The sequence below is a fragment of the Halorubrum sp. Atlit-26R genome, from assembly GCF_003666015.1.
Lineage (GTDB): Archaea > Halobacteriota > Halobacteria > Halobacteriales > Haloferacaceae > Halorubrum.
The window spans coordinates 1-48,592 of the sequence record NZ_QPLT01000022.1 but is presented as its reverse complement, the minus strand read 5'-3'; the positions used below and the strand labels follow the sequence as shown (position 1 = coordinate 48,592).

50 protein-coding genes and 5 pseudogenes are annotated in these 48,592 nt (G+C 57.4%); 47 read left to right on the top strand and 8 right to left on the bottom strand.

The annotated features are described in order from the left end of the window. The 5 genes and pseudogenes from DVK07_RS17645 to DVK07_RS17625 all read left to right on the top strand — a co-directional run. Window positions 1-191, top strand: a pseudogene (locus DVK07_RS17645) (hypothetical protein); the annotation flags it as partial. Beyond that, complete coding sequence (locus tag DVK07_RS17640) at window positions 184-2,391, top strand: VirB4 family type IV secretion system protein (protein ID WP_121598241.1); 2,208 nt, start codon at window positions 184-186, stop codon at window positions 2,389-2,391. The pseudogene DVK07_RS17645 and the gene DVK07_RS17640, both read left to right, overlap by 8 nt. Then, window positions 2,384-6,229: an ATP-binding protein gene (locus DVK07_RS17635; RefSeq protein ID WP_121598240.1), complete on the top strand. Its 3,846-nt coding sequence runs from the start codon at window positions 2,384-2,386 to the stop codon at window positions 6,227-6,229. The genes DVK07_RS17640 and DVK07_RS17635 overlap by 8 nt, the downstream gene beginning before the upstream one ends. After that, entirely contained in the window at window positions 6,226-7,110 is an 885-nt protein-coding gene (locus tag DVK07_RS17630; protein WP_121598239.1) for a DNA primase, read from the top strand. The genes DVK07_RS17635 and DVK07_RS17630 overlap by 4 nt, the downstream gene beginning before the upstream one ends. Then, window positions 7,107-8,618, top strand: coding sequence for a primase-associated protein (locus DVK07_RS17625; protein ID WP_121598238.1), 1,512 nt, complete (start codon window positions 7,107-7,109; stop codon window positions 8,616-8,618). The genes DVK07_RS17630 and DVK07_RS17625 overlap by 4 nt, the downstream gene beginning before the upstream one ends. Before the next feature lie 148 nt (window positions 8,619-8,766). On the opposite strand, the gene DVK07_RS17620 is transcribed toward DVK07_RS17625, so the two are convergent. Continuing rightward, window positions 8,767-9,783, bottom strand: a complete 1,017-nt coding sequence (locus tag DVK07_RS17620) for a HAMP domain-containing sensor histidine kinase (protein ID WP_121598237.1) — start codon at window positions 9,781-9,783, stop codon at window positions 8,767-8,769. A 261-nt stretch (window positions 9,784-10,044) separates the two neighbouring features. Between DVK07_RS17620 and DVK07_RS17615 the strand changes: the two genes are divergently transcribed. From DVK07_RS17615 to DVK07_RS22370, 10 genes are all read left to right on the top strand, one after another. Beyond that, window positions 10,045-10,701, top strand: coding sequence for a helix-turn-helix domain-containing protein (locus DVK07_RS17615; protein ID WP_121598236.1), 657 nt, complete (start codon window positions 10,045-10,047; stop codon window positions 10,699-10,701). A 70-nt stretch (window positions 10,702-10,771) separates the two neighbouring features. Continuing rightward, a complete protein-coding gene (locus DVK07_RS17610) occupies window positions 10,772-11,131 on the top strand; it encodes a hypothetical protein (RefSeq protein WP_121598235.1) in 360 nt (119 codons plus the stop codon). Window positions 11,132-11,803: 672 nt separating this feature from the next. Next, on the top strand, window positions 11,804-12,157 hold the full coding sequence (locus tag DVK07_RS17605; RefSeq protein WP_233565507.1) for a hypothetical protein: 354 nt from the start codon (window positions 11,804-11,806) through the stop codon (window positions 12,155-12,157). Window positions 12,158-12,314: 157 nt separating this feature from the next. After that, entirely contained in the window at window positions 12,315-12,848 is a 534-nt protein-coding gene (locus DVK07_RS17600; protein ID WP_121598234.1) for a sugar-specific transcriptional regulator TrmB, read from the top strand. A gap of 8 nt (window positions 12,849-12,856) precedes the next feature. Then, window positions 12,857-13,288, top strand: coding sequence for a hypothetical protein (locus DVK07_RS17595; RefSeq protein ID WP_121598233.1), 432 nt, complete (start codon window positions 12,857-12,859; stop codon window positions 13,286-13,288). An 81-nt stretch (window positions 13,289-13,369) separates the two neighbouring features. Further along, window positions 13,370-13,660, top strand: a complete 291-nt coding sequence (locus DVK07_RS17590; protein WP_121598232.1) for a hypothetical protein — start codon at window positions 13,370-13,372, stop codon at window positions 13,658-13,660. Further along, on the top strand, window positions 13,660-13,995 hold the full coding sequence (locus DVK07_RS17585; RefSeq protein ID WP_121598247.1) for a hypothetical protein: 336 nt from the start codon (window positions 13,660-13,662) through the stop codon (window positions 13,993-13,995). Before DVK07_RS17590 ends, DVK07_RS17585 begins: the two co-directional genes overlap by 1 nt. A 49-nt stretch (window positions 13,996-14,044) precedes the next feature. Beyond that, window positions 14,045-14,626, top strand: a complete 582-nt coding sequence (locus DVK07_RS17580) for a winged helix-turn-helix domain-containing protein (RefSeq protein WP_121598231.1) — start codon at window positions 14,045-14,047, stop codon at window positions 14,624-14,626. A gap of 191 nt (window positions 14,627-14,817) precedes the next feature. Then, window positions 14,818-16,812 carry a hypothetical protein gene (locus DVK07_RS22375; RefSeq protein ID WP_147441209.1) on the top strand — a complete coding sequence of 665 codons (1,995 nt, stop codon included), beginning with the start codon at window positions 14,818-14,820 and terminating at the stop codon, window positions 16,810-16,812. 68 nt (window positions 16,813-16,880) lie between these two features. Then, on the top strand, window positions 16,881-17,774 hold the full coding sequence (locus DVK07_RS22370; RefSeq protein ID WP_147441208.1) for a hypothetical protein: 894 nt from the start codon (window positions 16,881-16,883) through the stop codon (window positions 17,772-17,774). Between the two features lie 33 nt (window positions 17,775-17,807). Here DVK07_RS22370 and DVK07_RS23745 read toward each other — a convergent pair whose 3' ends face one another. Then, on the bottom strand, window positions 17,808-18,722 hold the full coding sequence (locus tag DVK07_RS23745; protein WP_147441207.1) for a hypothetical protein: 915 nt from the start codon (window positions 18,720-18,722) through the stop codon (window positions 17,808-17,810). Between the two features lie 667 nt (window positions 18,723-19,389). Here DVK07_RS23745 and DVK07_RS17565 point away from each other — a divergent pair. The 4 genes from DVK07_RS17565 (at window position 19,390) to DVK07_RS17550 (ending at window position 23,499) form a co-directional block, all read left to right on the top strand. Then, a complete protein-coding gene (locus tag DVK07_RS17565) occupies window positions 19,390-20,286 on the top strand; it encodes an SOSS complex subunit B family protein (RefSeq protein ID WP_121598229.1) in 897 nt (298 codons plus the stop codon). Between the two features lie 212 nt (window positions 20,287-20,498). Continuing rightward, a complete protein-coding gene (locus tag DVK07_RS22360; RefSeq protein WP_147441206.1) occupies window positions 20,499-21,632 on the top strand; it encodes a homing endonuclease associated repeat-containing protein in 1,134 nt (377 codons plus the stop codon). Between the two features lie 488 nt (window positions 21,633-22,120). After that, the gene (locus DVK07_RS22355) at window positions 22,121-22,558 is read left to right on the top strand and encodes a hypothetical protein (RefSeq protein WP_147441205.1); all 438 of its coding nucleotides are present in this window, start codon (window positions 22,121-22,123) and stop codon (window positions 22,556-22,558) included. After that, window positions 22,555-23,499, top strand: a complete 945-nt coding sequence (locus DVK07_RS17550) for a hypothetical protein (RefSeq protein ID WP_121598226.1) — start codon at window positions 22,555-22,557, stop codon at window positions 23,497-23,499. The genes DVK07_RS22355 and DVK07_RS17550 overlap by 4 nt, the downstream gene beginning before the upstream one ends. A gap of 51 nt (window positions 23,500-23,550) precedes the next feature. Here the strand turns inward: DVK07_RS17550 and DVK07_RS22350 are convergent, their stop codons facing one another. Beyond that, window positions 23,551-23,787, bottom strand: a complete 237-nt coding sequence (locus DVK07_RS22350; RefSeq protein WP_147441204.1) for a hypothetical protein — start codon at window positions 23,785-23,787, stop codon at window positions 23,551-23,553. A gap of 262 nt (window positions 23,788-24,049) precedes the next feature. Here DVK07_RS22350 and DVK07_RS17545 point away from each other — a divergent pair, with 262 nt between their 5' ends. From DVK07_RS17545 to DVK07_RS17500, 10 genes and pseudogenes are all read left to right on the top strand, one after another. Continuing rightward, complete coding sequence (locus DVK07_RS17545; protein WP_147441203.1) at window positions 24,050-24,853, top strand: flagellar protein FlgN; 804 nt, start codon at window positions 24,050-24,052, stop codon at window positions 24,851-24,853. Then, entirely contained in the window at window positions 24,846-25,373 is a 528-nt protein-coding gene (locus DVK07_RS17540) for a hypothetical protein (protein WP_147441202.1), read from the top strand. Before DVK07_RS17545 ends, DVK07_RS17540 begins: the two co-directional genes overlap by 8 nt. 1 nt (window position 25,374) lies before the next feature. Further along, window positions 25,375-26,301 carry a hypothetical protein gene (locus DVK07_RS17535; protein WP_121598223.1) on the top strand — a complete coding sequence of 309 codons (927 nt, stop codon included), beginning with the start codon at window positions 25,375-25,377 and terminating at the stop codon, window positions 26,299-26,301. Beyond that, complete coding sequence (locus DVK07_RS17530) at window positions 26,294-28,327, top strand: AAA family ATPase (protein ID WP_121598222.1); 2,034 nt, start codon at window positions 26,294-26,296, stop codon at window positions 28,325-28,327. The genes DVK07_RS17535 and DVK07_RS17530 overlap by 8 nt, the downstream gene beginning before the upstream one ends. A gap of 202 nt (window positions 28,328-28,529) precedes the next feature. Further along, window positions 28,530-29,111, top strand: a pseudogene (locus tag DVK07_RS17525) (transcription initiation factor IIB family protein); the annotation flags it as partial. Window positions 29,112-29,419: 308 nt separating this feature from the next. Further along, window positions 29,420-30,565: a Fic family protein gene (locus DVK07_RS17520; RefSeq protein WP_121598221.1), complete on the top strand. Its 1,146-nt coding sequence runs from the start codon at window positions 29,420-29,422 to the stop codon at window positions 30,563-30,565. A 471-nt stretch (window positions 30,566-31,036) separates the two neighbouring features. Next, window positions 31,037-31,465: an SWIM zinc finger family protein gene (locus tag DVK07_RS17515; protein WP_121598220.1), complete on the top strand. Its 429-nt coding sequence runs from the start codon at window positions 31,037-31,039 to the stop codon at window positions 31,463-31,465. A gap of 93 nt (window positions 31,466-31,558) precedes the next feature. After that, window positions 31,559-32,485: a transcription initiation factor IIB family protein gene (locus DVK07_RS17510; protein ID WP_121598219.1), complete on the top strand. Its 927-nt coding sequence runs from the start codon at window positions 31,559-31,561 to the stop codon at window positions 32,483-32,485. Window positions 32,486-32,562: 77 nt separating this feature from the next. Continuing rightward, window positions 32,563-33,075, top strand: a complete 513-nt coding sequence (locus tag DVK07_RS17505; protein ID WP_121598218.1) for a winged helix-turn-helix domain-containing protein — start codon at window positions 32,563-32,565, stop codon at window positions 33,073-33,075. After that, a complete protein-coding gene (locus DVK07_RS17500; protein ID WP_121598217.1) occupies window positions 33,072-33,524 on the top strand; it encodes a hypothetical protein in 453 nt (150 codons plus the stop codon). Before DVK07_RS17505 ends, DVK07_RS17500 begins: the two co-directional genes overlap by 4 nt. 7 nt (window positions 33,525-33,531) lie before the next feature. Here DVK07_RS17500 and DVK07_RS17495 read toward each other — a convergent pair whose 3' ends face one another. Genes DVK07_RS17495 through DVK07_RS17485 form a run of 3 tightly spaced genes read right to left on the bottom strand, consistent with a single transcriptional unit; the run spans window position 33,532 to window position 34,910 of the window. Beyond that, the gene (locus DVK07_RS17495) at window positions 33,532-34,083 is read right to left on the bottom strand and encodes a hypothetical protein (protein ID WP_121598216.1); all 552 of its coding nucleotides are present in this window, start codon (window positions 34,081-34,083) and stop codon (window positions 33,532-33,534) included. An 11-nt stretch (window positions 34,084-34,094) separates the two neighbouring features. Continuing rightward, complete coding sequence (locus DVK07_RS17490) at window positions 34,095-34,592, bottom strand: type II toxin-antitoxin system VapC family toxin (protein ID WP_233565506.1); 498 nt, start codon at window positions 34,590-34,592, stop codon at window positions 34,095-34,097. Window positions 34,593-34,598: 6 nt separating this feature from the next. Next, complete coding sequence (locus tag DVK07_RS17485; RefSeq protein ID WP_121598215.1) at window positions 34,599-34,910, bottom strand: hypothetical protein; 312 nt, start codon at window positions 34,908-34,910, stop codon at window positions 34,599-34,601. Window positions 34,911-35,058: 148 nt separating this feature from the next. Here DVK07_RS17485 and DVK07_RS17480 point away from each other — a divergent pair, with 148 nt between their 5' ends. The 4 genes from DVK07_RS17480 to DVK07_RS17465 all read left to right on the top strand — a co-directional run bounded on the left by DVK07_RS17480 (window position 35,059) and on the right by DVK07_RS17465 (window position 39,627). Further along, window positions 35,059-35,940, top strand: coding sequence for a hypothetical protein (locus DVK07_RS17480; protein ID WP_121598214.1), 882 nt, complete (start codon window positions 35,059-35,061; stop codon window positions 35,938-35,940). Window positions 35,941-36,297: 357 nt separating this feature from the next. Continuing rightward, on the top strand, window positions 36,298-36,786 hold the full coding sequence (gene nrdR / locus DVK07_RS17475) for a transcriptional regulator NrdR (RefSeq protein WP_121598213.1): 489 nt from the start codon (window positions 36,298-36,300) through the stop codon (window positions 36,784-36,786). A 133-nt stretch (window positions 36,787-36,919) separates the two neighbouring features. Next, a complete protein-coding gene (locus DVK07_RS17470; RefSeq protein WP_121598212.1) occupies window positions 36,920-37,930 on the top strand; it encodes a ribonucleotide-diphosphate reductase subunit beta in 1,011 nt (336 codons plus the stop codon). Between the two features lie 2 nt (window positions 37,931-37,932). Further along, a complete protein-coding gene (locus DVK07_RS17465; RefSeq protein WP_121598211.1) occupies window positions 37,933-39,627 on the top strand; it encodes a ribonucleoside-diphosphate reductase subunit alpha in 1,695 nt (564 codons plus the stop codon). A 45-nt stretch (window positions 39,628-39,672) separates the two neighbouring features. Here the strand turns inward: DVK07_RS17465 and DVK07_RS17460 are convergent. After that, window positions 39,673-40,311: pseudogene (locus DVK07_RS17460) on the bottom strand (IS6 family transposase). 201 nt (window positions 40,312-40,512) lie between these two features. Between DVK07_RS17460 and DVK07_RS17455 the strand changes: the two are divergent. The 9 genes and pseudogenes from DVK07_RS17455 (at window position 40,513) to DVK07_RS17415 (ending at window position 45,487) form a co-directional block, all read left to right on the top strand. Then, window positions 40,513-40,701 (top strand): hypothetical protein, encoded by a 189-nt coding sequence (locus DVK07_RS17455; RefSeq protein WP_121598245.1) that lies wholly within the window; start codon window positions 40,513-40,515, stop codon window positions 40,699-40,701. Between the two features lie 91 nt (window positions 40,702-40,792). After that, window positions 40,793-41,173: a hypothetical protein gene (locus DVK07_RS17450; protein WP_121598210.1), complete on the top strand. Its 381-nt coding sequence runs from the start codon at window positions 40,793-40,795 to the stop codon at window positions 41,171-41,173. 67 nt (window positions 41,174-41,240) lie between these two features. After that, window positions 41,241-41,903 (top strand): annotated as a pseudogene (locus tag DVK07_RS17445) (DUF6735 family protein). Between the two features lie 74 nt (window positions 41,904-41,977). Next, window positions 41,978-42,394 carry a hypothetical protein gene (locus DVK07_RS17440; RefSeq protein ID WP_121598209.1) on the top strand — a complete coding sequence of 139 codons (417 nt, stop codon included), beginning with the start codon at window positions 41,978-41,980 and terminating at the stop codon, window positions 42,392-42,394. A 103-nt stretch (window positions 42,395-42,497) separates the two neighbouring features. Beyond that, window positions 42,498-42,989, top strand: a complete 492-nt coding sequence (locus tag DVK07_RS17435; protein ID WP_121598244.1) for a hypothetical protein — start codon at window positions 42,498-42,500, stop codon at window positions 42,987-42,989. A 3-nt stretch (window positions 42,990-42,992) separates the two neighbouring features. After that, window positions 42,993-43,358: a hypothetical protein gene (locus tag DVK07_RS17430; protein WP_121598208.1), complete on the top strand. Its 366-nt coding sequence runs from the start codon at window positions 42,993-42,995 to the stop codon at window positions 43,356-43,358. A 72-nt stretch (window positions 43,359-43,430) separates the two neighbouring features. Then, complete coding sequence (locus tag DVK07_RS17425) at window positions 43,431-43,826, top strand: hypothetical protein (protein ID WP_121598243.1); 396 nt, start codon at window positions 43,431-43,433, stop codon at window positions 43,824-43,826. A gap of 81 nt (window positions 43,827-43,907) precedes the next feature. Next, window positions 43,908-44,492, top strand: coding sequence for a hypothetical protein (locus tag DVK07_RS17420; RefSeq protein WP_121598242.1), 585 nt, complete (start codon window positions 43,908-43,910; stop codon window positions 44,490-44,492). A gap of 44 nt (window positions 44,493-44,536) precedes the next feature. Continuing rightward, window positions 44,537-45,487, top strand: a complete 951-nt coding sequence (locus DVK07_RS17415; protein WP_121598207.1) for a winged helix DNA-binding protein — start codon at window positions 44,537-44,539, stop codon at window positions 45,485-45,487. 36 nt (window positions 45,488-45,523) lie between these two features. Here DVK07_RS17415 and DVK07_RS17410 read toward each other — a convergent pair whose 3' ends face one another. Next, on the bottom strand, window positions 45,524-46,888 hold the full coding sequence (locus DVK07_RS17410) for a restriction endonuclease (RefSeq protein WP_121598206.1): 1,365 nt from the start codon (window positions 46,886-46,888) through the stop codon (window positions 45,524-45,526). A 122-nt stretch (window positions 46,889-47,010) separates the two neighbouring features. Between DVK07_RS17410 and DVK07_RS17405 the strand changes: the two genes are divergently transcribed. The 5 genes and pseudogenes from DVK07_RS17405 to DVK07_RS23740 all read left to right on the top strand — a co-directional run. After that, the gene (locus tag DVK07_RS17405) at window positions 47,011-47,412 is read left to right on the top strand and encodes a DUF6166 domain-containing protein (protein WP_121598205.1); all 402 of its coding nucleotides are present in this window, start codon (window positions 47,011-47,013) and stop codon (window positions 47,410-47,412) included. A 22-nt stretch (window positions 47,413-47,434) separates the two neighbouring features. Continuing rightward, a complete protein-coding gene (locus DVK07_RS17400; RefSeq protein ID WP_121598204.1) occupies window positions 47,435-47,710 on the top strand; it encodes a hypothetical protein in 276 nt (91 codons plus the stop codon). Between the two features lie 48 nt (window positions 47,711-47,758). Next, window positions 47,759-47,980 carry a hypothetical protein gene (locus DVK07_RS17395; protein WP_121598203.1) on the top strand — a complete coding sequence of 74 codons (222 nt, stop codon included), beginning with the start codon at window positions 47,759-47,761 and terminating at the stop codon, window positions 47,978-47,980. Window positions 47,981-48,205: 225 nt separating this feature from the next. Continuing rightward, on the top strand, window positions 48,206-48,403 hold the full coding sequence (locus tag DVK07_RS24410; RefSeq protein ID WP_158603176.1) for a homing endonuclease associated repeat-containing protein: 198 nt from the start codon (window positions 48,206-48,208) through the stop codon (window positions 48,401-48,403). A gap of 30 nt (window positions 48,404-48,433) precedes the next feature. Next, window positions 48,434-48,592: pseudogene (locus DVK07_RS23740) on the top strand (IS6 family transposase); the annotation flags it as partial.

Genomic DNA, 48,592 nt, shown 5'->3' with positions numbered 1-48,592 from the left:
ACGACGTTCGCGCCGAGTTCATCCAGCAGGCGTCCGGCTGGTCTGCTCGTCGACTCAGTACGGTCGAACTGTTCGTTCTGAACATGGACTTCTGGAACGGACGAGAGCACGACTACGACGACGCAGACTGCGTCGTTCGCGAGCAACCGATCATCGGCCACTCGCGCCGGGAGGATGAGACCGATGTATAACGTCGTCCTCCAAGCGAGCGGCGGGCCTCTCGCCCAGCCCACTGAGTGGCTACTGAACCCCACGTCACCCGAAGGTGCGGCGATTTATCTCCTGTTGGTTGTGGCCCTCGGAGTCGTCGGAAAACACCTCTGGGACCGTCACACTGCCGATGACGAACCCGAAGTCGACTTCTCGGATGTCCTCGACGAGGAGACGCTCGAGGAGGGTCATGTAGAAGGCCAACTCCTTGACGACATCTCCGAGTCTCACAAGACGGTGACTGCGCCAGCAGCCATCGAGTGGGAGACACGAGCCGCACGCGTTGGCGAGCAGTGGACGACGACGCTCTACATCACGGATTATGCCGACTACCCGAGCGACGGCTATCTGAGTGACCTCTTCGAGCTGACCGACGTCGAATTCGACCTCACAGCGCACATTACGCCAAAAAACCAGCAGCGAGCGCGGGACGAACTGCAGGACATCGCTGACGACCTCCAAGTTGACGCCGATCTGGAACAGAGCGTTCGAAGTGCGTACCTTCAGGAGCGAGCGAACGAAGCCGCTGCGACGTACAAGGCCGTCGAGAGTGGTGCGAACGTTTTCGATCAGGGGATGTTCATCACGGTTCGCGCCAACAACAAGGACGACCTCAGGGACTCGGTCCAGAAGGTCAAGAGTGCTCTCCGTGATGATCCAGCGAACCTCACGCCGAAGACCGCAATCTGTCGGCAGGACCTCGCGCTGCAGTCGGCAGCCCCCATCGGAGACAACGTATTCGGGCGAGAATCTATCGCCCTTGGTGGAGCCGTTGGCGCACTCCTCTCCTCGCCGCATAACGCGACGATCCTCGAGGAGGGTGGCGTTGAGTTCGGGATTCACAAAGACAACCAGAGCCCCGTCGTCATCGATCCGTTCGCCCGTGACAACGGATATGCGATGTTCACCGTTGGCGATACTGGGTCTGGGAAGTCGTTCGGCTCGAAACAGAACTTCATCCGCTCGATCGAGCAGAGTAAGGACCGCATCGGCATCATCCTCGAACCGCTCAACAACTGGGCGGGCGTCTCCGAAGCACTCGGTGCGAAACGCATCACCGTCGGTGGGACGCTCGGTCTGAATCCTCTGGAGATTCGCCAGACACCCGACCACGTCCAGCGGGCGATGGGTGAGGATGCGAGTCCGTTCAACGAGAAGCTCGACGACGCGATGAGCTTCCTGACGAACTTCTTCGCACTGCGGGGTATCTCGCTTGGCGACCGCCGGACGACGCTCGAACTCGGCCTCAAGCGCGCCTACAAGCGCAACGACATCACCGACGACATCTCGACGCACGGCAACCCCAGCCCGACCATCCGTGATATGATGGATGTCTTCGAGGACATGGTCGACGATCCCGAGGAGTTCGTCGTCCGTTCCGACGAGGAAGCCGGGAAGATCCGCGAGGACGCGACGTGGCTTTTGGACCAGCTTCGGCCCTTCGAGGGAGAGGGTCGCCACGCCAATCTCGGGAAGTCCTCAGAGTTCGACATCCGTAACGAGAAGGTCATCTACCTCGATCTCGCACAGCAGGAAGGTAGCGTCGATAGTAGTACGGCGCTGACGATGCAGTTGCTCATCTCGCTCGTGTACGAGCGGGCGAAAGAGACGGACAAGGAGGTCGTGTTCGTTATCGACGAGGCACGCTACATCATGCAGGACGCCGCGAGTCTGGCGTTCCTCGAAACGGTGTTCCGACACCACCGCCACCACGACCTCTCGATTCGGCTCGTCACCCAGACCGTCGACGAGTTCTTCGAGCACGCCGAGTCCGAAGCCATCCTCGACCAGTGTGCCGTCAAGCAGTTCCATCGGCTGGACGGGATGGACGACCAGTGGGCCGACGAGTTCGGCTTGAATTACGCCCAGATGCGCTACGTACAGGATGCGGTCCCCGGCAACGAGGACGCTGGGTTCTCCGAAGCGCTGGTCGGCGTGGACGGCGAGTGGCGCGGCATCAAGGTCGAGGCGATGCCCAAGGAGAAGCAAGTCATCGACTTCGATCCAACCGAGCAGCGGCGATCCTCACTCCCCGGCGCTGGTGAAGGCGCAGTTGATACGGACGTCCAGGAGTTCCGAGAGAAGCTGGAAGAGCAAACGACTAACAGACAGTCCAGTGACGCGGAATCCATCTCCGCCAAGCCCGACGGCGGTTCGATGGAGGGGGAAGACGATGCGTGAGTATCTCCGAGTCACGCCAACATCAGAAGGCCTGGATCCCGAGGGAATCCCTCGAGTCCTCGAAAGCCTGTATAAACTGACGACGGCGGAGTCAACGCGAATCGCTCAGAAGCTGAACCCACTCCACAGTAAGACACCGCCCAAGTTCGAGTTTCTCGCGCTATCTGAGGGAGCGGACGATCCTGTTGAGTTCTTCTACGGCGCCGACGAGCATCTCGACACACTCGAAAAACGCCTTCGTTCGATCTATCCCGAGACGTTCGACATCGAACGCGTCGACGTCGACGTCGCTTCACGGCTCATTCAGCCAGTCGAATTCACACGAGCAGAGTTCGTTGAACACTACGAAGCAGGGCAGCTACAGTACGAATTTAGTTCCGACGAGCAGCACGAACTTGGCAGCGAGGAGCTTGACCAAGACCAGACACCAACGACCGAAGCATCCTCCCTTACAGATGGTGGTGCCACAGTCGATTCGTCCCATGGCCACTTCGTCGAGATTGGGGAGACGGCGCTTGAGCTTGCCCCTCCAAATACAGTTCCAGACGAGGGGCCACTGACGACACTCGAAAAGCCGACCGAGACGGCCGAGGGAACAATACTCGCTCGGTCCACCGTCGACGCCGTCTCGCCAGTCGGCGTACGCTGGTCTGGCTCAGCCACCCGAAAGAAGGACTGGATGACGTCGTTGACGCCCTTCGCCTCCGGGGACGAAGACGACGGGTTGGCTGCTATCGACCAGCCCGGTGCGACTCTTGCGTCACTCGTCGACCACCTGATGGAGGCGGCGTCACCAGTAGCGTTTCAGGTTGTGTTCCAGCGGCGGACAAGCTGGCAGTCCGACGCTGAGATCAGAAAAGAAGATCTCGTCGACGGGCGGGACACCTTCTTCCAGGAAATCGTTGGCTCCTTCCTGGAGGTCGAAGATCAGCGGAGCAATCACGACGAGAAACAGCTCAGCGAGTCAGTCGCCAAGCGTATCGAGTATATCGACGCGAAGAACCCCAAGCGGTCGTTCACTGCCAACATCAGAGCAGTCGGCGTTCCGACCGGTGACGAAGCCCGCGACGACCTCGCGGCCCAGATGAACGCACTTCGTCCTGTGTTCGACCCAATCGACGGCCCCTATTACGAAGTCGAAGGGGAACGGCTCCGTACTGGCGGCTTTCGAGAAAAGACAAGGGAGAAGAACGCTCAGACAGCCCTCCAGCAGCTGCTTGACCGAGAGATTACGGCGGGTCGGGGCAAGACTCGACCGGATTTCGTCCTCTGTGGGACGGAACTCGCGAACTTTTTGCTCGTCCCATCGTCTGAACACCTCACAGTTGAGGGAACACGCGGTACTCGCGCTGAACAGCAAAGCCGGAACCCGCTTCCGTGGCCCAATCCAGACCTGGTTCAACAGTTCCAAGAGGGAATGGCGATCGGGTATGTACTCGATGAGAACGGAGCTCCCCAACCGGACCCGATTCGAATTCCACCGAATCTCCTGACGACGCATTACGGCCGGTTCGCCTCGACAGGTGGCGGAAAATCGAAGGCAATCATCAACGACGCGCTGTCCCTCCGGGAGACGACTGGCGGACCTGTCGTGATCGTCGATCCGAAAGGCGACGGTATGTGCGCGAATTACCTTCGCTGCCACTACGAGCGCTTCAACGGGGTGGACGACGTCTACCAGTTCCGCGTCCCGGAGACAGTTCCTGCGTTCTCCTTCTTCGACATCCGGCCTGCGCTCAAGGCCGGACGGAACCGTGAAGACGCGATTCAGGACAAGGTCGACCACTTCCACGACATCATGAGGATGGTCATGGGCCGCGAACAGTACGGACAAGCGTTTGTCGCCAACGAGATCCTCAGCTACCTCATCAAGGCCCTCTTCGACGAGGAATACGGTAGTGACGCCTTCGGCCTCGATGAGCTCTTTGCGGCTGCACTCCAGATGCAACGCGAGCGGACAGTCCCTCCGGTCGCTGCTGAGAATCAAAATGTCGAGGAGTCGCTGACGCGCCACTTCGAGAAGGATGACCGTCGATTCCAGGTGTCGATGGACGCCGTCGGAAACCGCCTCGACAAACTCAGAGAAGACGCGCACCTGCGTCGTATCTTCAGTCACGTTCCGGAACAAGGTGATGATGGCGAATACGTCGACAACCGATTCGACTTCCGCGAGTTCCTCGACGAAGATGCCACGATCCTGTTCGACCTGGGTGATCTCCGTCCAGAGGCACAGCGAGCAATCACACTTCTTCTGTTGAGTAACCTCTGGGATGCGGTGCAGGTGCGTCGACGTGATGGGAAGACAGACTACGAGAAGCTCACCAACCTCATCATTGAGGAGGCTGCTCCGGTCGCCTCAACGAAACTCGTTTCCGAGCAGCTGCTTCCCCAAGGTCGGTCCTTTGGCCTGAGCATGGGACTGGTGATGCAGTTTCCCGAACAAGTCAGGAATCGAAGTGAGCGCGCCTACAACGAGGTCCTCAACAACATCAAGACGAAGCTCATCGGGAACATCTCCATCGAGCGCGACCTCGCCGAGTCACTGGCCCACGAAGACTTGAGTCCGACTGACCTGCGAAATCGGATCAACACGCTCCCCAGCGGGGAGTGGATTGCACAACTCCCGAGTCCGTCATTCGGGGAGACGGGGCCAGCCCCGTTCTCTGTGAAGCCGCTCCCGATAGCAACTGGTCATCCAGAGAGCGACGAGCCGCTTTCTGTCGAACAGGAGGACCACTTCGAGACCGTGGCCCTCCCCCGACTGTCCGAGAGGACACGGACTCAGTACGGGCTTGCTGAGGCCACTAGCGAATCAGAGGCCGGAGACAACGAGGGATGGGGAAGTAGACCGACGGATGAACGGTCGACATCCACAGAATCGGCTAGTCCTGTGGACACGACGCAGTCGTCGTTCATCGGACAGGCAACCAGTGGTTCAGCAGCCGACGAAGAGAATAAAGGAAACGAACGAAACGAAGGGAACGAAGGGGAAGACAGGAACACCACCAACCTACTCTTTGGAGATCCTGAGTCAACTGAGTCAGAAGAGCTAGTCGGTGAAGAAGAGGGGACAGCTGTCGACGAGAACGGATCGTCACCAGTACAGGCTGGTGGTGTAACCGTTCCAGATGACGAGCTTCGACGGCGCGGGCTCACTCACGACGACGTCCGATTCCTGACTCGCATCCTTGACGTGATGAATGGTGACGCACCAGATCATGGACTCTTGGATTCAATGAGTGCATTCAAGAGCGACTTTGACGACCTGGACGTGCAACGGCTCGTCGATCAAGACCTGCTGGAGGAAGGACGAGCGTGCGGTCGGAAGTACTACACCGTACTCCCGGCAGGGCGAGAACTGCTCGGCCAGAAACTCAAAGTCGGCCCTGGTCAAGGAGATGTCGGGGAGAAGACGCCGCACAAGGTCGGTGTGAAGCTGCTCGAACTGTGGCTAGACTCCCACGAAGACGTCGAGCAGGTCGAATCCTACTATGAGTACGATGAAGAAACGGTGTTCGATGTTGCCGGTTTCAATGCTGACGGGGAACTCGTGTGGGTCGGTGAAGCTGAACTCGCGAGTAACAACAAACACGCGCCAGTCGACGACTACGACAAGCAGAGTGCAGTGGATGCGAACGCAGTCTGGGCGTTCAACAGACGCGAGACAGCCATCGAGGTGCTGGACTGTCTCTCTGAGGCTGATCGAATTGAGAGCAGTGTGAGCGGGCGTACAGCCCGGTCGTTTTCGGACATTCGAGAGGCCGTTGAATCGTTCGACGCAGCTGGGCTGACGACAATTCGGAGCTTCAACAAACTAGACCAGGAGTTCAATTCATGAGTTGGCGACAAGCGACTCGCGAGGAGATTTACAGGTACTACGACGAGGATTTTCCCTCATACCGTGACGAACTCCCGTCGTTCATCACAGCGAAGGGACCGAAACAGTACGCACTCGCGTTTCGGGAACCCCACCCGGTACGGAAAGAGGGAGTTCCAGACAAGGACTTCATTCGGCGAGATACGTGGCAGACGAATACCTCTGGTGAGCGGACCACGGCAGCGTTTCAGGAGTTCGACGACATCCTCGAGTTCATCCGGCATCCGGCACGGAATGATCCACTCGGTCGGAGTAACTTCGCGCTCGCAGATCCCGACCTGCTTGACAAACCAGACCCGTGTCCTGATGCAGTCTATTACGCGCTGGATCACTGGGAGCGGCCCTGGGTCCTCCTCGTCGACATCGACGCGAAAGATATCGCCAGGAACCGAGCAGCGGATACGGTCTCGGAGGACATCGACGACCAGAATAACGATGCGTTCCTCAATGCCGCAGGAATCCTCGACGCCGCTCCCGAAGGGTATCCGTATGCCTTTGAGGATATCGAACGGGCCATCGAGTACGGCTTCGAGGTGCGAGATGTTTTCGAGGACGACTTCAACGCCCAGGAGACGATGGTGGTGTACAGCGGCCAGGGAGTTCACGTCTACCTCCTCGACAGTGATCCAGCCCATCGGTACGACGCCAAGAGTCGGGAAGTGCTGAACGACCTTCTGCAAGACACCTACAAGATTCCCATCGACCCAGTGGTCACCGCCGACCGTCGTCGCGTCGCCCGACTCCCCTACTCGTTGCACGCTGACGTCTGCAGTATCGTCACGCCGATAGAGAGCCCGAACTTCGACGTTCAGTCTGCGACACCGGAGGTCATCCAGAAATGAGCCGGTCGACGCCTGTCGAGGACGAGCGTACCGCCTACCGCGTTGCGACGCTCCCGCTCGAATACGGCACGACCCGCATCAACCAGCTGTTCACGCGGGGCTACAATCGATACATCGCCGACGGCGAAGACCAACCGGAAGATTTGCTAAACGACCTCGAGCGGTTCGGGACGGCGGCGTTCAAAGAAGACGTCAGGGCCAATGCCGCAGAGGAGCCCTTCGTCGACGAACCCGGAACTCTCGCCGTCCTCGCGACGTTGAGTGCGATCTGCGTCAAAGCACACCCGAAGTTCGAGCACGCCCCACCACGAAAGGTGCAGGTCCTCTACGATATTCGCGAGCTCTATGTCAACAACCTCGCCTCCCTCCTGCGAGAATTCGGTGACGGGAGTCTTCAACAGGATATTGCAGACGTGTTATACGCGAAAGATCCCGGAGAAGATGGTCCGCACCCTGGTCGCGTTTGTACAGGGATCAAGAAGATACCCGAGTTCGGGGAGGGGTTGTATCTCGAAATCCCGATGGCTGCGGCGTCGAGGGACTGTCTCGTTCACGCCGACACCGAGCCAGGAGAGACCGGAGAACTGCTCACTCGCATCAAGGACAACTGCCTCTACGTACCGGTCGGTGATTTCGACACGAAGTATCGCGAGTACGCCAGACGTGCGTTCAAGAAGCTCCTGCGAGTCCAAGAGGAGAACCTCTCAGAGGACCAGTTCACGTGGCTAACGACGAATGAGTCGGCCATCACAGAGCGCATCAACCGCTTCATCGAGACGGGACACCACGAACGAATCTGGCGAGACTGGAACCCCGGTGAGCGGACCATCCGTGTGCTCCGGGACGCGATTCGAGACGCTCCAGATGAGGTCGTCTCACTGGGGGAGTTCCACTCGGCGAAGGAACTGTTTGAAGCAGTAGAGGCGTACGACCCAGAAGCGGACTGGAAGCGAGACGTGTGTAATCGTATCTCGAGTCCTCGGAGTCTTGGGAATCTCCTTGCATCCCAGCGCAACCATCGGAATCTCACTATCCGACAGCACGGAAATACGAACCACTATCGGATTCAGGAGTCTTCGCGTGGCGTCCAGCCCCTTGACGTCGAGTCGATCGAAGATCTGTTCGAACTCCCCTGTATGGCGAACATGGCCGAACGCCTCCACGAAAAGAAGCCAGTCCGAAAGGATCTGTACAGCTTTGCTCGGATGGTGATGTGGCTGCCCCAGTACCAGGACAGTGACCTCGAGACGATTGTCGCTGATCTCAAGAACGTCTTCTCACGGTGGCCGTGGTACGACGAACAGGTCACCGACTACCAGATTCGCTACGAGTTCTCGAATACGATTGGTGGCGACACCCCGCTTCCGATGAACTGCGACAACGACGACATGCAGCGATACTGCATCGGCCAGGAGCAGTGCCCATACTCCATCTGGGGAAGTCTCCCCTTCCCAGATGAGATGTACGATCAACTGGATGAGGCCGAATCCACCGGCGAAGAGTTCTAGCTCTGCTGGGAACCAATTGAATATGATCAAAGCGGCTCTGTTGGAAGTCTCAATCAGTCGTGGTTTGTTGAAGCCGTGCTGAATTGAGTGCACGTAGCAATCAGCTTGGCTAACAACAAGTCTCGCGAATTCATCACAGATTGAGCGTCTATTTAGCAACGACATCGAGGCCGGTGAATTCGAACCGTGCACCACCGGCGGAGCTTTCAGTCACCTGAATCTCCCAGTCGTGGGCTTCGACAACCTGCTTGACGATACTCAATCCGAGGCCTGTTCCATCCTCGACCGTTGAGTAGCCCGGATCAAACACATCCTCACGTTCCTCATCAGGAATTCCAGGACCGTCATCCCCGATAGAGAACCCGTCTGCAAGTGCGCCCACAGTGATCGTCACGTCGTCGCCGCCGTGTTCGACAGCGTTTTTGAACAAATTCTCCAGCAATTGGCAGAGCCGATCGTAGTCTGCTTTGACCGTCGGCAGTTGGCTTTCATCACCTACATACCGTAGTTCGGCGTTGTCTGCCTGTCCAGAGACCATCCGCCAGGCGGATTCGATGGCTTTGCCAAGCGCAACGGGTTCTACTGATCCGATGTCTTGTCCTTCACGAGCAAGCCAGAGAACATCCTCGACGATTCGTTGAATTCGATCTAGCGCGGTGGCGATGGCGTTGTGGTGTTCGGTATCGCACTCTTCTTGGGCGAGTTCTAACCGGCCCTGAGCGACGTTAAGTGGATTCAGGAGATCGTGACTCACGATACGGGCGAACTTGTCGAGACGCTGGTTCTGTTGTTCAAGTTCGCGTGCAGTCTGCCGCTCTTCGGTCACTTCTTGTGTGACTAGAGCGCCATAGGTGTCTCCCTGAATCCGGACTGGTCTCGTTTCGATATGATGCACCTGCTCTTCGTATTCCATGTCGAACGAACACAACTCGCCTGTGAGCGTCGCCCGTAATTTCGGTTCTAATTGTGTCGCGGTCTCCTCAGGAAAGAGGTCATAAATTGTCTTTCCAACCATCTTGGACGCGTCACGCTTGGAGAAGGGAAGCGTCTCTGGTCCAACGATTTCGTAGCGTAACTCAGAGTCAAAAAGTACGAGAACTCCGTTAGGGAAATGAGTGACGAGAGCACGGTATTTCTCAGGCGGTGCATCTGAAAAGTGAGCCATGTAGGATAAAGATCGATTCTGAATATATAATGTTTCGAACGCCGACAGACCCTCTGAATAAGTCACGCCACTCCTGACAGAAGCTAAGTGATTCAAACATCCGAGCTGGATTCACAGCGCACGTGGGTCACTCAATCTTTTCGGCCTTCGGTGTTACGGATACAGTGCGAACTGCTAACGACCTCGAATACCGAATCAGAGACGTCTGAGCATGAGACGAGCATAGCAGACCTTTACAGCTGGAAGCCGATGGGACAGACAATGGCTACTGAGGCGACGTTCACGGTTCCGTCAGACCAGTTCCCCTTGGGGACAGTGTTCAACCAACTGCCGGACGTGACTGTTACGCTAGAGCGATTGATCCCCGCCCAGGACGTGGTGATTCCCTATATTTGGGTGCGGGGAACCGAAGTCGACGATATCGAGAGCGCGTTTACCGAGCACCCAAGCGTGAAGGGGATTCGGCTCGTTGATTCTGTTGAGGACGAGTACCTGTTACGTGTTGAGTGGGCGTTAGACTACGATGACGTGCTAACCATACTGGCGGAGACAGAGATTCCACTGATCGAGGCTACCGGTACAAACCAACAGTGGACGTTCGAGATCCGCGGTGATGACCGAAACGACGTCGCAGACTTTCAACGACGGTGTCGAGAGTTGGACATCCCGATTACGTTGACGAAGTTGCACGCGCTCACACCGGTTGAGACAGGAACCGAAGCCACCCTCACTGACACCCAGCAAGAGGCGCTGGTGCTTGCCTACGAGCGTGGATACTTCGAGTCCCCCCGCAAGGTCACGTTGGAAGCCCTCGGCGAGGAACTCGGCATCTCTCAGCAGGCCGTCGGCTCCCGCCTCCGAGGGGGGATCAAGCACGTCCTCGGGGGCACGCTCCCCGCCCTCACAGCCCGATCCTGAGTTGGACCTTAAATACTATTTGTGTATGAAAAAGCCAGCGTGATGGCCGTCGGTCACCTGTATTAATATCATGAGTGTGGATTCTCTCGCCTTCGACTCGGTACTCGGCCTGTGTCAACACCAGCACCGTCGAATTGTACTGGGAGTGCTCGCAGCAGAGCAGCGGTCAGTAACGTTCAACGACCTCACGCAGGCCATCCTCAAGTACAATCATCAGAGGCCAATTTCAGAGGCGTCTGAAGATGTCCTAACAGAGATTCGTCTCTCGTTACATCATGTCCACCTCCCGAAGTTGGCCGCGGCAGGACTCATAAACTATGATACCGAGAAAGAGCTCGTGGAACCGTCCGAGCAATTCGATCAGACACAGCCGACCCTATCTACGATCCTTACTGCCGATCCCTCACTCGATACGCCGATGAAACTGTAGTGTCGATCAACCGCACTCAATCCTCCCATACCCAAATCGTTTCAATGGGGAGAATGAATCATAACTATAATTTTTATGAGGGGTGGAGTTCGAAGAGGTCAGAATCCTCGTCGTGCGCTTTTCAGGCCCTGTAGTATCTATTTTCGAGCGAACAGAGGTAAATCCCCCACGAGCCGCAACGAAGAACCGTCAACTGCTGAAATTCGCTGTTGTCGAGTTCCGCCCAGACATAACACCAATTTTCTGGAATTCGGGCCTCTCACCACCTCGTCAAGCACAATTATCCCAGACAGTCGTGTCTTGAAGTTCGTCGAGGCCATCATTACCGACTGAGAACTGCCCGACGGTCCTCTTGTCTAATCTAAGCCCGTTTCGTTACTCTCTGCACCTCCAGAATTATCCAAAGGAAGACTAGGGTACACCGGTGCAAACGCCGCTGGCTCTCTCCGGCCGAAGGGCCATCAAACGAAAAGCGGCTCTAGCATACCTATCAGAATTCACTCACTGGAAAGTGACGCGATTCGCGGTGGAGTTTCTCACCCCCCAAGAGGGGTGAGGGGCGCAGTGAGCCCCAACCGAACTACGATGTCTTCAGAACACGAGCGACAGCAATCGCGGCTACGTAGCGAACAGATAGGACAATCAAGCGAAGCGCCGTGGGCTGATCTCGAATTGACGATTCCCAACGATCGAAGTCAGCTCTCCATTGTCTCCTTCGTCGAGTGTGTCCTCGTGGAACTCACCCACGAGGAGGTCGGTGCGGAGTACGTCTCTACGAACGTGTGGGGAGCGAAGCGAACACAGTTCATCGCCATCGACGACAACGGGGAGATGTTCCAGAAACTGCACTACGACGAGCGACTTGGGTGGCATGAGTCGACGGTCAGTCGGCGGGCTGTTCGTGAGGATCTTATCACCCGGCTCTCTCGGTCGTCGTCACAGGCAACTGATTGCAGTCACGACGTGCCGGTCGACAGCCCAGATGCGTTCAGCGTCAAACCAGCTCGAGAGCTCCGGATGCGCTGACCTGCGCGAGTTAACCAACAACTCCCTGAGTCCAGGCCAGATGTTGGTTAATAGCGTGCTCCTTCCGAAGCTAATCAGGCGGCACCCTGTACGCTACTCTAATCAGGAAACTATTCCCCGAAGTAAGAACTATATCCTTCGCTCTGCAATCCCGAGTATGTCCGAGACAGACGCCACCGATGGGCCGCCCCCCTTCGAGGATGCGTTCAGTAGCGACGACGTCGAACAACGCATCTACGGCACCATCCTGCAGACCCACGAGCCGACGACGGCGAGCGCGATCGCCGACAGCGCCGACTGTGACCCCAAGACCGCCCGGAAGTACCTTGGCTGGTTCGACGATTTGGGAATCGTAACTCGACACGATGGCCATCCGGCCACCTACGAACGGAATGACGCGTATTTTGAGTGGCGACGCATCAACCAGCTCGCGGCCGACCATTCCGTCGAGGACCTGCAGGATCGCGTTCGTGAGCTGACGACGCGCATCACCGAGTACGAGACGACGTACGACGCCGCTTCACCGGCCGCAGTCGACGCCGTCGCCGCTGCGGAGGACAGCGACGAGCGAACCATCGACGACGTGTACAGCGACCTGGCCAACTGGGCGACCGCCCGCGAAGAGCGTGACCGCTACGAACGTGCGCGCCAGCAACGCACGGGTGGCGAGCGCGAACAGGCGTCTGGGTAGCCCGCTCGATGGTGCCACCGACAGGCGATGGCGGGAGCCCTGCCCCCATCGATCGTCCAATCCTCGAGTTCCTCCAGACGCGTCTCCAAGCGACGAGGCAGGTCTCCCGAGCGACCGTTACGGACGCCAGTGGCCATCTCGAGCTCCAGGTCGTCTTTACCCCGTCGTACTACCCAGCAGCTGTCGACGAGGCGCAGTTGACGGTCCGTTGGTACACGAACGACGACTTCAAACTTCACTATCGAGAGCAGCACGCGGACCATACCTGGGAGTGCCGGTGGGACCGGCACCCGAATCCGCACAATACACGGGACCATTTCCATCCCCCGCCCACCGCCCCGACGCCCGGCGAGGACGCAGCGTGGCCAGACGACCATCGTGACGTCGTTGCGCTCGTCCTCGATGAGATCGAAGACCGGATCGCGACCCTCTGGAGCTAGTAAGGGCTACGGTCTCGCGTGGAGTGTTTATCGGCGCCAGAAGGCGTGCAGCGCGTGACAGCGTGCGCAGCGTGACTCACTATGGCTGATATCGATCCTCACCACGACACGAGTGCCGACTACGAACAGTTCGAGAAAGAGTTGCTCGCCCAGGACCGCGACGCCGCGAGCGTCGCGACCGCGGACGTCAACGACGCGACGGCCCAACGCCTGGTCAGCGACCTCGTCGACGCGGACGTCCTCACTCCGGTTCCCGAGGACCAAGTTCTGGTTCACGAGCCGAGCGGCACCGCCTTCGACTCATCGACACAGCTGGCCGTCTTCCATCGGGGTTGGACGGCCGGCCGCGACGCCGACGCGGAGGGCGAGTGATGCAGCAAACGCTCGTTGGCTGTGCCTTCTGCGACGCCCCGCCTGGCACCGAAACTGGCGAGGCGCACACCTGGGGCCAAGACGAGCGGGTCACCCACCCGATCTGTGTCGGCTGCGCTACCCAGACGGAGCCGGATCCCGATGAGCGCGATCACCACGCCTGCGACAGTTGTGGCCTCGTCGTCGACACGAGCGCGGCGCTGACGCGGTTCCGAGTGGAACTCGGCCACCTAGAAGGCCCGCTCCAACTCTGCGCCCGGTGTAGTCCCGGTGGGCCAGCTACCTACTGGACGCGCGACCTCGAGGAACACCTTGTCGCGGCGCCGGTGGAGTGACCCAAACACTCTCTACTGTTTCGCTGGAAACGGTAATTAGGAACGACCCGTGTCACGCACCTCGAATCGTACTGATGGCGAAATCATCCGTGACTTCCTCTCGGTTGCGAACCTCCTCGAGGAGCCGCAGCTCGCCCAGCTGTACCTGTACCTCGTTCACGAACACGAGGCGACCGTCCAGGACATGATAGACGACCTCGAGCTCGGGCAGGGGACGGCCTACAGCAACGTCAATCGACTCGTCGACGCCGGCGTCGTCGAGGTCACCCACGACGAGCAACCTCGGCGGTACGCCGCCCGCGAGATCGACCTGACCGTGACGACGGCCTCCGGTGACCGCGAGTACACGATCACGGCAGCGCTGATCGACGCGGTTGGTCGTCGCGAAACGAACGACGATATCGACACCTACGTCGACCGCCACGGCGTTGCCGGCCTCGCAACGGCACTGACCTACGCTGTCGCCCGCGAACGCGGCGAGGTGACCCACCGGCTGATGGCTGAGGACCTCGATATCTCGCCGCTGGCTGCAGAGATGATCCTGCACGCGCTCCGCCCCGTCGTCCACGAGTACTACGACATCGAGGAATTTGGAGCATCGTTCGATGTCGACAACTCCGACCGTAAGTGAGCTCTACACCGCCGATACCGGCTGTTCGTCGCAATGAGGAGTTTGTCAGTTCAACGGTGATAGACAATTCACATACTTCCTAGTTGAAACGACATTGGTGCCGTAACCACCAGACAGACTGGAACCCGATTGCCGCCCTAGTGCGCGTGGCTCGTCAAGAATTAACTGGCCTGACTGGAGAGCATTATTCAATGGCGTCTGAATCAAATTCGCTTCCTCCGGGCTTTCAGTTCTCGGAGAAGCTTGTCGCCGGTCGACTTGATTTCGATATCGTTCGCTTAGAGGATGACGAGCGCTTTCATAGAGGAGATCGAACTGACGGAATCTGGAAACTCACTGACGAAGCCAGAGAAGCGATCGTTGCTGTCATTGATGAGTACTACGACCGGCGACCAGCCATTGAAGAAAACGTCTCAGTTAGGTCTGAAAGCTTCGCCTTTCGTATACTGGAAGAAGATGCCGAACATATTTCCCAACTCATAGCAGCTGATCTTGAGATCAGATTCGAAATCCCCGATTTTTCTCCTTCGGGACTAGACGAAAATCCCGACCCGCTCCCATATTCAGACCTAATTAGCGACGTTGCGAATGTTCAAGATAGATCTTGGAGCGAGCTACCAGAGACTTCATTCGATGTCGAGGAGGACATAGAAGCGGTGATTCCTGAGGGACACTCTGAGCCCAATTTTTTCCATGATGATTATCTCGACTATGTCCTTGAATTCCTCGTACCAGCAATCCAAGATGCAGGGTGGCGAGGGGGTCATGCGTGGCTGCTGAATCTCGGTATGCAAGAACTACGGAACGGGCGATATGAGGAAGCAGCGTATGCGTTCGCAGGTGCCAAAGATGGCCTGACGAAACACAGCCTCTTCGACGAATCACGGATACAGCCGCTTGTTAGGCGTTCGCTCAACACACTGCGCGATCTCTGCCTACTCAAATCCCCAGATGAGTACGACTTCAGTGAGTTTGATCTCTACTGTGAAGCTGATGTACGTGATCTTATTTATGTGCCTGAGTTCATTTCACGGCCAGATATTGACGATCTAAATTTCCGGATGAACAATCCGGTTTGGATTGCCAATGCGCTCGTCCTCGTTCAGGGAGTTGCCCACGCAATAGGAAAGCCAACAATCTCTAGGACGGAAGTTGACCCGTTCGGATCAGGTATGACCCTCCGAAATGCCTCTTTTGTGCTGAAGCTCGCTAACTCGTTAGTATCGGCTGCTCCGGACGAAGTTGAGTCAGATCCGATTCAGTTTCTCGAAGGAATTGACCTCGGAAATTTCACACCCGATATCACGATCACGCGGACACTTCGAAGTGCAGGCTACACCATTCAGATGTATCGCAATACAACCGAGGGGGTACGGGACGAGCTCAACATTGATTTCGACTTAATTGTGGCTCGCGGAGACGACAAATACCTTGTCCGCGCAATGCGCCCCGAAGACCGGGATCGGGGAACTCTCGAGGGATTAATTGAGCAGATTGGCGATCTCGATCACTCACTCCTGTTGTTATATGATCGCGAGCTTGAGAGCACCAGTGTTAGCGAGCTTGGGGAACAGGATGGTGTTGAAATGATGTATATTAACCTCCAAGCAGAGCGGCTCTCGCCCATTTCGGCCGGCTATCCACGTTCGTTCGCTGACTTCGCGACGGAGGAAGAGATTCGCGATGAGATCGAACGTCGGTTCGTAGCGGCACAAGAGGCTGAAACTACTGAGTCCAAAGGAGATCGGTTGGAGGAACTGATGGCATTCATCTTTGAGAAGGCTGTACCGGATACGCACGTGATGACGCCAAATAACCGAACTAGTACGGAAGAGATCGATCTCCAACTGCAAAATGAGGAAGAGCATCTTCCCTGGACTCAGCTGGGAGCGCCAATTAATGTCGAGTGTAAGAACTGGAACGAGTCCGTTGGAGTTGATGAGATCTATTCTGTCTACGGAAAGGCTAAGATGACTTCTCCGAATAGTAAAGGGGCGATTCTGGTCTCTTGGGAGGGTGTGTCAGATTGTCAGAGTGGCCGGAACGCTGATGGATTGCTTAGAGATATGCGCATTCAAGACCTCGACATCCTCGTGCTCGATCAAGACGATCTTTCAGAGATCGTTGAAACTGGCGATGCACAGGCAGTGTTCGAACGAGCATACACCAACCTGTATCAACGCTAAATTGCACTTCTGCGCTCATTGAGCTTCCAAAAACTATACACAAACCGATAGAATCGGTTAGGACAGACATGGACCCAAGCGAACTCGAGAGGAGACCGACATCACTTGGCGGCTATGGAAGCATTGTTCCCTATCACGCACCGGCCACGTACGACCCAATCTATGGAGATGAAGGTGTTCGTGTCGATCTCCCCACTGAGGGGTACGAATCGGCGGATCAAATTCTCAACCGACTGACTCGCGCCGCGGACAAGCTTGATCTCGATACGGATCCCGGTCGTCTCTACTATTCCGCGCAATGTCAGGACTTCTCATGGTATGGGAGCGGAATCGAAGACCTTCGAGAAGACCTACCCTCTTCGTGGAAACTGTCGCAGACGCTTCAGAAGACGCTTGAGGAGCGTCATGGAACAGAACTGGGTATCCATCGACCGTGCTTCGTGATACTCGCTCCAATACGGTACGGCATCTTCTGGACAGTATTACGGGGATTCAAAAATAGTGACGAGGATGGAGAGGGCTACGAAACCGTCTATGACACACAAGCCGGCGTGTTGATGGAAAATCCGGTTCTGTCCTGGCCCGCGTTAGAAGAACTAGTAGAATCAGATGGCCCGATTCCACTTGTGACAACCGAAGTGGAGGCTGTAAGCCTGCGCGGTGAAGACCGTCCGTTAGAGGAGGTGATACCCGTCAATCATGACCGAACTGGTGATGCAGATATCTTAGCTGCGAAGAACGTGTATAAGAGTGAAAAAACAGAGGCCAGCGAACAGATGCACGAAGCAGTCGAGCGTACTGCCCGACTATCCTACCGTATCAAGGGTGGGACAATCGGATTCGAGAAAGAACGAGAGTTCCGAGCAGAGGGGATGTCGTTGTTACGCCCTGAGGGGATTACCCTCGGTGGATGGCCGGTTGTAATGGGGTCACCGTTCTGTAGAGCGATATCTGACGAATAAGAACCACTGCTCGGTCGACGAATAGATTCAGGGCTAATTCCCGAGTTTGAGTGCTCGATTCCTATCTGTGCTCCCAGATTGGGCGATGAGTTCTTGAGCTCGCCCGATTCCATGAACATCGGGTCGTCGGACAGTTTGATAGCCTTCGAGTGTCTCTCGTAGATGACGTTCATGCCGTTCGATATCGGGTACTGCTACGTCAGATTCTTCGAATAGCCGACGATGTTGTGAGCGCGCAAACGAGACGAGTCGCTCAATTCGCTGGTGATCATTCTCATTCGGCTCGCCACCGTCAGTTCGTGCCTGGCCACGAGTATCATCATGGAGCGCCCAAAGGTCCTGTAGCCGGCCCACGAAATCGTCGTAGGAGTCCGTTGTCGATCCACTCTCGCGGATGACCATACCAATGTTCCGTGACTCGATGCCAGTTCTTAGGTCGTCCCACATTTTGACAGCTGAATGGGGGATTTCGTAGTAGTTCACTGGATCACCAATCCACCCGGACTGGTCGGAGGGGTCCTTGAATTTTGCCTGGACAGGCGAATTGGGGTAATCGGTTGGAATATAGAGTTGAGATGAGCCAGCCTCGATCGCCTGCACATCGATAAAATAGCACTCCATCAGCGCATCGGATAATTGGTTGTCAGAGTCAACGACGGGACATGCGTAGTAAGCGGCTTCACCTGGCTCTCGGGTTGCAAGTGTCGTGATCTGCTGAGTATCGAGTTTGAACCGAACGCCCCTGTTTGGCTCTGCCTTGGGTGCTTTGTACTGGAAAAGAAGTCGCATCGCTAACGGGAGCTCGACGTCGTATCCTCCACCAGCCTGGTGTTCCTGATACCGTGTTGGTGCGATGGCGGTTGTCTGATTGTACGGCCCACGAATACGAGTCAGTATTTGGTGTGTCGCATTCACGACAAGCGAATTCTCGGATGGATACGACGCCATGTCTACGCAGAAACTGTGAAGACGAAGAATATGATATTTGTGTCAGAGTGGGCTGGAACCGAATGTTCTCAACCGAATCTAAGCTACACTGGGTTCTGCCTACCAACGACAGTCATCGTTTCCTAAAAGCCCTCGGCCGCTCGGCATCCCGCGACCGCCGCTGCGCGCCTCGTGCCTGCGGTGCTTGCGGGGTCGGGGGACGGCCGAAGCGGCCTCGCCCTTTCTGAGTCCACCAGGACGATAGATGGTTCGCCGAGCGATGCGGCCGGCTGGCCAGATGGTACGTACCGGCCCGCCCCGCTCGCCGCTGCCGCCCTCCGCGTCGCTCGCGACCGACCATTCCGGGCGTGCGGGCGCTCTCCGCACCGGGAGCGCCCGTTCCGGGCTAAAGTGAATGTGCCCTCGACGCCAGCGGGAAAGCGTGAGGGGTTGCGCGGCGTGGCTGCTCACCCCCCACGCTTTCTCCGCTGGACGCTTGCTCCGGGCGGGTCGGCGCGCGGTGCTGGTTGAGTGGCCTCGCTGAAGCGCTCTCGCTCGCGCCCAAGGGCGCTCGCGAAGGCGCGAGCGAGAGCGCGTAGATGGTTCTGTTGGGCGTTGTCGTCGAAGAACCGCGATGTTGCAGCATCGCGGTGTCGAGCGCGTGAGCGCCTTCAGGAGCTGAACTCCAATGTCGAGTAAGAACGTTACTAGTGAAGTAGTTTCGGTCGATGAACAAGCATTCGAAAACACGGACGAAGCAGCGGTCGATGAAGATGGCTTCGAGGTTGTCGATGAGACGCCGGAGTTCCGGGCAACGGTGCAGATGGAGGTACAGGCGAAAGTCGATTCCAACCATCCAGACGCGCGCGTCGAGGAAGGCCCGGATCACATGTTCGGAAAGACCCTCGAACAGGAAGAGCGCATTCGAGCGCGGGAGGCTGAACTGGACCGGATCAGTGCCAAGGCGGAACTGGGAACGCAAGATGGTCGCGAAAAGCGGACGCGAGATGTCGCAGCGAAGCGGAGTGCTGCGCGGCGTGTGAAGTTCCAGAAGCGGGCGGCAAGCGTGGACCCGCAGATGGACCCAGAGAGAGACGATCCTCGTGTAGAACTCACGCAGGAGCAGTTGGCGGCGGTGAACACACAGTCGATGCGGCTGGCAGAGAAGTTGGATGGCTGGTCGCGAGCGGCGATTGGTCGGCGGCTAGGTGAAGCCATCGTCGGTGGGAAAGACCTGATGAGTGCAGTCGTGGGAGTGTTCGAGGAGTTACAGACAGCGCCGGGACAGGTGGTTCCTATCGGGAAGCTCGAGGACGTCAATCGCAAAGAAGTGAGTGTTGAGGGTCAGGTCGATACATTGTGGGATCCCTCACATCCGAGCATCGCTCAAGTTGGGCTGATCGCGGACGACAGTGGCAAAACGCGGGTAACGATCTGGGAGGCCTCAAATGCTCCGTGGATTCAAGAAGGCGAGCGCGTTCGCATTCACGGGGCGGCACGGAACTGGTACGAAGGACGCGTCTCACTAGCCGTCACTGGGTGGAGCACCGTGATGTTCCCCGAGCGCGGTCGGTGGTGGGAATAGCCAGTCGTCGCGACTCTCTTTTTTGCTACGTGCCGGACCGACCCAGGCCCCACCTCCCCACCCTCCGCTCCGTGCTCGCTTCGCTGCGCGCGCAGCCACAACCTCCAGTGTTGGTCTGATATTAATCCCTGAAGCCGGGAGAAAGGATGCGCAGCCGAGCGTATTTTTTCCGCCCCACAGGGGTGCGGGCGTGCCAACGCTCGGAGCTACACATGAAAGTCGAAGGAGACTACACCTGCGACATCTGTGGGGAATCGTTCGAAACTAACGTTGAGATTGCCGGCCATGTGCGTGCCCATCAGGCATCGATACCGGCTGAAACAATCATCGACGAACTACAGCGACTCGCTGACGAAAAAGGTCGACCACCAACACACTCAGAGATCAATAATGAGACTGAATTTACAGAAGGCGCAGTATATTCAACATTCGGGGGCTGGGGCGAGGGATTGGAAGCTGCCGGACTTGAGCCTCAAACAAACGGATATTGCGACACAGAGATCATTGAGGAGCTACACCGAGTCGCTACCCAGATCGATCATTCTCCGTCACGAAGTGAGTGGCGAGAATTAGGACGAATCTCGGCCAAAGCAGTTCAGACTCATTTCGGGTCGTGGAACGAGGGTCTCAGGGCAGCCAAGTTAGAAACGACCACACAGCAGATCGCTACAGAGGAGGATGTAATCAAAGCGATCCAGAACCTCGCCGCAGAACTTGGGCGGCCGCCAAAGGCGAAAGAAATGGAACAGCACGGAGCGTGGTCGGTGAAAGTTGCTCAGCGATGCTTCGGTAGCTGGAATTGCGCGTTACGCAGTGCTGGGTTCGAGCCACACAAACAATGGAGTGTTAGTGAAGAACAGCTCCATGAAGAGATCAAGCGATTAGTCGATGAGTTAGGCCACGTACCATCATCAATCGAGATGCGTGACCGGGGTCATTACTCAGTTGGATCCTATGCTCGCCGATATGGGACCTGGCAAGACGCCGTCGAAGCGGCCGGATTTGAGTACCGGGGGCAACCGAGCGGCCCAGATCATCCGGACTGGAAGGGCGGCTACGGAGACATCTCGTATGGGCCGAACTGGTACAGACAGCGCAAACGCGCCTTGGAACGGGACGGCTTCGAGTGCCAGATGCCGGGGTGCACAATTGACCGAGAAGCGCACCACGAACGCTGGGACCGCGACCTGAACGTCCACCACATTATGCCACTTGGCACCTTCATCGATGCTCAAGGGGTTCTGGACTACGAGCGGGCGAACCGGCTTGAGAACCTGGTCACGCTCTGTCAGCGCCACCACATGAGGTGGGAACAGTTCGCTCCGCTCCAGCCCGATATTCGCTAACCGCTCAGAGTGGTGTTTATCGCCCCCAGCGATGGGTGGCGGGGTTACCACAATCCCGTCCCACTATGACCGACGACACGACACTCACGGCGCGTGAACGGCTTCGCATTCACCTCCGCGAAGCCCGCCGCACGACCAACTCGCCGACCGTGGAAGCACAGTTAACGGCTGCGCTGGACGCCTGGAACGACCTCCCGCCGACACCGCTGCGGGAGTGTCCCGTCTGTGGGAAGGTCGGACTTCCAGAACGGATTCGACATCACAGGTGTGACTGAACCGGTGAGAGAACCCGTTTCGCCTTTTTCCGGATTAAACGCAATCGGCTCTATTGAAATCTGATACGCTTCAACAGAGCCCCCACGAATTTGGGCTGTCAGGAAGGACCCAAGGCTACTACTTCAATCACCGCAACGTCCGACAAAGCTGAATTTTCTCGCTCAAAAAAAGCGTACAAAAAGCCTATGACTCTGTCAAGTTTGAATGACAGTATGCCCTCCAGACGCGCACTTCTCACAACAGGGGGAGCCATACTTACCACGGCACTCGCCGGATGCTCGCTCGCACCGAGTGGCCCCTCCACGGAGTCCTATCCAACCAGTGCTCCGAACGTCTTCGCCGCTTTCGACTGGGATCCTGACCGGTCTACACTCATCATAACGTTCGACCGTGGCAACCGCCTGACGGCCGAAAACACCGGGCGACTCCACGTGGTGACACCAGACCCCGAACGCGTAGAGACAGTGTGGGTCGACCCCGGGGATACCGACACGGCTTCTGAGTTCCCACTCACACCCGGAGCGACGCTGCGGCACAGGATACCGGCCCCAGAGACGACCCATGTAGTCTGGGAGGGCCCGGAGCAGCAGGACACGCTGGCGGTCGCTGAGTGGCACCCAGAGACGACTCGTTCGGAGGCTGGCAGATGAACCGCCGCCGGTTTCTCGCCGGGGCGGGCATAACGACCCTCGGGACGGTCACAGGGTACGGTGGCCTCCGGGTTGCGGACATTCGTCCGTACGACCCAGCGCTCCCGACAGGTGAATCGCCGCGTGAGTCTATCACGGCGGCTGCTCAACACCGCCATGCTGCCGACCACAGAGCGGTCACGAACGTGCGAGTGTTGGACGATTGGACCGGTGAGACGCCGTATGACCTCGATGTCCGCAAGCTCTGGCATCAACCCTCCCGTCGACGGCATCTTCATACGCTGACGACATTTGAGACGCCGCTAACACAGAGCAGCCGTCTCGCGGACGCCCCCGACAGGGAGTACGTCACGCCACACCAGACGTTGTGGGCGCTCCTTCACTACAACCGAGTGTTGGATGACGGCTACGACCTTCCGTTGACAAACGTCCGCTACATTACCGACGGAGCTTGGCTCTATGACCACGACGCGCCGACGCCAGCAGGAGACGCTGTACGCGTCTCAGACGATCGGAGTGGACACATCCCCGATGGTGACTACGAGCGGGCCTCCGAGCCAGTCCGTCGTGATCTCGTCCGCCCTCACCAGACCGACTGGACGCGAACCGCTGCCGACGACGAGACCATCACCTACCGCGTCGTTGGAGCAGACGCGTACGCACAGGTCGTCCCACTGCCGTTCGCGCCCATCTCGGGGTTCGGCGACTGCTGGATCGAGGTGACACTGGACCGCAAGACGGGGCGCCTTCGGCGGATCGTCGAGAATCGTGCCGTCGTCATTGATCTCCAAGATGGCGCTGGAGAGCGGTCGTTAACGTATCGCATTGAAACCGATATCGACCGGTACGGGGACGTACGCGCACGCCGGCCGGCTGGGAGCGTCAACGGGGACCTCGAATCGCATGTGAAAGCACTGCTCTTCGACCTGGTGAACTACTGATTCCCTACAGATAGGGGACACACCAGGTTTTACTCACTCTCCTCCTACTCATCACAATGGACAGCACACATTTGACTGCTTCCAACAGGGTGTTGGTGATGCTATCACATCTGCGATGAGGAGCAGTGCCGAGCTCAGGTAGATCGCCCAGAACAGAGCTCTTCCCATGAAGCTCATTTGTTCGTGTCCGACTTCGTGGAGGAAGACGTAATCAACGACATCTTTTGAGAACTCATCTTTGGCCTGTGCGTTCATCAGCAGAGTTTCGAGCGGAGAGTAGTCTACCATCCGCCTGCTGTCGTTGCGGAACCAGTACACTGTCCGTGAGACCCCGCCCGCAGTGTATTCGCTGGTCTCGGTTACTTCGCCCCAGATTTTGGCATATTGATGAGTCAATCCAGACTGTATTTTACCGAGCACGGTTGCGATGTACCCTCTTTTCAGCACATACGAAAACTTGACGTATAAACAAACTAGCGGAGAGAGTCAATCGCGGGATGGTCTTTCCAATGGGTTAATCACAGGCGGAGACTTCATATACTGCTGGAAAATGTCTGATAACTGGCTTTCTCTTTATTTGGACTGCTTCACGTTTGGAGGTCCACCTCGTCGTATCTTCTACGCTATTATCCTAGAAGGTGTATTCCTTCTCGGCCTTTTCAGCTTCACCTCGGAAGGTTTACTAGATACCAGTGTAGTGCCGCAGTTTACCGAGGTGCTCACTGTTGGCGCCATTGTAACTGGTCTCGGCGCATATCTCATATCACGGAGTGCCGCCAAGGACTCGTTCTCCTCCATTCTACACACGGATTTTGTCCCTGCTTTTATCGCAGTAGGTTATCTGTTCCTCGGTGAATTAGCGACTGCGATCGGGTTTTTGCTCCATACCTGGGTTTACCAGACGCCGCTAACCCCGACCAACGAAGAGATCTGGGTGGGTCTTTGTATCGGTGTTCTCTTCGGATTTTTGATTCTGTTCTACTTCGACCGTTACGAGATCGACGCCCCAGATGACTACTACCAGTTTGAGGAGGCCTCTGAAGAGGTAATCAAGGCGAAGAAGTTCCTAGAGAAAACCGAGCTACCGCCGATCGATTTGACCGGGAGGTACAAAGCACTGGAAGAATCGATGCAAGAGACTGCGGATGTGCTAAAGAAGGCGAAAACTCAGGACGGAGCAAGGCTAGCTCAGGATGTTGAGGCTTGTTTGGATGATCTCCGAGGTCGACCAGAGCCATCGAAGCATCTGATCGCCGGAGATGCGCAATCCCCAGAGCAGCAAGAATTAAAAGATCGGAGACAGGAGCTTAATTCAGTAATTAAGCGGATAAAGAAGATAGCCAATCATGGATGAACCTGTAGATGTCGAGTCTGTCTGGCCTCATACGGAGATGGTTCTGTTTCTGGTAGACTCAGATACCTGCTTTGGCGAACCGACGGGCGACATCATGGAAGAGGTCGTAGATTGTGAGCACGTAAACGGCGAAGGTCGACACATCGATAATGACCTCTCGGCCGACACTCAACGGTTGCCCAAAGCCAGTATTGAGAGAGACAAGGAGATCATCCCTAACAGCTTGATTCTGGTTCACTGTGATCTAGTTATTGGAACTAAGATGGAGGACTATCTCAATGGGACAACGATTCCTAAATCCTCCCGCATAGTAGCCATTATTGACGATTCAGAGCACTCGAACCCGGGACAAAAACTCGATATGATTCAGCGTCCTATTGAAAGAGCTTCATCGAAGGAAGAAATCATGGATGAGGCCAGGGATTACTTCAGGACGATTTGTCCGGAGTGCAGCGGTCTATCTGCTCGTTCCTGGGTTTTCAGATGGTGCGAAGGCGCCTACCACAGGGTGGAGAATTAGCATGGCTCGCCACGAAAAAGCCTTGCTCAGAGTGTCGCAGTGGTTGGATCTTTCGCGTACGGAGCGGCAGGAGTTCGTTGATACCGCTCAGAGGATTTCATCTCGGCAGGAAGCCGCGTTCAGCCAGTACGATGAGGAGTATTTAGAGCACCTGAAGCAGGATGTCTTCACCCACGAGGAGGTACTCAGCTACCTGGAGGCGGCTGGCATCGGGGAAGACGTCGTCCAGGACTTCAGTTCCGGAGAGATTCCTTTCGACGAAGTCTACCAGAGCTGGAATGAGATCCGGTACTCGGTTAACGAGATTCTGGATCTAACGATGCTGCTTAAACTGGTTCACTCCTGCTCGGAAAACCCCGAAACGCTTTCTCAAGGGATTGACAGCCGGTACAAGTTCCAGAAACTGGTCTACCTGGTGAACCAAGAGCTCGCAGACCAGAACCGAATGGACCGTGACACTGCGCCATACGATCACGGCAAGTTGGAGAAAACCGGATTCCGCTACACATACCGGATGCGGAGCTCCGGGCCTTTCGCCAAGACATTGGAAGAGGATAAACGCCGACTCTACGCCTCCAACCTGATTGATGAGGAGGTGATGGCGAAGGTGGAAACACCGGAAATAAACGAGGAGAACTGCCGGTACCGGATCACACTGGGACGGTCGGGTGAAGTGGTGATGGACCGTTTCGCTTCCCGGCTTGAATCATTGGAGACAGAGGTCTTGTCGGACTGGGAGGATGCAATTGACCACGTCGTCCTCCAGTTCGGTCACATGACCGTGGAAGAACTCCACGAATACATCATGGACTTGGACCCGGTCAAGGAAGCAGAGGACCGGGACCTGCTGCTAAGAGGGAGACGAGTGAAGTATGATTCTGAACCCTGGATCACGATTTCTACTGGAGGAGAGATAGGCCATGTCTGAACCCAGAATTAAGGAAGAAGTCCAACAGTCGATACGGGAAGATGAGGGAATCGACGACGAGTACGTAGACGAGTTCATCGACCTTTTGGACGCTAAGTACCGGGACCTCGAGTTTGACGATGAGCTGGTCTCCTTGACCCGGATGGATATTGAAGGGTTCAAAGTCATCGATGAGTTGGACGTTTCCATTTCTGACCGGGCTACCATCATTCACGGACGAAATTCGAAAGGGAAGAGCAGCTTCATTGAGGCCACCCGGTTCAACCTTTTCGGCAGAGACAATGACGATCCATTGATCACGAGACCGATTAACCGGAACTACAAGAAGCTGAAAACCGACGGGTACTGGCGGAAGGGCCGCCGCAACTACCTAGTCCACCGGGAGATGGAGCGGAATCAGAGCTATGAAGGCTACAATAAGCCCAACGTCATCGAAAATCCGGAGGATAGTGAACACAGCGAGGCGGAGCAACGCACCCAGTCAGAAGTCGACGACCTAATCGGCATTACACCGCTGTATGAGCAGGGTTTTGACCGGTTCAACATATTCTCCTTGTTCAGCGTTATCTCCGGTGACCTCCGCAGCTTCTATGGTTGGGACGAGGCGACGGATCTGATCGATCTGCTGTTCGGTATCAAACTCACCAAGGTGGATAGGGCGTTACGCAGTGAACTTGAGGAGTGTAAGTTGGAGGACGAGGAACAGGAAGCGAAGACTCGGTTGCTCGAGTACAAGCAGCGGGCTAAACGGATCAATGACGAAATCCAGGAACTGCGGGAGGAGCAGGAACAGGTAGAGAACCAGCTTTCTGAGAAGGTAGAAAGACGGGAGGAACTTGATCGACTTCTTGATAAGAGCGAGGCTGACTCGGCTCTCTCCGAGAAAATTGATTTGAAGGATGAGATATCGGATATTCAGTCTCGTATCCAGGAGAAGGAGGACGAGTTCCGAAGTGTGAAACAGGAGATATCAAAATTAAAGGATGAGACCGCCACCGACGAGATTGCCCCTGCTTTACAGGAGATTCAGCAGCTGATCTCGCTGCCGAACCGGTGTCCAGTCTGCACCCGCGATGTTGACCCGGAGCAGCAGCAACGTTTCAACGACCACGGCGACTGCCCGCTCTGCGGAAAGGATGTTCCAGACAACCGTTACGAAACGGTGTCCGAGGTTGACGAGGAAGCCGAGGTAATTGAGCGAGAGAAGAGGCAGGAAGAACTGGAGGAATTGGAGAGCCGGCAGAGGACACTGGAGGGAGAGATCGAGTTCTTGAAAGAAGAACTGGAGGAGAAGAGGGACCAACTTGAAACCGTAAAAACGCGGCAAGAGCAATCCGGCTTTGCAGAGTACAAGCGTGAAAAGGAGAAGATAGAGCAGGAAATCGAAGATCTGCGGGACAAGAATACTTCCCTCGAACTCAGTATCGACGCGAAGAAAGGCACGTTGCATGGTGTTGCCCGGCAGGTGTGGGAGTGGAGCCAGATTGACGAGGAAAGACAGAGGAAGGAGCAACGTATGGATGCGTTGGAGTCCTATCAAAGCATTATATCCGAGGAGCGGAAGAAAGCCCGTCGACGGTTGAAGAACAGGCTGGAAGAACGGATGGAATCCCTCTTGGACATTTTCACACGCGGCACCTTTGCCAATGCCACCGGTGTCCGCTTCGACAGAGGCGATTCGTACAGCTACACGATCCACCGGACAGACAACGCGCAGAAATCGCCAGGACTGTTGGGGCAGACTGATGCAGAGCTCCTTCTACATATGCTGCTTTTCCACACTACGGTTTTAGCAGAGTTGGAGGAAGAGCGTGAGACGGTTCCGCTTAAATTGCTGCTGATTGACTCGCCGTACGGGAATGGCCCGGACGATGAGAACGCAGCAGACGTTACAGACTTTTTGTTGGAGCTTCCTGAAATCCTGGAAAGCTACCAGCTGATTGTGGCGATGGCGGATTCAAACCTGACCGGCCGGGATAAACTGGAGGAGTCCTACGCCTTGGAGCCGGTTGAGCAACATATCTGAAAAGTTGATGCCCGTATAGGCCCACAGAAGGGAATCGGCCTCGGCGCTCATACCTTTCATTACGTTTTCGAGGACTAGGACGCCGTAATTTAAATCCCGCCAAATCCCTCAATAGGTGAGGCAGTCCCGCGTAGAGTCTATTTACCCCTGAATGGGTGAGGGGCTCGCTGTACTGGCGGGTTCCCTGAACACGGTGAGGACGATGGCAACCAGAGACATCTACGAGAGCGGATTCGACGAGGACGTCCGAACGGAATCGAGTGCGAACCAATGTCCCGAGTGCGACGGTCGAGTCACCACGAACGCGGTCGAAACGGTCTGCGAGGACTGTGGGCTGGTCATCGACGAACAGCGCATCGATCACGGGCCGGAGTGGCGGGCGTACGACGACGAGGAGCGCGAGCGAACGGGTGCTCCACTCACTGCGGCCCGCCACGATCGCGGCCTGTCGACAAAGATCGGTCGCGGTACCGACGCGAAGGGGAACGAACTCTCGGGGCAGAAGCGACGGCGACTCGCGCGGCTGCGCCGTGAGCAGACCCGTGGGCGCTGGCGGTCGAAGGCGGAACGGAATCTCGCACACGGACTGGGCGAAGTGCGCCGGCTGGCCAGCGCGCTCGACCTTTCCGATTCGGTCCGTGACCAGGCGTGTCAGCTCTTCCGGAGCGCCCAGAACGAGGATCTGCTTCGTGGCAGATCCATCGAGGCCATCGCCGCGGCCAGCGTCTATGAAGCCTATCGCTGTAACGATCACTCGCGGTTACTTGACGACATCGGCCAGCTGAATAGCGCATCAAATCCTCCGTAACAAGGGAATTAGCGCATGGTTCGGTCAGCCGCCTCGATCTCTGGTCGCAGGCCGCTTCGATTTTCGAGTAGATGTGTAACAGCAGCGCGATCGTGACACAGTATCCCCGAAAGTCATCGAGTTAGTATACCTATTTATATACAAGATAGACATAGAAGTTCTTCCGGTGTTCACAAGTATACTATTCACGCTTATTTTTCCACGATACAGCTACTGCTGGGCCTTTCGTATACTTGCTATAAAAACACCTATACCAGTGGGGGACGAATAGTGGTACCAGCGAGATGCCCACCGAAGAGCTTCCCGATGGTGCACCGGGAAAATACGTCCCCTATCATCCGAATCCATATTATTCACCGGAGCCGCTCCCGGTAGAACCGAAGCTCGAACTCTCCGAACAAACGCAGGATCTGGTAGCCGATACAGCGTATCAAATCGGTCGTGTCGACGGTATCAGCTCGACAGTCGACTTCTCCGCAGTTCTCTACACCTCTCTCATACGTATCGAGGCCGTTGAGTCGGCACGTATCGAAGGAGCGGATGTCGCGTATCAAGATGTCGAAGCGTACCACACAAAGCATCCCTCAGGCGAGGATGGCACGACAATCGAGAAAGACCTGAAAGAGGCCCTCAATTACGAGACGGCGCTCACGTACGGTCTGGAAAAGGTCGAGAGCGGAGCGCCCATAACGCTCTCGCTTATCAAAGAACTCCATTCGATGCTGCTTGAGGATGTCCGAAACGAGGGTGACGTCGTCGGTGACTTCCGCGATCATATGGTTCATCTCACGAGCCCACAACAAGGACAACGCCCATTCGTCCCGCCAACTCCGGAGGGACTCACTGGACTCATGAACTCACTGGAGTCGTACATACAGATGGGTGGGCAGTACCATCCCCTTATCGACGCCGCTATCATCCACTATTTTTTCGAGACAGTACACCCCTTCTCGGATGGAAACGGTCGACTCGGTCGACTGCTCATTATTCTGTATTTGGCGAGCGAAGGGTACCTCGAAAGTCCGTACATCTACCCGAGCGCGTACTTCAATCGTCACAAGGTCGAATACGTCGAGCGGATGCGTGCGGTGAGTGAGGACGGTGCGTGGGACGAATGGCTCAGGTTCTTCCTCGAAGGACTCCGAAGTCAAGCTGAGATGTCGTACGACCGGACGCACCGACTCCGTGATCTCCAAGGGCGCTATGAGAAGGAGTACTCAGGCAGTACGAATACGGACGCGTTCGCTCGGCAGTTACTCCAGTATCCGTATTTTACGGCTCCAGATCTCGTGGAGTATCTCGACGTCTCACGCCGGACCGCCTACAAGGTCGTCGACGACCTCGAATCGGATGGTATCATTGAGGAAGTGACTGGGAAAGAACGCGGGAAAGAGTACAAAGCAGTCGAAGTCTTCGACATACTCCAATAAGAGCAGGCTTCTCCGCGCCACGGTGCGCAGGGAAACATCCAAGCGGTAGAAGAGTCAAAATTAGGTAAGCAATGAGTCTTGATGGGGCGGTTGAGGAAGCGCTCGCGACGTATAATATGTTGCGCAGCCAAGAGGCAGAAGAAACGGGCCGAACAGTCGCCACACTCCAAGACTAACGGCACTCCTTGGTCGGGGTTCCGAATCTTCTCAGCGAACTCCTTTCGATAGCCAGTCGTCGCAACTCTCTTTTTTTGCTACGTGCCGGACCCAACCCAGACCCCACCTCCCCACCCTCCGCTCCGTGCTCGCTCCGTGAGACTCGCATTCGCTCGTCTCACGTGCCCTCGTTCGCGGTGCTCACGAGAACTCCGCTGCGCGCGCAGCCACGACCTTGACAACGGATCCACCTGTGAGTCACTGGGAGTTTATCTGCGCACCGAAGGGTGCGGCGCACTAGTCGCCGCGGCAATAATGGCGATAACCCTACTCGACAGTCTCGAACCAACGAATCGTGTACTCAAACGCGCTCAGTACGAAGCCTTCGAATTTTCTCTTCTAGATGGTGACGTCCGTGTTCGGAACGAGAGTCATCAAAATCCAGCAGATCATGAATACCGCGTCACTGTTGTTGACGGCATTCCAGCAGCCTGTGAGTGTCCCGCTGACGCAGTGTACGATGGTCCGTGTAAGCATCGAGTTGCCGTTGCTATTCGACCACAAGTTCTAGACATTGTGGAGAAGACGCAAGCTATCACCGACAGCGGCGTTGTAACGGGTGGAGAGCGACAAGAAGACCAATCCGATACCGTGGACACAACGCAGTGCGATTGTGATGGGCTGTCCAACGATTTTCCCTGCTGGGAGTGTGTGCGGACAGGTCGCAGAGACCTCCCCAAATAGCCCAGCAGACATCCTCATACCGCTCTATCCGCGGCTGTTTATTCCCCCCAGAAGGGGGTGAGGGGTGTAGACAATACACCTCACAAACTACCGATGGCAACTAGAGAGATCTACGAAACTGGCTTCGACGAGGACGTCCAGACAAACTCCAGCACTAACCCATGTCCGGAGTGCGATGGCCGGGTCACTACTAATTCGGTCGAAACCGTCTGTGAAGACTGTGGACTCGTTATTGATGAGCGGCGAATCGATCACGGTCCGGAATGGAGAGCTCACGACCAACACGAGCGAAAACGGACGGGCGCTCCACTTACAACGGCACGTCATGACCGAGGCCTCTCGACGGAGATCGGTCGCGGGAAAGATGCGAACGGGAACAACCTCTCTGGGCAAAAGCGTCACCATCTATCCCGAATGCGGCGCGAACAGCGTCGCGGTCGGTTTCAGTCGAAAGCCGAGCGAAACCTCGCACACGGCCTGGGAGAAGTACGAAGAATTGCGAGTGCGCTCGAACTCTCCAAGTCGGTTCGGGATCAGGCGTGTCAGATCTTCCGGAGCGCTCAGAACGAAAATCTGCTGCGTGGCAGATCCATCGAAGCCATCGCCGCGGCAAGCGTTTACGGAACGTGTCGCTGTAACGGCCTTTCGCGGTTGCTTGGTGAGATCAGCAAGTTGGCCCGCGTCGTGGAGTCGCGGGTCATAAACGCATACAAAACGCTGAATGAAGCGCTTGGCCTCCCTGCCAAGCCCGTCTCTCCCAGCATGTTCGTGCCGCGACTCGCCTCAGACCTCGAGTGTCCAGGCGAGATCCGACAACGGGCTCAAACACTCGCAGAGCAGGCCGAAGAGAGCGGTCTCACGACGGGAGTCCATCCAGCCGGGTTCGCCGCGGCCTGTCTCTACAAAGCGGGGCACGAACAGGGACAGTGGTTGACGCAACGTGATGTCGCCGAGTCCGGGAACGTCACGCCAACGACCGTCCGGAGGCATCACGAGACGTTAGAGGAGCAGGTAGCCTGACAACGCACCTGTACAACTACTACCGTGAGATATTTTTCTCAGAAAACTATTTGTTTCTCAACTGCGTAGCACCTAGTATGACCGAGACGTGGGACGACGTCAACGAGCAGGTCAAGGCGGACTGGAAAGATGACACCACACCGTTCGAGCGGGTGTACGAAATCGTCGAACAGACACACGACGGGCAGTCGGCGGCCGAGATCGCCGATCGAGCGCTCGTGAGCGAGCCGACGGCACGTCGCCACTGCAAGACGCTCGTGAACACCGGGTTCGCCGAGACGGAACAGGACGGCCAAACAACGCTGTATAAGCGCAATAGCGACCGGGTTTTGATGTCCCGAATCCGTGAGCTGCGTGAGGAAGTCAATCGGGCAGAGTTGCTCGACAGCATCCAGGAGATGAAGGCTGAGATCCGGCGTTACGAGGATCGCTACGATGTGGTCTCACCCGAGGAACTCGCCCAGCAACTCGACGGTGGCGAGACAGCGGGCTGGGACGATCTCACCGCGTGGCGAACGACGCGGCAGAATCTCGCCGTTGCCCAAGCAGCACTCGCCTACGACGAGGCCAGCCACCAGCTCGCTGTATGAGCGATGACGACCGCGCCGGCGAGTTCGGGCCTATCTATCTTCCGGCGCACCAGCGGATTCGTGACCTGTGGCTCGAACTTGAACCGCTTGTCGGCGAAACGGCGTACGACAACGTCGTCGCCCCCACGGAACTGCAAATCAGTCTCAGCGACGGGCTTGGCAACGCCAAGAGCGGTCGGCTCGATATCCAGTGGAGCGAATTCGGGATGTATTCGTTCCACTACGTCGATAGCGACGACATCAACTGGCGCTTCGATCGCCACCCGTATACACACTCTCCCGAGATCCATTTCCATCCGCCGCCTGAAGCCGCAACAACGGACGCCGAATCGTCCTGTATCGACGTGACCGAGGTCTCACTCGTGACGCGTACAGTTCATGCGATGTGGCGGGCAGCGTACGAGGACGACGACATAGAGCAGCTGAATAGCGCCTCAAACCCGCCGTGAGACGGAATTAGCGGATGGCGCGGTCAGCCACATCCACCATCTGCTCGCGAGCGGCTTCGACATCCGAATATAGCGCCAACCCGTGCTTGATGAGGCGACGGTCTTCCAGATTCTCCTCCCACCGCGTGATCACGTCACGGCGTTCGCGAAGCTCGGCACTTGCGAGGTCGCCGTCGGCGAGCGACTGTTCGAGCTCCTCCCACGTCTCGATGTCGTAGGTGGCCTGCCACTCTTCGATCTCTTCGGTGATCGCGGACAATTCGTTGCGCAGCTCCTCGCGGGTGTTCTCCTCAATGAGCGTGCGAATCTCCTCGAAGAGCAGGCTCGTGTAGTCCGGCTGGTAGCGCGTTGTCTCGCCGGCCTCGACGCGGCGCAGCTGGCCCTGGTCAACAAGATCCTGGAGCTCCTCGTTGGTCGTGCTCCAGGCGGCGTCGGCCTGCTCGCTAATCCAGTTGACCGACCGTGGTTCGCGAAGCGTCTCGGTGACCGCTCGAATACGGTCACGAGTGCTCATCGACGCAGTCCACGACGGAGCGCCATCTCGCGAATATTCGGACATGCGTGGGACCGCTAGTCCTGATTGCGATACGGAAGCGTTGTCACATCGAACGCATCGTAGTGTCGGTCGTACGTTAGGATATGGTCGACCTCTAAGGCCTCCATATGGGCTGCAACAGTGAAATCGGTGAGTGACGCATCCAGATCCGTCCACTCAACGAACGTTGCTTTAGCATCATCAAAAACGTCCTCGGAAACGGATTCGAACTGATACAGCGTGCTCTCATCCAGTGTCGTCAGGAACGACGCGGCGTTCCGCATCGACGCTTGCTTTTTCAACCGGGTTGCGGCCTCGTCGACGATGTGATCGTTGACGATGAGGCGACGATAGGGGAGGTCACCGTCGCGGACGAACGCCATGAACGCCCGCGAAACTGGGTGCAGCTGATCCTGAGGGTTAAATAAGGTGTACAGGAACTTCGGACCGACGACGACCTGATGTCGGACGTGCCCTGGACGAAAATGCTCGGGCGTGATCGTCCCGATCGGGGTGTCAACTGGTTCAGCCATCCGAATTCAGGATTGCGCGGACGGGTCGTCAGCGAGCGTGAACGACCCGTCGCTCCCGTGCCACTCGTCGACGAGATCGTCTTCCTCGCGAACGTCAGTCGCTGACGACGCTGGAAGGGACTCGTCATCAAGCTCGTCGAGGACGGTGAACGCCGGGTCGTTTGGGTCAGCTTGCTGCTGGCGTTCGATCCACTCGAGAAGCGCCTCGTGGCCGGCTTCTTTCAGCGAGAGGCCGTGTTCTCTCGCAAACTCCCGGAAGCGTTCGTATTCGTCCTCGTTCAGTTCAGTTTGCACGTGCTTAGTGTCGTTACTGCTCATAGGAACCCCAGTTGCTACTCCCATCTACTTTCTCATGAAGTATAAAATGTTCGCATGACTTAGTTTATGGCCTATACTCAAACGGGAGACGGAGCGGACTACTGGTCCTGAAGTTGAAGTACGAATCCGAGACAAACTACACCAATCGATGCGTGATCGCTATCTGGATTTCGAGGAACTGCGGCCGACCGGCGAGGCGTCCCACATTCCGGACACAATGCTGGACGACGGCTGTGAGGGTGCCCCCCGGCGGCAACGCGTCGCGACGAACGCTGGTGGCTACCCTGATGCGCCGACGGCCGACGACAGCAAGTGCCGGTCCTGTGGGGCGTCAGTCCCAGACGGCCAGACGAAATGCCGGTTCTGTCTCACCAACCATCTCGATGGTGACGTCACTAGCACGGACGAGACAGCGTCGACGACGTTCCTCGGCATCGTCCACCTGGTCGTCGAGTCGACCACGTTCTACGGCGCCGTCGCGAAGGGTGGCGCCGCGGGGAACCTTCTTGCTGCCAACGATGCGGAGCCGGCCGTCAACGACTACTCACTCATCTACGATCTCGACGAGGCGCCGGCGCGCCAGCTGGCCGAACAATGGCCCTCACTCCGTGACGCGGTACAGGTGTCGGCAGAGGAGGGAGAGCGGCTTCTCAGTGCCGCCCGTGACCAGACAGGATGGAACGGGCAGGAAGCGTCGGAGCGTCAGGAGCAGGCCCCGACGCGGCTCTACGACCAGCGTGGGGACGGCATCCGCGACGCGTCGCGTCTCGACGGGGTCCTCAATGACGCCGACGACGCGGTGTGGCTGGTTCCAGCGATGGCGCTGACCGAATCCAGAGGCGAGGCTGCGGCTGATCGCCACGTATCGTCGGTACCGACGACGCAGGAACTCGACTGTGAAAACTGTGGACGAGCGACTGATCACCAGTTCAAGACCCACGAGTCGGTCCCGGATGAGGCGTGGACGGGCCAACCGATCTGGGAGTGTCGGGTGTGTGGCTCGGCTCGCTACGGACCCAGTCTCGAGTAGGGCCAGTGCTGGGCGTCGATTAACCAACATCTCTGCAGGTGGCTCCGGGGTTCGTTGGTTAACAGTAATAGGAAGTACGATTTCCTTGTTCAGACTCGCAGCCGCTAACTGATGTAAAATCGATAACTACAGATAGAATACTAATCGCTACGTGAGGGGATGGAGAGCAATAGTTGAGACTGGGTCACTCAATGCAGATGATCCCAATTTTCCGCGCCCACTATTCAATTTTAGTTGTACTACATCAATTCAATTGGGTAAGCTTTATGTGACAGTCCTCACCACCAGATATTGCGGTCAAAATCGAGAGCCCCCACATCTGGGGTTAAGACCCTGGAGGATTAAGTAGTGACAACTATGAACTGCCCGGATTGCGGGAACGAGCGAACACGCGTCATCGATACAGGGACTAGTGCCGACGGAACCTCCGTCCGACGGCGCCGCGAGTGTCAACGCTGTTCGTTCCGCTTTACGACCTACGAACGTCCGGAGTGGGAGTCACTCCAGGTGAAAAAACGCGACGGTACCATCGAATCGTTCGACCGACAGAAACTCCGCGCAGGGATCGAGCGAGCCGTTGAGAAGCGAGATGTGACCGAGACAACAGTGACCGCTCTCGTCGACGATATCGAGAGCGAACTGCAAGATCGAGAGGCACGTATCGTCTCTTCGAGTCTTATCGGCGAACTCGTCTCTGAGAACCTCCGTACGCTCGATAAGGTAGCCTACATTCGATTTGTCTCCGTTTACAAAGCATTCTCTGAGCCACAGGAGTTCCTGAGAGAACTTGACGCAGTCTTGGATGCAGAACTCGATGACTTCGAAGCCTCGAACAGCTCACTATGACACAAACATACGCAGCTCAAACGAATGTTCGGTCAATCCTTGACCGGGCGAGCATGACCCACGTCAAGACGTACAGAGAACAACGGAAACAGAAACCAACCAACAGAGGACGATTCCTCCGGGGTACGTGCCAATGACTGAAAACAAAACCACAGGCAGAGATCCGGAGACCGACATCTTCTCCGAACGAACGCAGCTCAAACCGTACGAGTACCCCGACGTCCTCGAGTACAAAGACGCGATACGAAACAGCTACTGGGTTCACACGGAGTTCAACTTCTCAGGAGACGTTCAAGACTTCAAGGTCAACACGACTCCCGCCGAGAAGACCGTCATCAAGCGGACGATGCTGGCCATCGCGCAGATCGAGGTCCAAGTCAAGACCTTCTGGGCAGACATCTACGACGAGATGCCCAAAGCGGAGATCGGGAACGTCGGCATGACCTTCGCGGAGAGCGAGGTCAGACATATGGACGCGTACAGCCACCTCCTCGACATCTTGGGGATCACGGAGGACTTCGAGGAGGTGACTGCCGTCCCCGCAATCGAGGAGCGGATCGACTACCTCGACGAGTACCTCGAGAAGAGCGAGAGCGACGACAAAGAGGAGTACGTGATGAGTCTCCTGCTGTTCTCCACGTTCGTCGAGCACGTCTCGCTGTTCTCGCAGTTCCTCATCATGACGAGCTTCGACAAACACGAAAAGAAATTCAAGGGGATCGCGAACGCTGTCGAAGCGACCAGCAAGGAGGAGCAGATTCACGGACTGTTCGGTGTCGAACTCGTGGAGACGATTCGCGAGGAGAATCCGGACCTCTTCGACGAGGACTTCGAAGAAGAGGTCCAAGCGGCCTGTCAGCAGGCGTTCGAGGCAGAGATGAAGATACTGGACTGGATCTTCAGTGAGGGCGAACTGGAGTTCCTTCCCCGGGCGCACGTCGACGCGTTCTTGCGGGACCGGTTCAACCAGAGTCTCGAGAACGTCGGTGTCGAGCCGATATTCGACCCGGACGATGACCTGCTCGAGGAGACACGGTGGTTCGACGAGGACATCATGATGACAAAGGATAACGACTTCTTCAGCAAGCGGTCGACCACGTACAACAAACACGCACAGAGCGTCACCGCGGAGGACATGTTCTAACGATGGCACAAACAGAACCAGCACTCAACGAGGTCAACCAGCAGCACGAGGAACCGTTCTACTGGCTGAACGAGGACAGCCGGGCGTTCCTCGACGACGGGTACCTGATCGAGGGCGTCACGGCCGAGGAGCGGGTCAGGGAGATCGCGGAGCGGGCCGAGGAGATCCTGGACGACGACGGCTTCGCGGACAAGTTCTACGACTACATGAGTCGGGGCTTCTACAGCCTTGCGAGTCCGGTGTGGTCGAACTTCGGTCTGGACCGAGGCCTGCCCATCAGCTGCTTCGGTAGTTACATGGAGGACAACATGGAGAGCATCCTCTACACGCAGGCCGAAGTGGGCGAGATGACCAAGCTGGGCGGCGGGACCAGCGGGTACTTCGGCGAAATCCGGCCCCGAGGCAGCCCGATCACGAACAACGGCAAGAGCAACGGGAGCTACAGCTTCACCGAGCTGTTCGACACTATCATCAACGTCGTCAGCCAGGGCGAGACGCGGCGCGGCCAGTTCGCGGGGTACATCGACGTTGAACACGACGACCTAGACGAGTGGCTCAACATCAAGACCGAGGGCGACCCCGTACAGGACATCTACTACGGCGTCATCATCGGTGACGATTGGTTCCGGGCGATGGTCGATGGCGACGAGGAGAAGCGAGAGACGTGGGCAGAAATCATAGAGACGCGGATTAACATCGGTGTCCCGTATATCATCTTCCGGGACAACATGAATGACGGGAAGCCACAGGTCTACAAGGACAGGGGCTACGAGATCAACGGCTCCAACCTGTGTACCGAGATCGCGCTGCCAGCCACGCCAAACGAGAGTTTCGTCTGTTGTCTCTCGTCGATGAACGCGCTCCACTACGACGAGTGGAAGGATACCGACGCAGTAGAGACGCTGACGCGGTTCCTCGACGCTGTCATGGAGGAGTTCATCCAAGAGGCGGAGGGGACGCAGTTCATGGAACGCCCAGTACGGTTTGCGAAACGGCACAGGGCGATCGGCATCGGCGTCCTCGGCTGGCACAGCTACCTCCAGAGCGAGATGATTCCGTTCGACAGTATGAAGGCCATGGAAAAAAACGAGGCAATCTTCCGCACGATCAAGGAGCGAAGTTACGAGGAGAGTCGTCGGCTCGCCGACGAGTTCGGCGAGCCGGAGGTGCTCGAGGGCTACGGTCGCCGGAACGCGACGACGATGAGCGTGGCCCCGACGAAATCCAGCAGTGTCATCCTGGGGCAGGTCAGTCCGAGCATCGAACCGCTGAAATCGAACTACTTCGTTCGCGACGGTGCGAAGCTGAAGTCGACGCAAAAGAACCGGTTCCTTGAGGCGATACTGAAAGAGCGAGGCAGAGACGAGCGCGAGGTTTGGGACAGCATCGCACAGAACGACGGGAGCGTGCAACACCTCGACTGCCTGACCGACGAGGAGAAGGAGGTGTTCAAAACCTTCGCCGAGATCCCACAGATGGCGATCATCAACCAGGCAGCGCAGCGGCAGAAACATATCGATCAGGCACAGAGCCTGAACGTCTCGATCGATCCGAGCGAAGTGAGCGTCAAGGAGATCAACCAACTCTACATCGAGGCTTGGAAGAAAGGGGTGAAGAGTCTCTACTACCAACACAGCGTGAACGCCGCACAGAAGTTCAGCCGAGACATCCTCGAATGCAAGGCCTGTGAGAGCTGATCTCCCACGGCCGATATGATAGAGCGGTTAATGTAAACGGTCGCGTTAAGTTTGGCGTGAATTGTAGGAGACGGCGAAGGTTTCGAGCCAGTTTTGAGCAGTCTCTAGCGCGACATTGCTGAAACTATTCGCAAACGATGATGTTCATCGTTCTATCTCTCGAAAGACACGTTCAATGGAATTCCGATTTCCATGTTGAATGATTTGAAATCGGTACCCGTCTTCAGCAAGAACTGGCCCAAGATAGTCTGCGTCATCGACGAGAAATTCCACGTCATTGAGCTGATAACGCCGGTGTAGCTCGGTCAGAAACCATCGCGTCGTCTGTTTATTTCCGGTTGGATAGAGGCTTACGTGGAGGATTTTGTTCGTCTGTGGATCAACCGCACCGTACAGCCAGAACTGCTGGCCGTGGAGGCGGATCATCTTTTCGTCAACCGCGAGTTGATCCTCGGAGACGGTCGAGACCGGCTGTAAATTAGCTTTACGAACCCAGTTGTGAATAGCGACGTGACTCCGATCGATCCCAAAGCTTTCGAGAAGTATACTTATCTCACGTAATGACATACCGGCCAAGTGACAGCGGATCCCTACTTCAATCCCCCAGCGCGGCGTTCGATCTCGCTCCACAAACGACAAGTCGATCCACGCGATACGTCCGCTGAGGCGGTCGAATTCTGTCATAGACACTCAGAACTCGTCCGCCTCATCCTCTAACTTAACGCGACCTGTAAACTACGCACACCTATTTACCAGACGTTCCAGACCGGTTTTAGAATGAAGAAAGAGTGCTTTGACCTACTGCTAAGAGCGTGACCTCCTACAAGCCCGACGCCAGTCTCGATGGTGGGTCTTTCCGCGCCGGTGAGCGGTGAGGCGCTTCCGATGGAGCAAGAGTTCAAACAGGGATACCGGATGTATCGTATACTCAGCAATCTCAACCGACTCGACGTCAACCGGTTGGACGACGCGGATCGAGAGCGAGTCGAGACCGCGAGAGACCTCCTGGAGGAGGTGAGCCTTCTCACGCAGCCGGGCGACGGAGCCGGGGCGGACGCCCACGCAGACTCCTAACTGGCGTCGCCGGCCACGCCTCGGGAGGCAACTCTCGCGTCGGTTTATCGCCCCCGACAGGGGTGCGGGGGCGACCCCGTGAAGTCCAGACATGGCGACACTGCAAGCTGCGACGACGTCGACTGGCGTGATCGTATCGGATCCGCAGGCAGTCCGCGAGCTCTGTGAGAGCTACTGCTTCGGGACGCTCGACTGGGAGGTGACCGAAGACGGAGAGCTCACCATCTGGGGGTACGACGACTTCGAGGTGTACGAGGCGCGGGAGAACGGCCTCCCAGACTACGAGGGCGGCATCGTGACCCACGAATTCCTGCGAGAACTCGCCGACCACCTCGAAGCCGACGAAGAGTTCGATATCCAGACGGCGGGGTTCACCAAGTGCCGCTTCCCAGTCCTGGCCAAGCGGTACGTCGTTCGCGACGGCGAAGTCCTCCACGCGGACCTCAGTTCCCTCGACCCGATCGACGAGTAGAGTTGTTCGTCCCCCGGGAGGGGTGCGGGGCGATCCAGTCGCGGTCGCCCTGTGAGGTGATTGCTCGATGGGACATCGCGCACTTGTTGCGTACGAACGTACGGACGGACAGTACACGCTCCACTACAGCCATTGGGGCGCAGCGAACCTCAAGCTCAAGCACCGAATTTCGGCTGAATCGCCGTTCGGTGGTGACGACACCGACTCCAAGTGGGCGAAACAGCTGCTGGCGGAACTGGCCGATGGCCTCGAGGCAGATGCGGTCGACGGCTAGCTCGCTGGCGAGGATCGACAGTCGACGGTCGTCGAGCCGAAACCCCGCGCCACCAGGCTCGCCCTCAACGAGATCGTCGCGGACCATCTCGACTACCTCCACCACGAGGCGTTCTTCGTGGTGTCGACGACGTTCGAGGTGACCGCCTACCGGACGCTGTGGTTCGGGCTCCAGTACGACTCGGAGACGGTCGAACAGGGAGAGACAGTCGGGAACGGCGCGCTCGCGACAGTGCGCTGGTACGACGGCGAGCCGGTCGGCGACGGCCACCTCCAGGGACAGTTCGCGGCCCTCAAAGACGTCGTCGGCGATATGCTCGACAAGAGCGTCTTCACGCCGTCGACGGCGAGACAGTACCTGAAACGGAAGCTCGCTGAGCGAGTCGGAGACCGACGGGAGCTGCTCATTCCGACCGGAGAGTCACCCTTCGAGAAGGCGAGCCTGAACTACTCCTAGTTCGATCTGCTTCGTGGCAGGTCCTGTTTTTCAGGGGTCAGAATGGGTGAGCCCCGCCGTAGGCTCGTGATTCGATGACCTCAGACGACGACCCGTTTCACGACTGCGAGTTGGATCCTGAGGCGATCCTCGGGACACACACCTTCGAAGACGTCCTGTTCACCGACGAGACGGAAACCCCGGTGAACGTGCTCACCGGCGAGACACCGGCACATTCGCAAGCAACCGTCGAAGAAGCGAAAGAGTTCGCTGCGAGTATCGACACAGAGACGCCCCAGATCGCGCTTCCCGCTTCCGTCGAGTCGCAGGTCGAAACACAGAGCAAGCCCTACACGGCGGCCGCATTCTTCCACTTCAAGGCGACAGGCTCGCTCGAACGCCACCGTGCTTACCACGCCGCTTGCGAGGCGGACACGTTCATGGTCGACTTCGAGGCTGACTACGAATCGGGCGACCTGACCATCACTGTCGAACGAACGGACGAAGCCTGAGAATCCGCCGTCACGAGCAGGTTTTTCGAGCGCCGGCGATGGGTGCCGGCGCAGCTGGAGCGAGTAACGACACCCAGTGCGTCGGCGTTTCGAGGTGTTCGAGATGCACATGGTGATTTACGCTCTGGTAGAAGAATCGACCCACGACGACGCCCTGGCCACCGGAAAGACGGTGTTCGACCGCCTGGTCGGCGCGGACCCACGCGCCGGCGCCGTCTTCGACTACTACGTCTGTTTTGATGAGGAGGACACGTCCGTTGCGGGGAAGGCTCGATGGGGTGAGTTGCCGACTACAGCCCCCGTCGACTCCGATGACGGCGAAGACCTGCTCGTCCGGGGCTGGGAGGCGACGAAGGAGGAATTCCAGCGTAATCTCGATCGAGTGAGAGAAGCCATCGAGGAGCTCTCCGACGAGGAGATCATGCGCGACGAGGACCTCGCCCGGCACGCCTTCCATAAGGTCGGTGCGTACGACGGCCCGACGATCTTCCTGTACACCGAACACGGAACCGGCATTCGCCACCGTGGACAGCTGGATCGACTCCTCGAGGAGAGTGAAGAGCTCTGGATCGTACCCGCTGACGTCCACTTCTGAATAATGCCTCCGATCACTAATTGGCGACGCGAGAGCCGCTCGCCGACACTCGCGTATCGGAACACCGAGACCGGAGCACGCGCCGTCCTACACCGGACGCCGGACTCATACCGGTACAAGTGGCGCGGGGCGATCCTCGTCGACGGCTATCCGGTGTGGTCGCGAGCCTTCGAGACGAAGGAGGCGACAACGTTCCGGGATGCGCTTCGGGAGCGGCCAGCGCCCGAACTGAACTGTCCGGAGTGTCCGAACGACGATGTCCTCGTCGGCGAGAAGACAGCTAATGGAGTGAAGGTACAGCGGTGGTACGACTGTCCGGACTGTGGGTACGAAGCCCCCTCCCGCATCGTCTACGGCCCTGAACGCTGAGAACGTACGCACACAGGGTGTTTTTCGGCCGGGGCGGAGAGAGTGACCCGGTCGAACCGGGTCGGTCCAACAATGAGTCTCGAAGTACTCGACCGACACAGCGAGGCACTGTTCGAGTTCCTCTGGTGCCCCGTCTGCGGGCAGGAAGTGTTCACCCACATTCCCTTCGAGGGAGTGTTCTGCAAGAACTGTAACACGCAGGTCATCCTCCGAGAGTCCCGAGAAAACCGTGGCTACGAGGAGGCTGTGCTCGCGTGCTTCGACACCGACTCGACGTGGAACCTTCACGTCGACGAGAAGCTCCATCGCGACCTGCCTGACGGCTCGGCACGGGCAAAAATCCTCGGTGCACCGGGTGCCTATGAGATCGACTGGTGGAGTCCAGCACCTGGGGAGGATTGGGAGCCGGTCGAGCGTGGTGAATTCGACGACGTGGAGGAACCAGACGAGGTGTCACATCTCGCGTAGCGGATTGCAATCCCGCTACGACTGTGTGGTGTTGTTTCAGCGCCGGCGATGGGTGCCGGCGCACACGCGCCGGCGGTACCGATGTCGACACGGAGCCAACTCCGATTCGTCCAACGAGTCGAACAGACCGGTGAGACAGATGGCAGCGCCGACCGCGTCGCGCAGGTGTACCGGCATTCGGACGGGTACCCCGGGAGCGTCCTCCGGGATCTCGCACAACTGAAAGAGCTTCTCGATGCGACCCGCGCAGAGCGGGGACCGGGCTACACGGCGGCGACCTTCGTGTTCCTCGACAAGCTCTCGACGGTCGACCTCTATCTGGATGGCGACCCAGAGCGAACGATCGACGCGGCTCAGCCTGCGGATCTCCTCGAGCCGTCCAATATGGAGCATCTCGACCAGCCGCTGTTCCTGCTGGGCCACGGCGTCGAGAATCCGGCCGACGGCATCCACGGCGACGAGGAATACCTCTACGTCGTCGAACTCCCGACGGAGAACCCGTTCGACGAGCCGACCGAGTGGACAGTCAAAGTGAGCGGTCACTCCGCGTTCCCCCGCTGGGACGGCCCGACCGACGAGGCCTTCGAGCAGGCGAGCTGGGAATTCCACGGGTCGCTCGAGGACGCGCTCGCAGAACTGGTCCGGGACGAAGCAGTCGTCAAGTAAAATCCCAAATCATATTTATATAGTTGGGGTTTAGAAAGACCCAGATGATTTCGAAGGCCGGACTCGCCGTGCTTGACGCACTGAGTACCGGCCGTAAAGCAACACCGGCGGAACTCGCGGCCGAAACCGGATATTCACAGGAACATCTGTACGACGTACTCGACGAATTGCTCGCAGCGGGATTGCTCACAGAAACCCGTGGGTCCAGCAATCAGCGTCGTGTCCGCATCGCGGCACATCCAGTTACCGAAGCGTATCGAACGCTGCAGTCGGAGTTCAGCCACGTAGACTGGACGGAACTGCTCTCCCCAGCCACACTCCGCGTGTGTTGGTATCTCGATAGACCACGTTACATCGCTGATATCGCAGACCGGCTCGGAATCACTCGACAAGGTGTCCACAGCGCGTTATCGCCGCTCAAGCACCGAGCACTACTCTCCAGATCCGATTCGAAGTACGCCCTTCATGACGAAGTCTCGCCGCTGTTGGCGTTCGCCCGGGCTACTGTAGAGCACGAACATCGGGCCCGAGTCCGGAAAATCGCCCCCAGCGCCACGATCACGTGGTGCGATCCGAACCGATCTCTCGTCCGCGTACAGACCGCTGAGGATACGGACGCACTCCAAGCAGCTCCGGACTGGGAGATGACCGGACTGGGTCGGTTTGCAGCGTATGGTCTACAGTTTTTCCTCGCCGGCGAGCCTCCGTTCTGGTATGCTCCAGGTGAGGAGCTAACGGCTGCTGAAGTCGTATGCCATACGCTCCTTCTGGATAGCGGATCTCGGCGGGTTAGCTATTCGATGCTGCTGATCGAGGCGGAGGATATCGATCAGGAGACACTCGTCGAGACCGCACAGTGGTACGACCTGGAACCCACTGTGAAAGCGTTGTATCGGCCACTTCAGGGCGACTTCGACAGAACAGATGATCTGCCAGTCATCCTCCCAAAGAAGGACGAATATATGGCACTCAAAGAGCAGTACGGTGTCTCGTAACCCCAACCCCACAGTCTGGCGGAAAATTGCGACGGGTTAGATGATGCCGCCGATCACGAGTAGTCCGACGACGAGCAGCAGCGTCGCAACCACGCTCCCTCCAGCAAGCAGCTTGTTCTCCATCGCCTTCTCGTGGAGTGGCATCTCGGCGTACTCCTTGCGGAACGCGCCGAGGTTCTCCTCGTCGTAGAAGTACTTCATCTTCAGCGCGAACCGTTCGGTCACCGCACAGCCGGTACAGACCGGCTCCCCTTCGAGCCGTTCGGTCTTGATGTGACTGTCGCAGGCGATCGCCCCGCAGTTCGGACAGTAGGTGTACGTCTCGTCGACGCCGCTCGTTTCGCAGTGGACGCAGCGATGAATCCCGTCCTCCAGAGTGACCCGTGAGGGGCCAGCAGCATAGTATTCGTACGGATACGAGTACTCCAGTATCTCTGTCGTCTGCCGAACCTCAGGTAGATACACCGGCTCAATCGATTGCACTGAGATGTCCGAGAGATTCGACTCACACGTCTTGTTGTATGTGACGTTATTGTCGCCGGTGTAGGTCACCGTCGTCGTGTGGTAATCCTGGAGGCGGTCAACAGCCCACTCCTTGTACTCCGTTTGGGTCTGGCCGAACCGTCGTTCGTCGACGTCGTCGAATACCTCGGTGAACTGCCCGGTATCGAGGGGAACCGTCGCGTGGAAATTCTCGGTGACCAGCGTCGCGACATCGTCGTCGGCCACCTTCGGATGGCCGCGCTCAGCGTGGACAACGAACTGTGTGCGGTCGTTGATCCGGTGGATGACACCGACTGAGGTCTCGAAGACAGCGTTCGTGTCGGCGGTGATCGCAACCACTGGTCGGAACGTCACTTGCGAGTGCGGCACCGGCAGATCCGCGGCCTCGATGTTCTCGATGTCGCGGAACGCCTCCTGGACAGGTGCGTCGACATCCGCCGCCGGATCGTACGGTCGGAGCGTCTCGTCACAGAGGATCTCGATGCGCCCGTTGTAGAGATCGAGACCGATTTCGTCGGCGATCTCCCGAAGGTCCTCGCCGTCGATCAGCTCGATGGGATAGGGATCGTCGTTCCGCTGGAGGCGTGCAGCGTACTCCTCGGCAGGGTTCGTAAATCGACCCGTCGTGACGACCATTCCGCGTTTCGGGCCGTCGAAGTCGAACGTCGCGATCGCCGAGTGAAGCTTCTGAACGACCGGCCGCCCGACTGTCCCCGTGTGCTTGCACTCGACGATGATCGCACGCCGGGTGCCGTCCACGACCTCCTCCATGATGACGTCGCGACCCTCATCGGCGGTTCGGTCGGCTTGACGGACGTTCTCGTAGCCAAGATTGCGGAAGACGTCCTCTATCACGTCCTCGAACTCGAACCCTGAGAGATCGTCCAGTACAGCCATCCCGTTATACCTGGACAGTACGTTGGAACTGTCAAATACGTTGCCGAACGCAGCCCCGTCCTGTTTTTGAACCCCCGAGAGGGGTGCGGGGGTGATTGAACGAGCCTCCCGCGAACCAACCTATGAGTAGAATCAGCAACCCTCGTTCACACGTACAGTCACAGACCTCGGCTGATCTCGACGTCATCTACGTCGGTTACCGTCGTCGAGGCCGCGCCATCGTCGAGAAGCAATCGGACCAACAACAGCTCACGCCAGATCGGAGTCTCAAGCTGGCGGACCACAGTCCCTCGGGCTTCGAATGGGGGTACAGGGGGAGTGGCCCAGCGCAACTCGCCCTCGCGCTCCTGCTCGACTACACTGACGACGAGGACGTCGCCCTCGCGGAGTACATGTCCTTCAAGACCGAGGTCGTGAGCCAGCTGGAGTGTACAGGAGCCGACGGCTGCTGGCGGCTTACCGAGCGGGAGATAGATGCAGCCCTTCGCGAGACAGCCGACGAAGCAGTCGCACCGTCCATCTGAAATCGGTTACAGAGAGCAATTCATGACAGAACACTCGCAGCAGTCACGCACGAACGCTGAATCGCCACAGAACAACAAGCGACAGACATCGACCGAGTACGTCGAGCGAAGCGACGTTGGCGTCTCCCTCACGGTGAAACTCAAACGGGGGACCGGGACTCGAGACCAGGACGAGGTGATCGCGAAAGCGAAAGGCAAGACGCTCGAAGACGCTCGCGAGGACATGGAGACGCTTCGGGAGTACATCCACGACCTCGCCGAGGACGCTCGCCATATCCAACCGGGAGACGACGAGTAGCGGGCAGGTGCTGTTTTTTCGCCTCAGGAAGCATGGAGGCGACTAGGAGTGAGCGATACAAGAGAGCACGATCCAGATTCAAGCGAACTGTCCCCTGAACAGCGTCTCGACCCACCGAACACGCGACTCATCAACGCCGGCATCGCGACGATCAACGACATGGAGACGCTGCGAGCGTGCGTTGCCTACGAGAACACCCACCAGAGCCGGACACAGATTCTACGACGGCTCAAGTGGAAGGCTGAAGAGTTGCGTGAGGATGAGGAGTAGCGATCAGTCTTAACCAACAATCGGAGCCAGCCAACACCTTGTGTTGGTTAACGGTGAGAGTATCCCGTTTTTCGGGCCCCTGAATGGGTGCGGGGCGACCAGCACCCCCCTCGCGAGTTCAGTGGTTATAGACGCCAGCGATAGATCGACAGCAAGCAGACACCGGGACTAACATTCAAATACCAAGCCGGGACCAAACTGAGTGATTCATTCACATCGCTAATTATGGGCAAGAAGCTGTACTCAGACGAAGAGCTCCTCAACCGCCTCCAGGAGTTCGCTGCGGAACTCGGACGACCTCCGTCTCAGAATGAGATGAACGACTCTGGACCTCATGCTGCAGCAACCTACGCAGCCCGGTTCGGGTCGTGGAATGAAGCACTCAAGACAGCTGGCCTAGAGACGGGCGCGGTGTTAAGTTAAGGAAGAGGCGGGACGAGGATTCAGTGCTCTATGCCGAAAACCGCCCGCCTCACCGAGTGTACCGAGTGGATCGACTTGGAGTTTGTGGAGCGAGAGCGGACACCCCGCGAGATCATTGAAAAGGGTATTCGCCACCATCTTGCTGGACTATCACTTTCGAATACAGTTATTCTTCTTGAGGAATTGGGT

Excerpts from the sequence above, each read along its gene's own strand:
- DVK07_RS17410 (WP_121598206.1), bottom strand. The coding sequence starts at position 46,888 with ATGGCTGTACTGGACGATCTCTCAGGGTTCGAGTTCGAGGACGTGATA.
- DVK07_RS22375 (WP_147441209.1), top strand. The coding sequence starts at position 14,818 with ATGGCGTCTGAATCAAATTCGCTTCCTCCGGGCTTTCAGTTCTCGGAG.
- DVK07_RS17535 (WP_121598223.1), top strand. The coding sequence starts at position 25,375 with ATGGCTCGCCACGAAAAAGCCTTGCTCAGAGTGTCGCAGTGGTTGGAT.
- DVK07_RS17615 (WP_121598236.1), top strand. The coding sequence starts at position 10,045 with ATGGCTACTGAGGCGACGTTCACGGTTCCGTCAGACCAGTTCCCCTTG.
- DVK07_RS17470 (WP_121598212.1), top strand. The coding sequence starts at position 36,920 with ATGACTGAAAACAAAACCACAGGCAGAGATCCGGAGACCGACATCTTC.
- DVK07_RS17440 (WP_121598209.1), top strand. The coding sequence starts at position 41,978 with ATGACCTCAGACGACGACCCGTTTCACGACTGCGAGTTGGATCCTGAG.
- DVK07_RS17520 (WP_121598221.1), top strand. The coding sequence starts at position 29,420 with ATGCCCACCGAAGAGCTTCCCGATGGTGCACCGGGAAAATACGTCCCC.
- DVK07_RS17620 (WP_121598237.1), bottom strand. The coding sequence starts at position 9,783 with ATGGCTCACTTTTCAGATGCACCGCCTGAGAAATACCGTGCTCTCGTC.
- DVK07_RS17550 (WP_121598226.1), top strand. The coding sequence starts at position 22,555 with ATGAACCGCCGCCGGTTTCTCGCCGGGGCGGGCATAACGACCCTCGGG.
- DVK07_RS17530 (WP_121598222.1), top strand. The coding sequence starts at position 26,294 with ATGTCTGAACCCAGAATTAAGGAAGAAGTCCAACAGTCGATACGGGAA.
- DVK07_RS17420 (WP_121598242.1), top strand. The coding sequence starts at position 43,908 with ATGTCGACACGGAGCCAACTCCGATTCGTCCAACGAGTCGAACAGACC.
- nrdR (WP_121598213.1), top strand. The coding sequence starts at position 36,298 with ATGAACTGCCCGGATTGCGGGAACGAGCGAACACGCGTCATCGATACA.
- DVK07_RS17455 (WP_121598245.1), top strand. The coding sequence starts at position 40,513 with ATGGAGCAAGAGTTCAAACAGGGATACCGGATGTATCGTATACTCAGC.
- DVK07_RS17495 (WP_121598216.1), bottom strand. The coding sequence starts at position 34,083 with ATGTCCGAATATTCGCGAGATGGCGCTCCGTCGTGGACTGCGTCGATG.
- DVK07_RS17425 (WP_121598243.1), top strand. The coding sequence starts at position 43,431 with ATGAGTCTCGAAGTACTCGACCGACACAGCGAGGCACTGTTCGAGTTC.
- DVK07_RS17610 (WP_121598235.1), top strand. The coding sequence starts at position 10,772 with ATGAGTGTGGATTCTCTCGCCTTCGACTCGGTACTCGGCCTGTGTCAA.
- DVK07_RS17630 (WP_121598239.1), top strand. The coding sequence starts at position 6,226 with ATGAGTTGGCGACAAGCGACTCGCGAGGAGATTTACAGGTACTACGAC.
- DVK07_RS17540 (WP_147441202.1), top strand. The coding sequence starts at position 24,846 with ATGGATGAACCTGTAGATGTCGAGTCTGTCTGGCCTCATACGGAGATG.
- DVK07_RS17510 (WP_121598219.1), top strand. The coding sequence starts at position 31,559 with ATGGCAACTAGAGAGATCTACGAAACTGGCTTCGACGAGGACGTCCAG.
- DVK07_RS17625 (WP_121598238.1), top strand. The coding sequence starts at position 7,107 with ATGAGCCGGTCGACGCCTGTCGAGGACGAGCGTACCGCCTACCGCGTT.
- DVK07_RS17450 (WP_121598210.1), top strand. The coding sequence starts at position 40,793 with ATGGCGACACTGCAAGCTGCGACGACGTCGACTGGCGTGATCGTATCG.
- DVK07_RS24410 (WP_158603176.1), top strand. The coding sequence starts at position 48,206 with ATGGGCAAGAAGCTGTACTCAGACGAAGAGCTCCTCAACCGCCTCCAG.
- DVK07_RS17415 (WP_121598207.1), top strand. The coding sequence starts at position 44,537 with ATGATTTCGAAGGCCGGACTCGCCGTGCTTGACGCACTGAGTACCGGC.
- DVK07_RS17480 (WP_121598214.1), top strand. The coding sequence starts at position 35,059 with ATGCGTGATCGCTATCTGGATTTCGAGGAACTGCGGCCGACCGGCGAG.
- DVK07_RS17515 (WP_121598220.1), top strand. The coding sequence starts at position 31,037 with ATGGCGATAACCCTACTCGACAGTCTCGAACCAACGAATCGTGTACTC.
- DVK07_RS17430 (WP_121598208.1), top strand. The coding sequence starts at position 42,993 with ATGCCTCCGATCACTAATTGGCGACGCGAGAGCCGCTCGCCGACACTC.
- DVK07_RS17585 (WP_121598247.1), top strand. The coding sequence starts at position 13,660 with ATGCAGCAAACGCTCGTTGGCTGTGCCTTCTGCGACGCCCCGCCTGGC.
- DVK07_RS17600 (WP_121598234.1), top strand. The coding sequence starts at position 12,315 with ATGTCCGAGACAGACGCCACCGATGGGCCGCCCCCCTTCGAGGATGCG.
- DVK07_RS17505 (WP_121598218.1), top strand. The coding sequence starts at position 32,563 with ATGACCGAGACGTGGGACGACGTCAACGAGCAGGTCAAGGCGGACTGG.
- DVK07_RS23745 (WP_147441207.1), bottom strand. The coding sequence starts at position 18,722 with ATGGCGTCGTATCCATCCGAGAATTCGCTTGTCGTGAATGCGACACAC.
- DVK07_RS17500 (WP_121598217.1), top strand. The coding sequence starts at position 33,072 with ATGAGCGATGACGACCGCGCCGGCGAGTTCGGGCCTATCTATCTTCCG.
- DVK07_RS22360 (WP_147441206.1), top strand. The coding sequence starts at position 20,499 with ATGAAAGTCGAAGGAGACTACACCTGCGACATCTGTGGGGAATCGTTC.
- DVK07_RS22370 (WP_147441208.1), top strand. The coding sequence starts at position 16,881 with ATGGACCCAAGCGAACTCGAGAGGAGACCGACATCACTTGGCGGCTAT.
- DVK07_RS17640 (WP_121598241.1), top strand. The coding sequence starts at position 184 with ATGTATAACGTCGTCCTCCAAGCGAGCGGCGGGCCTCTCGCCCAGCCC.
- DVK07_RS17405 (WP_121598205.1), top strand. The coding sequence starts at position 47,011 with ATGAGTAGAATCAGCAACCCTCGTTCACACGTACAGTCACAGACCTCG.
- DVK07_RS17465 (WP_121598211.1), top strand. The coding sequence starts at position 37,933 with ATGGCACAAACAGAACCAGCACTCAACGAGGTCAACCAGCAGCACGAG.
- DVK07_RS17595 (WP_121598233.1), top strand. The coding sequence starts at position 12,857 with ATGGTGCCACCGACAGGCGATGGCGGGAGCCCTGCCCCCATCGATCGT.
- DVK07_RS17490 (WP_233565506.1), bottom strand. The coding sequence starts at position 34,592 with ATGGCTGAACCAGTTGACACCCCGATCGGGACGATCACGCCCGAGCAT.
- DVK07_RS17545 (WP_147441203.1), top strand. The coding sequence starts at position 24,050 with ATGTCTGATAACTGGCTTTCTCTTTATTTGGACTGCTTCACGTTTGGA.
- DVK07_RS17635 (WP_121598240.1), top strand. The coding sequence starts at position 2,384 with ATGCGTGAGTATCTCCGAGTCACGCCAACATCAGAAGGCCTGGATCCC.
- DVK07_RS17400 (WP_121598204.1), top strand. The coding sequence starts at position 47,435 with ATGACAGAACACTCGCAGCAGTCACGCACGAACGCTGAATCGCCACAG.
- DVK07_RS17435 (WP_121598244.1), top strand. The coding sequence starts at position 42,498 with ATGCACATGGTGATTTACGCTCTGGTAGAAGAATCGACCCACGACGAC.
- DVK07_RS22350 (WP_147441204.1), bottom strand. The coding sequence starts at position 23,787 with ATGGTAGACTACTCTCCGCTCGAAACTCTGCTGATGAACGCACAGGCC.
- DVK07_RS17590 (WP_121598232.1), top strand. The coding sequence starts at position 13,370 with ATGGCTGATATCGATCCTCACCACGACACGAGTGCCGACTACGAACAG.
- DVK07_RS17485 (WP_121598215.1), bottom strand. The coding sequence starts at position 34,910 with ATGAGCAGTAACGACACTAAGCACGTGCAAACTGAACTGAACGAGGAC.
- DVK07_RS22355 (WP_147441205.1), top strand. The coding sequence starts at position 22,121 with ATGCCCTCCAGACGCGCACTTCTCACAACAGGGGGAGCCATACTTACC.
- DVK07_RS17565 (WP_121598229.1), top strand. The coding sequence starts at position 19,390 with ATGTCGAGTAAGAACGTTACTAGTGAAGTAGTTTCGGTCGATGAACAA.